This is a genomic window from Paenibacillus sp. VMFN-D1, assembly GCF_003386155.1.
GTDB classification, from domain to species: domain Bacteria; phylum Bacillota; class Bacilli; order Paenibacillales; family Paenibacillaceae; genus Paenibacillus_AQ; species Paenibacillus_AQ favisporus.
Genome location: NZ_QRDU01000001.1, coordinates 1089763 through 1147433, shown reverse-complemented (window position 1 = coordinate 1147433; position 57671 = coordinate 1089763). Strand labels below are relative to the sequence as shown.

At 51.9% G+C, this 57671-nt stretch carries 51 protein-coding genes (2 of these 51 only partly in view); 14 read left to right on the top strand and 37 right to left on the bottom strand.

Features of this window, described 5'->3' with window-relative positions; translation table 11 throughout:
• The 9 genes from C7820_RS05380 to C7820_RS05345 all read right to left on the bottom strand — a co-directional run.
• Positions 1 to 386, bottom strand: the 5' portion of a protein-coding gene (locus C7820_RS05380; RefSeq protein ID WP_116230054.1) for a MarR family winged helix-turn-helix transcriptional regulator. The gene continues 97 nt to the left of window position 1, outside the view; only the first 386 of its 483 coding nucleotides appear in the window; its start codon is at positions 384 to 386; its stop codon lies off the left edge, out of view.
• Between the two features lie 190 nt (positions 387 to 576).
• On the bottom strand, positions 577 to 1059 hold the full coding sequence (locus C7820_RS05375; protein ID WP_116230053.1) for an anthrone oxygenase family protein: 483 nt from the start codon (positions 1057 to 1059) through the stop codon (positions 577 to 579).
• Between the two features lie 48 nt (positions 1060 to 1107).
• Complete coding sequence (locus C7820_RS05370; RefSeq protein ID WP_116230052.1) at positions 1108 to 1926, bottom strand: SDR family oxidoreductase; 819 nt, start codon at positions 1924 to 1926, stop codon at positions 1108 to 1110.
• Between the two features lie 70 nt (positions 1927 to 1996).
• Positions 1997 to 2353, bottom strand: coding sequence for a MarR family winged helix-turn-helix transcriptional regulator (locus C7820_RS05365; protein ID WP_251676515.1), 357 nt, complete (start codon positions 2351 to 2353; stop codon positions 1997 to 1999).
• 255 nt (positions 2354 to 2608) lie between these two features.
• Positions 2609 to 2737, bottom strand: coding sequence for a DUF6254 family protein (locus C7820_RS33650; RefSeq protein ID WP_219845392.1), 129 nt, complete (start codon positions 2735 to 2737; stop codon positions 2609 to 2611).
• Positions 2738 to 2827: 90 nt separating this feature from the next.
• The gene (locus C7820_RS05360; RefSeq protein WP_116230050.1) at positions 2828 to 3220 is read right to left on the bottom strand and encodes an MmcQ/YjbR family DNA-binding protein; all 393 of its coding nucleotides are present in this window, start codon (positions 3218 to 3220) and stop codon (positions 2828 to 2830) included.
• Between the two features lie 61 nt (positions 3221 to 3281).
• On the bottom strand, positions 3282 to 4790 hold the full coding sequence (locus C7820_RS05355) for a serine hydrolase domain-containing protein (RefSeq protein WP_258875123.1): 1509 nt from the start codon (positions 4788 to 4790) through the stop codon (positions 3282 to 3284).
• Positions 4791 to 5113: 323 nt separating this feature from the next.
• A complete protein-coding gene (locus C7820_RS05350) occupies positions 5114 to 5296 on the bottom strand; it encodes a DUF2524 domain-containing protein (RefSeq protein WP_076164415.1) in 183 nt (60 codons plus the stop codon).
• Positions 5297 to 5410: 114 nt separating this feature from the next.
• Complete coding sequence (locus C7820_RS05345) at positions 5411 to 7429, bottom strand: beta-galactosidase (protein ID WP_181908939.1); 2019 nt, start codon at positions 7427 to 7429, stop codon at positions 5411 to 5413.
• Between the two features lie 138 nt (positions 7430 to 7567).
• On the opposite strand from C7820_RS05345, the gene C7820_RS05340 reads away from it, so the two are divergent.
• On the top strand, positions 7568 to 8407 hold the full coding sequence (locus C7820_RS05340; protein ID WP_116230048.1) for a helix-turn-helix transcriptional regulator: 840 nt from the start codon (positions 7568 to 7570) through the stop codon (positions 8405 to 8407).
• A gap of 19 nt (positions 8408 to 8426) precedes the next feature.
• On the opposite strand, the gene C7820_RS05335 is transcribed toward C7820_RS05340, so the two are convergent.
• The 12 genes from C7820_RS05335 to C7820_RS05280 form a co-directional block, all read right to left on the bottom strand.
• The gene (locus C7820_RS05335) at positions 8427 to 9395 is read right to left on the bottom strand and encodes an NAD(P)-dependent alcohol dehydrogenase (RefSeq protein WP_116230047.1); all 969 of its coding nucleotides are present in this window, start codon (positions 9393 to 9395) and stop codon (positions 8427 to 8429) included.
• On the bottom strand, positions 9376 to 10068 hold the full coding sequence (locus tag C7820_RS05330) for a hypothetical protein (RefSeq protein WP_181908938.1): 693 nt from the start codon (positions 10066 to 10068) through the stop codon (positions 9376 to 9378). Before C7820_RS05330 ends, C7820_RS05335 begins: the two co-directional genes overlap by 20 nt.
• Before the next feature lie 65 nt (positions 10069 to 10133).
• The gene (locus C7820_RS05325) at positions 10134 to 10424 is read right to left on the bottom strand and encodes a hypothetical protein (RefSeq protein ID WP_116230046.1); all 291 of its coding nucleotides are present in this window, start codon (positions 10422 to 10424) and stop codon (positions 10134 to 10136) included.
• Between the two features lie 231 nt (positions 10425 to 10655).
• Complete coding sequence (locus tag C7820_RS05320; RefSeq protein WP_116230045.1) at positions 10656 to 13370, bottom strand: winged helix-turn-helix domain-containing protein; 2715 nt, start codon at positions 13368 to 13370, stop codon at positions 10656 to 10658.
• Between the two features lie 311 nt (positions 13371 to 13681).
• Positions 13682 to 14209, bottom strand: coding sequence for a YEATS-associated helix-containing protein (locus C7820_RS05315; RefSeq protein ID WP_116230044.1), 528 nt, complete (start codon positions 14207 to 14209; stop codon positions 13682 to 13684).
• Positions 14210 to 14267: 58 nt separating this feature from the next.
• Positions 14268 to 15713 carry a hypothetical protein gene (locus C7820_RS05310; RefSeq protein ID WP_147306252.1) on the bottom strand — a complete coding sequence of 482 codons (1446 nt, stop codon included), beginning with the start codon at positions 15711 to 15713 and terminating at the stop codon, positions 14268 to 14270.
• A 6-nt stretch (positions 15714 to 15719) separates the two neighbouring features.
• Positions 15720 to 17162: a hypothetical protein gene (locus C7820_RS05305; RefSeq protein ID WP_116230042.1), complete on the bottom strand. Its 1443-nt coding sequence runs from the start codon at positions 17160 to 17162 to the stop codon at positions 15720 to 15722.
• A gap of 217 nt (positions 17163 to 17379) precedes the next feature.
• The gene (locus C7820_RS05300; RefSeq protein WP_116230041.1) at positions 17380 to 18030 is read right to left on the bottom strand and encodes a response regulator transcription factor; all 651 of its coding nucleotides are present in this window, start codon (positions 18028 to 18030) and stop codon (positions 17380 to 17382) included.
• The gene (locus tag C7820_RS05295) at positions 18030 to 21185 is read right to left on the bottom strand and encodes an ATP-binding protein (RefSeq protein ID WP_251676536.1); all 3156 of its coding nucleotides are present in this window, start codon (positions 21183 to 21185) and stop codon (positions 18030 to 18032) included. Before C7820_RS05295 ends, C7820_RS05300 begins: the two co-directional genes overlap by 1 nt.
• On the bottom strand, positions 21182 to 21811 hold the full coding sequence (locus C7820_RS05290) for a C40 family peptidase (protein ID WP_116230040.1): 630 nt from the start codon (positions 21809 to 21811) through the stop codon (positions 21182 to 21184). The genes C7820_RS05295 and C7820_RS05290 overlap by 4 nt, the downstream gene beginning before the upstream one ends.
• Positions 21812 to 21998: 187 nt before the next feature.
• Entirely contained in the window at positions 21999 to 22430 is a 432-nt protein-coding gene (locus tag C7820_RS05285) for an NUDIX domain-containing protein (RefSeq protein ID WP_181908937.1), read from the bottom strand.
• Between the two features lie 101 nt (positions 22431 to 22531).
• Entirely contained in the window at positions 22532 to 23071 is a 540-nt protein-coding gene (locus tag C7820_RS05280) for a sigma-70 family RNA polymerase sigma factor (RefSeq protein ID WP_116230038.1), read from the bottom strand.
• 224 nt (positions 23072 to 23295) lie between these two features.
• Here C7820_RS05280 and C7820_RS05275 point away from each other — a divergent pair, with 224 nt between their 5' ends.
• Positions 23296 to 24171 (top strand): TetR/AcrR family transcriptional regulator, encoded by an 876-nt coding sequence (locus C7820_RS05275; RefSeq protein WP_116230037.1) that lies wholly within the window; start codon positions 23296 to 23298, stop codon positions 24169 to 24171.
• Positions 24172 to 24294: 123 nt separating this feature from the next.
• Positions 24295 to 25320 carry a hypothetical protein gene (locus C7820_RS05270; RefSeq protein ID WP_116230036.1) on the top strand — a complete coding sequence of 342 codons (1026 nt, stop codon included), beginning with the start codon at positions 24295 to 24297 and terminating at the stop codon, positions 25318 to 25320.
• A 103-nt stretch (positions 25321 to 25423) separates the two neighbouring features.
• Here the strand turns inward: C7820_RS05270 and C7820_RS05265 are convergent, their stop codons facing one another.
• From C7820_RS05265 to C7820_RS05255, 3 genes are all read right to left on the bottom strand, one after another.
• Complete coding sequence (locus C7820_RS05265) at positions 25424 to 25966, bottom strand: HXXEE domain-containing protein (protein WP_116230035.1); 543 nt, start codon at positions 25964 to 25966, stop codon at positions 25424 to 25426.
• A gap of 240 nt (positions 25967 to 26206) precedes the next feature.
• Complete coding sequence (locus C7820_RS05260) at positions 26207 to 27601, bottom strand: protoporphyrinogen oxidase (RefSeq protein WP_116230034.1); 1395 nt, start codon at positions 27599 to 27601, stop codon at positions 26207 to 26209.
• Between the two features lie 147 nt (positions 27602 to 27748).
• On the bottom strand, positions 27749 to 28129 hold the full coding sequence (locus tag C7820_RS05255) for a potassium channel family protein (RefSeq protein ID WP_116230033.1): 381 nt from the start codon (positions 28127 to 28129) through the stop codon (positions 27749 to 27751).
• A 233-nt stretch (positions 28130 to 28362) separates the two neighbouring features.
• On the opposite strand from C7820_RS05255, the gene C7820_RS05250 reads away from it, so the two are divergent.
• On the top strand, positions 28363 to 28932 hold the full coding sequence (locus C7820_RS05250) for an LOG family protein (protein ID WP_116230032.1): 570 nt from the start codon (positions 28363 to 28365) through the stop codon (positions 28930 to 28932).
• Positions 28933 to 29026: 94 nt separating this feature from the next.
• On the opposite strand, the gene C7820_RS05245 is transcribed toward C7820_RS05250, so the two are convergent.
• Positions 29027 to 31429 carry a YcdB/YcdC domain-containing protein gene (locus C7820_RS05245; RefSeq protein WP_116230031.1) on the bottom strand — a complete coding sequence of 801 codons (2403 nt, stop codon included), beginning with the start codon at positions 31427 to 31429 and terminating at the stop codon, positions 29027 to 29029.
• A 227-nt stretch (positions 31430 to 31656) separates the two neighbouring features.
• Between C7820_RS05245 and C7820_RS05240 the strand changes: the two genes are divergently transcribed.
• Positions 31657 to 31857 (top strand): hypothetical protein, encoded by a 201-nt coding sequence (locus C7820_RS05240; protein ID WP_116230030.1) that lies wholly within the window; start codon positions 31657 to 31659, stop codon positions 31855 to 31857.
• Positions 31858 to 31890: 33 nt separating this feature from the next.
• Here the strand turns inward: C7820_RS05240 and C7820_RS05235 are convergent, their stop codons facing one another.
• Complete coding sequence (locus tag C7820_RS05235) at positions 31891 to 32655, bottom strand: SDR family oxidoreductase (protein WP_076164369.1); 765 nt, start codon at positions 32653 to 32655, stop codon at positions 31891 to 31893.
• A 145-nt stretch (positions 32656 to 32800) separates the two neighbouring features.
• Here C7820_RS05235 and C7820_RS05230 point away from each other — a divergent pair, with 145 nt between their 5' ends.
• Both C7820_RS05230 and C7820_RS05225 read left to right on the top strand, forming a co-directional pair.
• Positions 32801 to 33349 (top strand): TetR/AcrR family transcriptional regulator, encoded by a 549-nt coding sequence (locus tag C7820_RS05230; protein ID WP_181908936.1) that lies wholly within the window; start codon positions 32801 to 32803, stop codon positions 33347 to 33349.
• A 365-nt stretch (positions 33350 to 33714) separates the two neighbouring features.
• Positions 33715 to 34896 (top strand): MGDG synthase family glycosyltransferase, encoded by a 1182-nt coding sequence (locus tag C7820_RS05225; protein ID WP_116230028.1) that lies wholly within the window; start codon positions 33715 to 33717, stop codon positions 34894 to 34896.
• A 335-nt stretch (positions 34897 to 35231) separates the two neighbouring features.
• Here the strand turns inward: C7820_RS05225 and mnmH are convergent, their stop codons facing one another.
• From mnmH to C7820_RS05200, 5 genes are all read right to left on the bottom strand, one after another.
• Entirely contained in the window at positions 35232 to 36326 is a 1095-nt protein-coding gene (mnmH, locus tag C7820_RS05220; protein WP_116230027.1) for a tRNA 2-selenouridine(34) synthase MnmH, read from the bottom strand.
• 11 nt (positions 36327 to 36337) lie between these two features.
• On the bottom strand, positions 36338 to 37387 hold the full coding sequence (gene selD / locus C7820_RS05215) for a selenide, water dikinase SelD (RefSeq protein WP_397334152.1): 1050 nt from the start codon (positions 37385 to 37387) through the stop codon (positions 36338 to 36340).
• Between the two features lie 224 nt (positions 37388 to 37611).
• Positions 37612 to 38634, bottom strand: coding sequence for a M15 family metallopeptidase (locus C7820_RS05210; RefSeq protein ID WP_116230025.1), 1023 nt, complete (start codon positions 38632 to 38634; stop codon positions 37612 to 37614).
• A 179-nt stretch (positions 38635 to 38813) separates the two neighbouring features.
• Complete coding sequence (locus tag C7820_RS05205) at positions 38814 to 39356, bottom strand: NADPH-dependent FMN reductase (protein WP_089547757.1); 543 nt, start codon at positions 39354 to 39356, stop codon at positions 38814 to 38816.
• Between the two features lie 31 nt (positions 39357 to 39387).
• The gene (locus tag C7820_RS05200; protein ID WP_234489955.1) at positions 39388 to 39753 is read right to left on the bottom strand and encodes a globin domain-containing protein; all 366 of its coding nucleotides are present in this window, start codon (positions 39751 to 39753) and stop codon (positions 39388 to 39390) included.
• Positions 39754 to 40206: 453 nt separating this feature from the next.
• Here C7820_RS05200 and C7820_RS05195 point away from each other — a divergent pair, with 453 nt between their 5' ends.
• From C7820_RS05195 to C7820_RS05175, 5 genes are all read left to right on the top strand, one after another.
• The gene (locus tag C7820_RS05195) at positions 40207 to 41277 is read left to right on the top strand and encodes an Mrp/NBP35 family ATP-binding protein (RefSeq protein ID WP_116230024.1); all 1071 of its coding nucleotides are present in this window, start codon (positions 40207 to 40209) and stop codon (positions 41275 to 41277) included.
• A gap of 22 nt (positions 41278 to 41299) precedes the next feature.
• Complete coding sequence (locus C7820_RS05190; RefSeq protein WP_076171713.1) at positions 41300 to 41539, top strand: ferredoxin family protein; 240 nt, start codon at positions 41300 to 41302, stop codon at positions 41537 to 41539.
• Between the two features lie 116 nt (positions 41540 to 41655).
• Positions 41656 to 42291, top strand: a complete 636-nt coding sequence (locus tag C7820_RS05185) for a helix-turn-helix transcriptional regulator (protein ID WP_105442372.1) — start codon at positions 41656 to 41658, stop codon at positions 42289 to 42291.
• A gap of 613 nt (positions 42292 to 42904) precedes the next feature.
• A complete protein-coding gene (locus C7820_RS05180; RefSeq protein ID WP_258875122.1) occupies positions 42905 to 49216 on the top strand; it encodes a DUF7507 domain-containing protein in 6312 nt (2103 codons plus the stop codon).
• Positions 49213 to 50889 (top strand): COG1361 family protein, encoded by a 1677-nt coding sequence (locus C7820_RS05175; protein WP_116230022.1) that lies wholly within the window; start codon positions 49213 to 49215, stop codon positions 50887 to 50889. The genes C7820_RS05180 and C7820_RS05175 overlap by 4 nt, the downstream gene beginning before the upstream one ends.
• A gap of 97 nt (positions 50890 to 50986) precedes the next feature.
• Here C7820_RS05175 and C7820_RS05170 read toward each other — a convergent pair whose 3' ends face one another.
• The 3 genes from C7820_RS05170 to C7820_RS05160 form a co-directional block, all read right to left on the bottom strand.
• Complete coding sequence (locus tag C7820_RS05170; RefSeq protein ID WP_089547762.1) at positions 50987 to 51859, bottom strand: sugar phosphate isomerase/epimerase family protein; 873 nt, start codon at positions 51857 to 51859, stop codon at positions 50987 to 50989.
• 63 nt (positions 51860 to 51922) lie between these two features.
• Positions 51923 to 52780, bottom strand: coding sequence for a sugar phosphate isomerase/epimerase family protein (locus tag C7820_RS05165; RefSeq protein ID WP_116230021.1), 858 nt, complete (start codon positions 52778 to 52780; stop codon positions 51923 to 51925).
• On the bottom strand, positions 52777 to 53835 hold the full coding sequence (locus C7820_RS05160) for a Gfo/Idh/MocA family protein (RefSeq protein ID WP_116230020.1): 1059 nt from the start codon (positions 53833 to 53835) through the stop codon (positions 52777 to 52779). The genes C7820_RS05165 and C7820_RS05160 overlap by 4 nt, the downstream gene beginning before the upstream one ends.
• Before the next feature lie 232 nt (positions 53836 to 54067).
• Between C7820_RS05160 and C7820_RS05155 the strand changes: the two genes are divergently transcribed.
• Both C7820_RS05155 and C7820_RS05150 read left to right on the top strand, forming a co-directional pair.
• Positions 54068 to 54943 (top strand): AraC family transcriptional regulator, encoded by an 876-nt coding sequence (locus tag C7820_RS05155; protein WP_076171697.1) that lies wholly within the window; start codon positions 54068 to 54070, stop codon positions 54941 to 54943.
• A gap of 230 nt (positions 54944 to 55173) precedes the next feature.
• Positions 55174 to 55494: a DUF4190 domain-containing protein gene (locus tag C7820_RS05150; protein ID WP_076171824.1), complete on the top strand. Its 321-nt coding sequence runs from the start codon at positions 55174 to 55176 to the stop codon at positions 55492 to 55494.
• Positions 55495 to 55631: 137 nt separating this feature from the next.
• Here C7820_RS05150 and C7820_RS05145 read toward each other — a convergent pair whose 3' ends face one another.
• The 3 genes from C7820_RS05145 to deoD all read right to left on the bottom strand — a co-directional run.
• Positions 55632 to 56072, bottom strand: a complete 441-nt coding sequence (locus C7820_RS05145; RefSeq protein ID WP_116230019.1) for a MarR family winged helix-turn-helix transcriptional regulator — start codon at positions 56070 to 56072, stop codon at positions 55632 to 55634.
• A gap of 141 nt (positions 56073 to 56213) precedes the next feature.
• The gene (locus C7820_RS05140) at positions 56214 to 57515 is read right to left on the bottom strand and encodes a pyrimidine-nucleoside phosphorylase (RefSeq protein WP_116230018.1); all 1302 of its coding nucleotides are present in this window, start codon (positions 57513 to 57515) and stop codon (positions 56214 to 56216) included.
• 63 nt (positions 57516 to 57578) lie between these two features.
• A protein-coding gene (deoD, locus tag C7820_RS05135) for a purine-nucleoside phosphorylase (RefSeq protein WP_076171689.1) crosses the window boundary here: on the bottom strand, positions 57579 to 57671 show its 3' end. 615 nt of this gene lie beyond the right edge of the window; 93 of the gene's 708 nt are visible here — the last part of the coding sequence; its start codon lies beyond the right edge, outside the window — the gene reads right to left on this strand; the stop codon is at positions 57579 to 57581.

The window sequence follows — 57671 nt, the reverse complement described above, 5'->3', positions numbered from 1 at the left end:
TCCACCTTACTCCACGCGTCATTCACCCTGCGTTCAATATCACGTCCTGCCTGAGTAAGCGATACGATGGTGACTCTCTTATCTTCCTGGGAGCGGCTGCTTATAACCAGGCCGGCGTCTTCCAAACGACGAACCGATTTAGCGATCGTGGAGTGGTCCAAACGAGTCGACCGGCACAAGCTGTTCTGCGAACGGTGGTCCTGGTGCCACAATTGCATCAGTACGATTTCCTGGCCAGGGTACAAGCCTGCTTCCCGCAGCAGCTGGGCCGCAAGCCCGCGGTGTGAGCGCGCCATGCTGAATATCGAGAAACTTACGGGAAACTCCCTCACCGCGCTGACTTCATCTCCGGGAACTTCAACATGATGCTTGTTATTCTCTTTCATCTAATGATCCTCACTTTCTGTAAGGGCTGTTTTTAATATGTGGTCGTCAACATATTTGGTAACAATGCAACTATAACACACAGATAGGTGGTCGGCAACACTTAATTGTGGCCGGCAACATATTTTTATGAGAAATAGGCAAAAACCACTGATCCAGGACCAGTGGTTATCAGGCATTGACGTAACATGATTACCATTTACGGATAGCGATCATAAAGGAAATCAGCGCAGCGATGGAGGAAATCGTTCTTACATGATTCCAGGGTACCCAGCCGGCAATATACTCGCTCCATACTTGCGCTCCCTCGGCAGCCCCCGGACTTACAGCTGCTAGGGAATTATTAAGCGGAACATTGAAGATGGCCGTAACCAGAAACACTCCGACAAAAATAAACAAGCTGCCAATGATTACATAGACCGCGCTATGGTTGCCCGATTTGAAGAACGAAGCAACGCCCAAAACGACGCTTAGGATGGTGGTCCCCATAAAGACGAGCATAAATAACGATTGCAGAATCGTCGAATTGATCGACTGCATGGCAGATATGCTCTGCTCTGCTGGAAGACGGGAAAGCGACGTCATCACGAATGCCGAAAAGGTGAAAAATACGCCGGCCAGCAATCCGGATCCTAACGAAGACGCAAAGGTCAGATAATATAAAAAATTCACCACGGATATGTCCTCCTACGATTTGATGGACCGCTTTGATGAACTACTGTCTTAACCCCAAGCTCCGTCTGTAGCCGCCTGCCGTGCAAAGTCGAAGAAACCCCTTGGCTTTCTTCCTAGTATTTGCTCCACGCCATTCGCCAGAATCTCGTTTCGGCCATCCAGCACGGTGGAGAACAAATAAGACAGCAGTGTTACATACTCATCAGGTACTTGTTGTTGTGTAAGCATGGATAGGAATTGTTCGGAAGTAAGCTCGACATACCGAATATTCCGCTGACAGGCTTGAGCGATCAAGGACGTAGCTTCCGCAAAAGTAATCGCCTGCGGACCCGTCAATTCATATCGCTGCCCGATATGCCGGTCATCCGTCAAAGCCGAGACGACTGCATCTGCAATATCGTCTGCATCAATGAACGGTTCTCTCACGCTTCCTGCCGGAAGTGCTACCACTCCCGCTTGTACCATGTCATACAGGAAGCTCTCGCTGAAATTCTGGCAAAACCAGCTGCAGCGGAGGATCGTCCAGTCGGCGCCGGAATTCTGCATAGCTAGTTCGCTCCGCTGAGCTTCCTCCTCACCTCGGCCAGATAAAAGAACTAATCGGCGCACGCCGTTTTCTACGGCCAATCTCGCGAACGAACCGATCGCTTGAGCAGCACCCGGAACGGCCAGGTCCGGATAATAGGTAATATACGCTGCCCTTGTCCCTTGCAGTACAGGCTCCCATGTGGACGAATCGCTCCAATCAAAGGGCTGCTCAGCGGAACGTGATCCGGAACGGACCGGTATTCCCTTTTGCAGCAGCTTTTCTGATACCCGACGCCCTGTTTTCCCCGTACTGCCTACGATAAGAACCGGCTGATTCATTCAATCTCCTCCAATATTTTATTTAGTTGCACAAGCAAACGTTGTGCGATTGAAAAACCGAATGTTCATGTCATTCGGCACTTTCCAAGCGGTTGCTTACCTCGTTCAGCTGAAGCGAGAGTTCATCATCCTGGCTGTCTAATATCGTGTTATAACGCTGCCGCAGCTTTTGCCAACATTCGTGGATTTGATTCTCCATCTCTCTTCCCCGGTCTGTAGCGTAAATCAAGGACAGTCTGCCGTCCTGGCGGCTGCTGAGAAGTCCTTTGGCTTGAAGGCTCTCGATGAGCCGCGTAATGGTGGAAGGCTTAAGATGGAGGCTTTGGCCGATTTCTTTCTGGGAAATGCCGTCCTTCTCCAGCACCGTCAGCATCAGAAATGCAGAGGTTGGGTTTAGTCCACTTGGTGCAAATTCATCTTCGGCCATCTTGGTAATAATCCTGCCGAGGCGATTGGCTGTGAAATATAAGCATTCTTTAAAATAAGTGTCCAACATGTCGCTGCCTCGATTCAAAGTTCAAATTAATGTTTGCACAAACAAATATAATACACTTTCTCCAACTTGTAAAGACTGGAAATAAGAAGTGACTTGCACATTTTGAGCAAGGGCACGTTATTGCCTTATTGCCATCGTAGACAAAAAGGAAGACTGCCGGACATCTGCCCGTCAGTCTCCTCTTCCCTACTTCGCAGTATGCTCCTCATCATATTCGCTGGACAATTCCTTCAGCGATTTGATTTTGCCATGGGGATGCTGTTCTTGCTTGCGTGACTTCCAGGCTGCTTCATTTCTTCTTTTCTGGTGAGCCATGACAGATATCCTCCTCTGGAAAAGTGAGTTGTATACCACTTCCTTATGTTGTCATTCCAGGGCCCTGTTCATTCGTGAAAAGAAACAGTCTCAATCCCGGAACAACCCATGACGGCGTTCATGCAGCGCACTACATTGTTTAGCCTTTCTCGATCGGATCTTCGGCTTCGTCAATTCGTAGCTGTGCTTTACCATCTCATGGATATCATCATCCTGGAGGTTCCCATCCAAGATCACCGTATTCCAGTGCTCTTTATTCATGTGATACGCCGGCGTCACTTCCTGGAAAACACTGCGCAAAAAATCGGCCCGGCTCGGTTCGCATTTCAAATTCACGCACAAGTGATCGTTGTGATGGAAAATCAGCGCAAAGCTCTTTTTGTTCCCTTTATGGCGGATTACGGTCCATTCTGCTCCAAACGGATGGTCTTCATAACAGGCCGGGTAGGACAGACAGTATTCAATGATTTCATCGATCGTCATTGGTTTCCCTCACTGCTTGATTATTTTACATTTCGACATGATTACTTATTATAATCCAGCCCTATTGGTTTTTCATATTTTTTGTGAAGAGTAGAAGCAATCCGTAGATAAAATAAAGGATGCACGCCGTGACGACGCTATACAGAAAAACAGGAATAGACGTCGGCGCCCATACCTGAATGAATACCCAAGGTAATCCTCCAAGCAGGATCGTCGGCAGCATGCTTATAAATATTAGAACGGCAGCAACCATACAAATATGGATGAGCAGCAGCAGCTTTCTTTTTCCGGTTAAAGAACCTCTCCTGCGCTGTTTCACGGCTAGCTTTCTGACGATACGGGCTGACAGGGCAATCCATAATATACCGAATAAAATGACGATGATTTCGAGGATACTCACGATGCGATCCAGCAGTTGATAGCTGTCGGTATGATTCACCGCCGGAGACTGCCCTTTCCACAATTCCATCACGCCTTGCCCAATAGCTGTTGTATAGCTCGTGTTCATGTTGGCGAGAATCGCCACACCCAGCTGTTGATCCGGCTGCAAAATAAAATACGACGTAAATGACGGATTCTCACCGGCATGAAAAATAACTTTTTCCTTGCTTTTGCTCATGACAGCCCATCCGTTGGCATAATACGTATTCTGGTCAAAAGGATTTACCGACTTGTCCGGATGGTGCGACTCCTCAATCAGTTTCGGATCGATGACCTGTTCGGGAGCGCTCTTTAGCTGGAGCTTGATCCATTTCGCGATATCATTCGCATTGCTGACGATATAGCCCGCAGGGGTGTTGCCCCGATAAATCGGAGGTGTGAATGGCCTATGATTCATCCATCCGATTTTATAACCGGAAGCCATATGGTCTGGTTGAGTCGACGGTACACCCACGAACGAGCTAGTCATGCCGATTCGATCTAAAATGTGCTGCTTCATGTACTGATCATAAGGCATGTTGGAGACCCCTTCGATAATTAGGCCCAGCACGTCGTAATTGATCGTTGCGTATTCAAAGGAACTTCCCGGCTTTCGGTTCAGCGTCTGGCCCTGCAATGTTTTTACCGTCAGCTCAAGCGCGTTGTCCGCTTTGCTTTCAGGAATCCGAGTGATCGTATTGGAGGCGATGCCGCTGGTATGATGCAGCAGCTCGTTAATCGTTATCTTTTGCGGCTCACCGTGATAGGTCAGCTTTAACCATGGAATGTATTTTTGAACATCATCCGTCCGATGCAGCAGCCCTTGCTTCTCCAGCTGCAAAATCGCTAAACCCGTAAAAGCTTTGGTCGTCGAACCGATTTCAAATAACGTATCGGAAGTTACGGGGGTTTTCGTCTTTACGTTCGCGTATCCAAAGCCTTTTTGATACACCGTCTCCCCTTTCTCGACAATCACCAAAGAGATTCCGGGTATTTTACTGATGCTTTGCTGGTTTTTAACATACTGTTCGATCTTCTGGATCTTATCGTTGGACTCCGCCCACACGATTCCTGGAGCGATACTGCTGATGATCATAACGGCTGCAACTAATAACAAGCCCATTTTGATCCATGATTTCAATGCATTCATTCTTTTTCTCTCCCTAGTTCATTGACATCTGCCTGACTTCATGAGTCGATTGCGATGTACTTATTTTCCTTCCGTCGCACCTCGCTAATGTAAGCTAGATTGAAAGTGATTTGAATAGAGAAAGCCTTACACATGCCTTACACTTTAGTAAGGGAATCATTTCCTCATACGAAAAGATGATCATCCCTAATAGGAACGACCGTCTTTAATCACGGCAATGCCGGACGCCGCAAACGATGTATTTTCCGAACGCTTAATCCATAAAAAAAGCACCCCGTGACTCGGTATAGGTCCATACCGGGTTTAGGGATGCTGCGGCCAAACTAATGATTAATGTCACATTTGTTCATAATAAATGCGATCTGATTCTCGAGGCGGTTAATGTCTTCCTGCGTCTTGGGGTCTTCCTTGCCCATGCCCCGGAGCGAGGCGAGCTCCTGCTTCAGCTGATGCAAATCCTCACCGGCATTGCTGCAGTCATAGTTGCTTTCCAGGTTTTCGAGCATATGCTTTTCCTCCATTTTCTCTTGGATGTACTTCCCTATTATGGGGGATTCACCCGAAATTATTCAGAATGGGGTCAGCAAAGAAATTGGTTATGTTCCTTTACGAACCGCACTCTAGATCCCTTGGTTTAAAAGCACATGCACGGCGTATGGTTCCAGGAGAATGCGGCCTTCAATGGTTTGCTTGCTCAGGGCATCTATATACGTGCCCCCCAGTTCTACATCGACGGATTCGCTGCGGTGATTCAGCAGCATTAAGTAGCTTTTGCCATCCTTTTCTCTTTCTACTGCCTCGACTCCATCATATTTTTGGGGCAAGGATGGAACAGCGCCCTCCCTGTCCAGAACCAGCTTCATCAAGCTCTCCATCGCCCGGTCATCCAGGTCGCATCCGACGTAATAAACCTTCCCTTTACCATAGGTGTGAACAGTAACTGCTGGTGTTCCGCTGTAATAATGACTCTCATAATCCGCCAGGCTCTCGGCCCCATCCAGCTTAAGCACATCGCACCACATGGAAGCGGTGCCGTCCCCGAACTCTCCGCTCACGGATACGGTCCGGCCGAAATTAATCGAGTCATATTCCTCCAGCTCAACGCCTGCCAGTCTCCGGAACAAGCCCGGTAGGGTCAAGGTCGTCATGCGGTTATTCCAGGTACGTGTTCCCGACCGGAACGTGATGAGCAGCGAACCGCCGCCTGCCACATATGCCTCACATTTGTCTGCGATCTCTTCCGTCATCAAATTAAATGCCGGCATCAGAACAAGCTTGTAAGGCGTAAAGTCAGTCTCCACGCTGACCACGTCTACGCCGACATGCTGCCCGGCAACTGCATCGTAGTAGCCTGCCAGCAGAGCTTCATAACTGAAGTTCCGGTTATGAGGCTGAGCGCGGTGGCTCCACGCTTGATCATAGTTTTTAATGAGGGCTACGGTATTGTTGTTGGCGGCCCCTACGAACAGGGGTGACAGTTCTTTGAGTTCATGTCCGATCGCAGTGATCTCCCGGTACCTTCTCCGGCCGACGCCGTCATGATCAAGGATGCCGTGCCAATACTGTTCGATACCGACCGTGCAGGCCCGCCAGCGAAAATAGACCATGGCATCCGCTCCATGCGCGATCGCCTGATAGGTCCATAAACGCAGTTGCCCCGGCTCCGGCGTATCGCCTAACGAGTGCCAGCCGCACGGACCGCTCTGCTGTTCCATCATCCAGTAGTTTTGATTTTTGATGCCGCGCATCAGATCATGGGCCATGGCGACGGTCAGAGGCGAAGATTTGCCCCACATATTATTCGGATAGTTATCCCAAGAGATAAAGTCAAGATCCTTGCCTAAGTCGAAGTAATCGATCTCGCTGAAATGACCCATCAAGTTATGGGTGATCGGCAGGGAGGTGCATGCACGAATCTCTTCAATTTGAAGCCGCTGATAGGCAGCCGTCGAATCGGAATAGAATCGGCGGTAATCGAGCTGCATGCCGGGATTATGGTTATAAGGGGTGGACATCAATCCGCCGGATCCACCCTGGCTGAAGCCGTCGCTTGCAGCATACGTGGGAAGCGTAATTTCTTCCCAGCTGCGGTAAGTATGGCTCCAGAACACGGTTCCCCACTCTTCGTTCAGCTTGTCGACGGTGCCATACTTTTCGCGGAGCCAGATCCGAAAGGCATGCAGATCGCTCTGGCAGTAGCACGGACCGCCGAATTCGTTATCGATCTGCCAAGCAACGATGTGCTCATTGTCTTTGTAATGCTCGGCCATGACCCTGGCAATGCTTGCGGAATACTTCCGATACACCGGATGATTAACGCAATAATGCCTCCGTGTACCAAAGCCTTTGGTTAAGCCGTGGACATCGACGGGGTACATATCCGGATATTTGTCCATCAGCCACTTGGGAGCCGCCGCCGTCGGTGTTCCCAAAATGATCTTGATCCCTTCCTTGGCCAGCACTTCAATGGCATGGTCGAGCCACGCAAAGTCGTACCGTCCTTCCTCCGGCTCCAGCTTGGCCCAGGCGAATTCCGCCAGCCGGACAATGTTGATATTCGCTTCCCGCATCATTCGGGCATCAACGGCCCAACGTTCTTCGGGCCAATGCTCAGGGTAATAATCCACGCCGAAATACATGGGCATATCCTCCAATATGTATCATTATTTTGCTTGATAACATCTTCTTGAATCCATTATATTATTAATCATATGGGGCTTAAATCGTAATATTTTGATAATCACGTATAACAATTATGCTAAAAAGGAAGCTGAGATATGAGAATCAATTACTTCATTCCGAGCCCGCGCTTCACGAACCTCATTTGTTATCCCGAGTCGTTCGGACATTATGCAGATGAGCCATCACACAGTGAAAACCGGACGCACGGACTCTCCACCTATAACTGGCATATCGTACGCGGCGGAAAAGGATACATTCAAGTCGGTGAAACCACACTGGAACTTGGCCAAGGTACCGGCTTTCTATGCGGCCCCGGTGTTCCCCAGCGGTATTATGCCGATCAAGACGAGCCTTGGGATATCCGGTGGGTTCATTTTACGGCTCCTGGGCTTAGTACGTTACTTCAAGGGAGAAGTGAACGGGAGGCATGGGTATTTTCGTGGGAGGGCGCGGACCGGCTTGATCGGCTGTGGTCGGATCTCCTGGCTACCGGTCTTCACCCGCTGCAGGAAGGCGAAGCACGGTTGTCCGCGATGCTGTACGAGATGCTTGCCGAGTTCATCATGTACGTAGATGGTTCGGAAGAACGCCCTCAGCCGGGGATGCGCACCAAGCTGATGGAGACGGCGCAGTGGATTCGCACTCACAGCCATCAGCCCCTTACACTCGAGCAAATGGCGAGCAAGGCAGAGTACAGTCCCTCCCATTTCAGCAGGCAGTTTCACGGTTTGTTCGGCAAAACGCCGATCGAATTTTTGAACGAATGCCGTATTCTTCAATCCAAATCCCTGCTGATTTCAACCGGTTGGACCGTGAAAAAGGTCGCGGAGACGGTCGGCTTTGCCAGCAGTACGTATTTTATTCAGCGATTCCGCAAAAACGAAGGCATGACGCCAGAGCAGTTTCGGGAACTTCGTGGCGTTCACGTCAAGTGATGCGTTATTAACGGGCGTCTCAATCCTCACAGACGGTTAGAACTACGTTGCCTTTCTTGTGGCCTAGCTCAACATAGGCATGCGCCTCTGCGGCTTGCTCCAGCCGGTAACGACGGTCGATGACCGCCCGGAGCTGACCCGCTTCGATCCGTTCCTTCAGAAACGCCAAGTCTTTCGCGTTTTCCTTCATATTTCCGCCAATCACCTTCTTGCTGCTCGTCAAGCTGGCCCACAGCCCGCGAACGATGATCACCGGGTTCACATGATAAGCCCGAAGGTAGACACCGCTTGGTGCCAGAAGCTTGACGCATGCACTAAAGGGGCTTTTTCCCACCGTGTCGAAAATAATATCGTAAGGCGGGCCGTCATTAGGCAGCTGCTGTTTCGTATAATCCACAACCCGATCGGCTCCGATTGACGTCACCAGGTCTGCATTCGAAGCGCTGCATACTCCGGTGACTTCCGCTCCAAAGTGCTTTGCCAGCTGCACGGCATACGTCCCGACGCTGCCTGAAGCACCATATACGAGTACGCGCATGCCGCTTTTTATTTTCCCTGCTCTGAGAAACTGGAGCGCAGTGAGGGCGCCAACCGGAACGGCAGCCGCCTCTTCAAACGTCATATTCGCCGGCTTTAGCGCCACGCTCCCCTCCTCGGGCAGGCATTTGTATTCCGCATATGCACCAAAGCTGTTGCCACAGGCTGCGTAGACGGCATACCCTGGCTTGAAGCGGGTAACGCTGAATCCCGTCGATTCGACCACACCGGCCAATTCAAATCCGAGAACCCGGATGCGCTTCGGTCTCCACAATCCGTTGAACAGTCTTGCCAGAAAAGGGTCCGCCCTGCGTAATCGCCAATCTCCTGCTGCAGCGGTTGTAGCATAGACCTTGATTAATATGTCGCCGGCTTTAGGGGCCGGCTGGGTCACTTCCTTGGGCTGAAGCACATGTGGCGGTCCGTATTGTTCATATACGATGGCTCTCATTTTTTCTCCCCCCGTGTTGTTTTCGGACCTGTCGCTGCGCTGCTTCAAGACTCCGTTCTGACCATACCGCATAGCCCATACCCATGAGAGCGATGCCCATCGGGACCGCCAATACCCGATCGAGCGGGTGTGGAAGCAGTGATGAAGCCAGTGTCGACACAGCAGCGCAAGCCAACAGAACAGCTGTCCAGCGCGGGAGGATCCCGGCGCGGAACGTAGCTATGCCAAGCAGCAGACCGCCGAGCACATACAGCCCACCCCCTACAGGTGCTACTCCGGGCAGGAGCCCAAGGTTGGACACGGCTGATGATCCGGCAAAAATCCCTAAGTACCCCTCCACGAAACCCGGTGCATCCGCAGCGATAACCGGTAAAACAAAAGCTTCTACAAAGGTGAAAGCCGTTGTAGCTGTCCAAAAGAGACCAAACAGGAGAAAACCGGCCAATCCGGTCCACCCGGCTGCATGGACTTGCCTTGTATAAATTCCGGTTATGCCGAGCAGTCCGAGCAGAGACATCGCAAGGGTCATGTAATGGACGATGGCCCAGGCCTTTGTGGTAACGGATGATAGAAGTTCAGGCGGATGAATTGCCTGGATGACGATAAAAAGAATGCCTGCCAAGATGGCGGATAAACCGCTCCAACGAATGACGCGATAAGCTGTTATGTTCATATGGTTTTCTCCTCTTTGTTTTTATTCTTGTCGACGATTAGCAAGTTCTGTTCACTCCGGTATATTTACTGAGAGCCTTCTTGTGTTCTATTAGTCTCTGATGGTGATTCCGGCTGTGGTTCTAGCCGGATGACTGAAATCAGCCGCAGGTTGAGATCGCGGAATCTTCTAAGCAAGCCGTATAAGGCGGGTTGATCGGCCACAGGTCCGGTCAAAATGGAAGTTCCGTCTGGCTCTTGATCGAGACGAAGTCCCTCGAACCCGTCAGCCCACCGGTCGCCGAGATATCCCTGAAACCGAATCTCATACCGTTCAGGCTCATTTGGATTATCTGGTATATCATGTGTTTCGTTCATTCAACCGCCTCCTTTAATTTCCTTTCCATTTCATGTCGTGGTCTGTCTCCTTTCATCGTGCGGCTCCGTTCCTAAATTGAAGATACAGGATCATGTGGTGAGACGGCATCACCAGATGTGGTGATTTTAAATGGTCACCGTACATTCATTCGAAGTAATTGGCATAAAAAAGAGCCCCGATCCTGGGCTTATTCCTTCTTCCAGGTCCGGAGCTATACGGAAATCGCGATGTCACAAGTCATCAAGCTCTTCGGCGCGCCTTACGGCTGCCCGACGGTTGTTCACCTCAAGCTTGTCATAAATGTTTTTGGTATGCGTTCGCAGCGTATTCAGCGAGACATGGAGCTCTCGCGCGATTTCAGGCCCGCTCAAATCGGTTTTGAGCAGACGCAGCACGTCCCGCTCCCGTTCGCTCAGCGGCTCTCCTACTGCCTTTCTCGCAGCCGATCCGCTCCCCTCCTTGCCAAAGGATAGCAGAAGAAGCCGCACATAGTTTGGACAGATCCCTTCATTCCATGCTGCTTCCAGCAAAGCGGCCATCGGCTGGCCCTCGTCTGCAAAAATCCGAACGTACCTTTCCGGCTCTGCCAGTGTCAGGGCACGCTCCAGCGGCGCAAGTGAGGAGGACATGTCACCTTGGCTGTGATGAGCAAGGGCTTGAAGGATCAAAATCTCGATTTGACTCCCCGTCCTTCCGCTGTCTGCCGCTGCTTGGGACAGGCGTTCCAGGAATCCCAACGTTTCCTGAATAGGTACAAGGTTACTTGGATGCCGGTGCAAAAGTACCCGGGCCAGGGTTATGTGCTCAAATTCGCGCAGATAGTGCAGGTCATCCGATGTGGAGAGACCCTGTTCGTGTACCCATTCCGCAACCTCGCTCCATCTATTCAGAGCGAGCCACACGCGTGCTTTCAAGGCCGACACCGGACGCACGTTTGGAAAAAAGTCACCGACATACCGCTGCTCAGCCTCTTGCAGCAGCTCAAGCGCGCCATCCAAGTCTCCTTGCGATTGCCGAATACGCGCCATAGCTAACCGCCAGCGATATGGATATTGGGGCAGTCCCATTTGCTCACCCAACTCCTGGCTTCTGTGCAGATGCTGCATAGCGGCGTCCAAGTCCCCCTGCTCCCGGCTTACCTCGCTCAATCCGACGTACATGTCTGCTGTGCCCCGCATTTCAGGAGTACCCATCTCCGCAGCAAGCAGTAATCCATTCTGAAAGATATCCATGGCCTGGCGAAGCCTTCCCAACGCTATGTTTATATCGGCCAGAGCGATGGAGCCCCCGATCGCGTCCGAGATGTTCCCTGCCCGCCGGACATTCGCCATTCCCTCACTGAACATCCGGTACGCCTCCTGAAGATCACCGCTCGTCCAGGCCGCAAGACCAAGGAGCGCGGCTGCCGCGCCGCGCCGAAGATGATCGTCCGCCGGAACGAGTTCAAGTACTCTCTTCGAATATGTAATGGCGGCGGGTATATCCCCCATGGCCTGGGCATAAGCGGCGCGGTATCCGGCGATGGTGCCCGGAAGGCGGCGAAATTCCTCCTCGTCTACGTAACACATATCGGTTGCTGAAGTTTCCGGCGTCCTATCCAATGAGGAATTCTCCAGCCACCTTTCGGCATCGCGCAGCCTTTCCTCTGCTCCTTCGACCTGGCCGACGGCAAGTAACGCCCATGCATATTCAACGCTGAGAACGGGTCTATGGCGAATGATTTCCCTGGGCAGCGACTGAATCCACTCGAGTACTGCGGACTCCTGCCTGCTCCTGCGCATGGCTGCCCAAGCCTGCTCGATCAGATCCGCCGCTCGCGGGAAGTCTTCGGCGGCCAACGCATGCCCTATTGCTTCGGCGTAGGAGCCGTGCCGTCCGTACCACTCACTCGCACGCCGATGCAGTTCAGGAATGAGGTCAGACCGATCCGTTCTTAAATGTATGGACAGCACTTCTCCAAAGAGATGGTGATAGCGATACCACTGCCGCCTGTCATCCAGGGGCACGATAAAGAAGCTTCCCTGCTCCAGCGATTGAAGCCGAGCTGCCCCTTCGTTCTGGCCGGTAACGGCATCGCACAGCGGGCCATGCAGCCGATCCAGAATCGAGGTCTGAAGCAGGAAATTGCGGACATCGGCCGGCTGACGCTGAAGAACCTCCTCGACCAGATAGTCGACGATGTACCGGTTGTCTCCGGCGAAGGAACGGATAAAAGCGGGAATGTCATTGCGTCCCTGCATCGATAGAGCCGCGAGCTGCAGCCCCGCGATCCAGCCCTCGGTACGATGATCCAGCGCGTCAATATCCTCTGCTGACAGATGCAGCCCCATCACCTGATTGAGGAACTCGGCTGCTTCGCCTGCAGTAAAGCGCAGGTCGGTGTCGCGCAATTCGGTTAAATGGCCGCCGGCGCGAAGCCGGCTGAGGGAAAGCTGCGGATTTTCCCGAGTCGCGATCACAAGGTGCATTTGCGGCGGTAAATGCTCGACCAGGAACGCGATGGTATGATCGATCTGCCTGTCTCCTACAGCATGATAATCGTCCAGCACAAGGACGAATTCAAACGGCATTGATGAAATTTCATTCAACAGCACTGTGAGCATCGATTCGGTTTCCGGTGGCGGTTGGGAGTGGATTGCACGCATTACGCCTTCTCCGAAATGCTGCTCTATTGTCTGCAAAGCAGCGACTAGGAGCGTAAGCAGACGCAGACGATCCTTATCCCTTTCGTCTAAAGACACCCAAGCGACAGGCCGTTCACAACCGGCAGCCCATTCGCTGATCAGTGTCGTCTTGCCAAAACCGGCGGAAGCAGAGATTAAGGTCAGCTTGCGCCCCATCCCCGCCTTCAGCCGCTCCATCAGACGCGGCCTAGAGACGAGCCTCGTTCGTGGCTGCGGGATGTATAGTTTAGTAGATAATACAGGAAGTTCCGGAATATTCATGGATATAATCCCTCGTTAAACCCATTTTTGCTCATATCAATCCGCATCCGAGATAACCCCATTCTATGATTTATATCCATCATGATATCTTTAATCGGATGTTTCCACCACTAAAAGTTAAACGGATAGACGGCTGCCTTTACATCTTCAGTGTATGGTTCTACGACGATAACCGCGGCTTTCTTTCCAGCATTCGTATCACTGCACTATAAAAGAACAAGATTAAAAACCGATTAGAATCCGCTGTGATGCTGACGGCAGACAAAAAAAGAGCGCCGCAGCATGCCAGCACTCTCCCATCACTTAACGCTTTACCCTTGCTTATCATTATTGATATTAATCGTTGAATGTTCATTCAATTTAATGATCCGGGATGAAATGCTGCTTATGATCCGTGCGGAAAACGTACTTGCGATCAGGCACACCCCGATGAATACAAATATTTGCGGTACCTGCGTGCTGATCACATTCTCCAATTGAATGAAATTCAGCAGCAGCGGTACGGAAAAGGAAGCAATATTTCCGCAGAACACCGCGGTGACCAGCAGGTAGAACGACTTGTTGTCCCTAAAGTGCATCCCGGTGTCAGTATCCGTGTTTTTAACCAGCAGGAAGCTGGTTACACCTCCTACGGACCCGCACAGCGTCATGGTCAGAAAATAAATCTCTCCTTCCGACAGCGCCTGAAAAAAGACGAGGCGTGCCAAATACCACAAGATCAGCAGCAATGCCACAAGACAGCCGACCTTAAACGCCGCATCGACATTGATCAGCCATAGCGGCTCCTTCGTTGGCTGGGGAGCAGCCGCCTCTTGGGAAGACGGCTGCTGAACGGCCATAGGGGCTGAATCCAGCATCGGGGATGAAGCTAAGGGAGCATGTATCGGAGTGGATGGATCATCCATTGGGGGTATCCACAATTAAACCAATGATTTTCGGAATTCCGCTCGTATCGCGAACTTCGAAACCGTCCTGGAGCTGGGTCGTCATCGAGCTGTAGTCGGAACCGGAAGCGGACGCCGACTCGAAGTTGAACGGGCCGATGCCAAACGTTGCTTTGGCGGACCATTGGGTTTGCGTCGTTGTGTTGGTCCAGTCTTTGGATGAGAATCTCAAGTAAGGCGCGTATCCTAGGACGACTCCTTTGACAACAACATTCATGAGTCCGGATTCGCCCCAGAGCGGTTTACCTGCAAACACGCTGCCCTGCGGCCAGTCGGTGTAATCCTTATACGTGGACAGCAGTCCTTCGAAGAACCAATCCCCCGGGTTGATATTCACGGTAATCACATCTTGATACGTGATCAGAATATCGTAAGAATAATCCTCTTTAAACTGTGTGGATCCGGAATCATTGGTGCTTCCGCCAAGCCAGAACCAGTCGATGGGGATGCCTACGTTGGCACTGAATTTCCATGAGCTGTCCCTTTCGGTCTGCTGCTGATCATTTAATGCGATTTGTACGTTTGCCTGCTCTGCGAACAGCGGACCTCCGTTCTTCGTAGCGATGCCATTTTGCTTGATAAGCCATTCCCGGACGTCTTTAAGCTCGCTCGTTTTAAACCGGGGAACACTTGCTGTCGTATCGTTCTCCTTGATTGTCATTTGGAACTGAGCCGTTTTTTGCAGCTCATCCGCTGAATGAGGCTCGAAAGGATCGGCGAGTGCGACCGCTTCGGTCGCATCGGCCAGCTCCTGGTAGCCGGGTCCGAACTTTTTCAGCAGCAGGGCGTTCAGCTGTTCCGTCATTCCGCCGAGCAGGGCGCCGTATGTCGTTTGAAGCGACTCCACCTTTGCCTTATAATCTTCGGTTCCCATTTGCTGGGTTCGGAAGTTAGCCCAGGTTGGATCCGGCGGATTGGTAAAATACACGCTGCATGCTTTTCCCGTTGAGTCGAGCTCCGCACAAACTTCGTTCAGCCAGTCCGAATAGATGCCTTGGTTGATTTTGGAAACATCGCTGCTGAGGAGCGCGATTTTTGACCGGAGATCCTCGATTTGCGTGTCCAGCGGATCGCCCGATCCCCCGCCGGAAGACGAGCCGCCGCTTCCCGAATCGCCGCTGCCAGCAGGGACGATATCCCGGACCCATTGCTGGTAAATATCGAACAGCTTATTATTGAATGCGCCGCTCCACGTTAACCCCCAGGAAGGGATCGTATTGCCTACATTATAGGCGTCCGTCAGAGCGACGACTTCAGTCTCGCTGCCCAGATGGGAGTCCACCCGTCCGGCCGCCGCTATGAAATTTTTCGGATCGCTGCCCGGCAGATGCCCGGATATCGCCTGAACGAACAATTGCCAAAAACGTGCCTGGTCCTGCGCCACCGCATTATTGCTCATCACCATTTACGCCTCCCCAAACAGCTCAGCTAAGCCCTCAAATTCGTTTTCCTCATTGCCTTGATAATTATCGTCAACCGGATTTGGATCCTCTTGAACATTTTCCTCGTTTTGATTGATTTCTCCGTTTTCGTTCATGTTTTCAATGCCTTGCTCCATCGCCTGAACATCGCTTGCTGGCGGCAGCTGCTCGTTATTAATGAAGTCGAGTCCCTGCTCATTGTTGAAATTTTCCGGCTGCACATTGTCGATATTGTCCACAAACGAACCGTTTTCCTCGAGCGCTTTCGGATCACTGGATTCCTTGATTTCCTCTTTGGTGCTGTCAAGCTTCTTCTCGACTTCCGGTTTATTCGGTTCGTTCGGCTTTTTGATTTTTTCTACGAATTCCGATATGGCCTTAAACCGCTTAGGCACAGAGGCGATGAAATCCACGACGAACACCGCAGCCATAAAGTAACCGAGGTATTTCATCGCTTTATCAACGACGGACAGCTGTACGGATGGCGGAGTAGGGCACGATTTCCGATTTCCGTCGTGGCTGCCCGAAGAACCTTCCGGCGGCTTGCCGATCCGTCCAAATATGCTTTCCTTCTTTTCGGAGCCGTCGCTGTTGGAATACGTAATCGTACCGAAAAACTCATTGCCGACGTATGCATCTTTATCGTCTTTGGCTGCCCGGGTAACCTGACTGAATGTCAGCTGACCCGAGTGATTCACCGTAAAGTCATCCTTCGTCCAGCTGAGTACGCCGTCCTTGTAAGTGACTTTATTCAAATCTTTATCCAGCATATCGCTGCCAATCGAGATCCCGTCGAGGCTGTCGTAAATAATGACTACGGGTCCCGTATCCGTTTTGCCGTCGGATGTAGTCATCACCGTATTGCCATAAATACCTGTCCAGAACTTCATGTCTACATTCCGCATCGCCTTAAAAGAAGCGTTGACCTGCTTCGCGGTACATGTATAGCCGTGCTGAGCCAGGAATTGATCCGGCGCCGATGTATCGGTATCCGTTGCCTTTTGCATCGCATCCTGCCAGCCGGCCAGAAGCGCGGTCTTCGCCAGGATGTCCTGGACGAAACGGTCGGACTCCGCATTCGGTTCGCTTTCCTTCACATGGTCTTCGTAAAAATCGGTACGGGTTAGCTCAAGCACATACACTGAAGTGGTTTCATACCCTTTTTGCGCCAAAAAGTTGTTGATGATTTTGATCTTTTCCTTATATACGGTCTCTTTGTCGCTGCCGGCCGGGGGATCCGCGTCGATTTTCGATTTGATGTTGGCCAAGAGCGAAGTCCACTGCTGCTTCAGCACCTGGTTGACCTGCAGGTCGGATACGAACAGCATTGCGTCCGCCTGCATTTTCAGCTTATCCGGATCCGTCGTATTTGGATCAAAGATTGAACCAGCGTCCGTTCCGTTTAAATTGGTGTTCACCGTCGTCACTTGTAAATTCCTCCTTCGATTCGGTTATGCTCTCAACGCTTTCATCATAACGGGCATTCCTTGCTGTCGATAAGTGACTGAAGTGTACATTTTGTCATATGACCGGGAGATGACGAAAGTAACTGTTCGGGATTCTGGTTCACCAATATACTTATGGAGATAAAAAACACCGCTTCCTTTGAAAAGGAAACGGTGCTGGTGAGGAGTTCATTTTCATTTAGTTTACAGCCTCCAAGGCATGCTTCAGCAGCAGGATGGCCTTGGTCCGGTCATTCGTCCCGATTTTCTCATAAATCACGCTGATGTAGTTTTTCACCGTCCCTTCGGTGATGTACAGCGTATCGGCAATTTCCCGATTGTTCTTATGTGCCGTAATCAGCTTGGCAATCTCAAGCTCCCTCGGGGTCAGCCCATAATCGATTCCGGGCTGCCTGGGGGCTGCTGCTGTGCGCATACGGGCAGCAAACTTGGCCGCCAGTTTGGAGGGCAGCATCAGCTCGCCCCGAACCGCCTCTTTCAATGAGTGAATCAGTTTGTCGGATGAAAAATCTTTGAGCAGGTAGCCGGACGCTCCGCTGGCAAGACCCTCAATAATATAATCTTCATTGGTAAACGTCGTTAAAATCAGAACAATCGTCTCCGGGCTCGACTCCTTAATCAACCGGGTCGCCGTAATCCCGTTCATCACCGGCATTTCGATGTCCATCAGCACAAGCTGCGGCCTCAAGCTCTTAGTAAGCTCATAGGCGGCTTGGCCGTTGTCGGTTGTCGCTACAACCTCTATATCGGATTCCAGATTAAGGATGGTCTCAAGGCCTTCCCGCACAAGCGTCTGATCTTCTGCGATAAGTATCGTTAGTTTTGACATCATTGATCCTCCCTTCTACTTGGCAGTGTGAGCACCAATAGGCAGCCTGCACCTTCATTCGTGCCGATCCGGAAGGTTCCACCCCTTCGGCGGATCGTTTGCCGCATCATGGTCAGACCGAAACCAAGCCGATCCGATGCAAATGGCAAGCCGTTGTTCTCCAGTGTGAACCGGACCGCGCCGTCCTCTTCCACCAGCTCGAACCGAAAATGCGTACACCGGCCATGCCTGATGCCGTTCGTGATTCCTTCCTGCAGCGCATGGCGGATCAGCTTTTCCGCTTCCGGCTCCAGACGGCCATCCGTGATTTCAATGATGTGCTCCAGTGTCACCTCAGCGTATTTTTCCGAATCTTCTATGATCTGCAGCAGGGAATCCTGGAACGAGGATGCGGCCGCTGCTTCCTCGCCCAGCATATGTACCGATTTCCTCATTTCATGGAGCCCTTTGCGAACCAATTCTGAAGCTAGATTCAGCTTGTCGACCGATTCAGGGGCGCTCATGGATAACATTTTCAGACCGGCTTGAAGCTGAACGATGCTCGCCGTAAGAATATGCCCCACATGATCGTGGATTTCACCGGCAATCCGGTTGCGCTCGGCGAGGACCGAGACTTCGGACATCGCTCTTGCCCGCTCCTCAAGCGAATGCTCCAGCTCAATCGTTCTTGCTTCAACCTCGAGCTCCAGGGTCTGGTTCCAGCGGACCAGCTGCAAATGCAATTCAAGCCTGGCCAACAGCTCCTGTTTGTCGACCGGCTTCACAAGATAATCGTTGCCGCCATGCTCAAAGCCTGCAACGAGGTCGGTCATTTGACTCTTGGCGCTGAGGAAAATCACCGGCAGCTCCCCGGAATTGTAATGCCGGCGTATCTCTTGGCCCACCTGAAGCCCCGACACAAACGGCATCATCACATCCAGCAGAGCGATGTCCGGCTTGTAGCCGTTCCTGATCCATTCCACGGCTTCTTGCCCGCTTCCCGTTGACTTAAGCGCATATTTCCCTCCGAGAAATTGCAGCAGCACCTGGACGTTGATCGGGTCGTCATCGACGATAAGCACGGAAGGCAGATGTGTCTGGGCTTCCGCGGTTTCCGCGGTTGTCCGGATCATGCTCCAATCCGTATGCCGATCCTGCACCACGATGTCCCGTGAAGAGAGCGCCGTCCTCGGCTGTATCCGCGGCGTTTGCGGCATCGCCAGCGGAAGCGTAAAGCTGAACGTTGAGCCCTCGCCCAATTTGGACACCACTTCAATCTCGCCTTCATGCAGTTCAATCAGCTTCTTCGTAATAGACAGCCCGATACCGGTTCCGCCCTGCTGAGGACCGTTCATGGGATGGACCTGCTCAAACGATTCGAAAATGCGGGACAAGTCCGACTCAGCAATGCCGATTCCCGAATCCTTGATCTGAATTTTGGCTTGACCGTGCGACTTGCGTCCCGTGATCGTGACGGTTCCGGATTCCGTATACGCAATGGCATTGCCAATCAAGTTATGCAATATTTGCTGGAGCCTGTTCTCGTCCGCTATTACATACAGATCGTCCGGCAGCTTATTTTCCATATGGAGTCCCTTGTTTACTGCCAGAGGCTTAAGGACTTGAAGGGTCAGGTCGACGGCAAGGCGCAAATCCACCGTCACTTTGTGCAAAGTAATCTCCTGGTGCTTGAGCTTGGAGAAATCCAGGATGTCGTTCACCAGATGGGCCAGCCTTTGCCCGCTGATTTTCATGAGCCGCAGCAGCTCGATCACGGGCAGAGGGAGCTTGCCTGAGCTTCCGTCGATCAGCGAATCCGCCAGTCCGATAATGCCGTGCAGCGGTGTCCGAAGTTCATGGGATGTTTTGGCCAAAAATTCATCTTTCAGCTTATCCAGCGTTAACAAGCGCTCCGATAAGCTCTCGACCTGGGAGAAAGCACGGGAAAACTTTTTGGATATAAGCAGGGATTGCATAAAAACAAAGCTAAGTACGCCAAATTGCAGCAGTGCCGGGGTATCCAGAATGCCTTTCCGGTTCAGCGTATCATTCAGTGCGGTCACGAAGATCAAACTAAACCCGAGGATGAGCAGCAGAGACCCTTCCTGGCGCTGACGGGCGATCCGGTAAGAAGCATAAATGGCGTACAGCACGAGGCCGATCGAATAAATCTCAAAGGGCAGCAGCGAATAATCGTAAATCCGTATATCCGCGGTAAGCACAAGCACAGTCAAGATGAGGGTGAACATTTGGGTAACGCGTCGAACGGAACGCGATAAATATTGAGGAAACAAATAATAAATAAATGAGATCAAGAAAAATTCGCCCACGTAAACCGTTAAATAGGATGCTTTGGCGAACCATTCCCACGAAAAACCGGGAAGGATCTCCAGAATGTATCTCGAACCGACCAGCATCGTTCGAAAGGCGATGCACATGCAGAACAACCCGAAATACAGCGGGGTAACATCTTTTCGCCTGAATCCATACAAGAACAGATGGTAGATTCCCATGACAAGCAGCGCCCCGATGACCAGGCTGTCCTGAACCAGCTCTCCTGACCTCTCTTTCTGAAGCAGCTTGGCATCTCCCAACTCAAGAGAATTGTTGATTCCTCCCTTGGGATAAGTGAAATTGGACACCTGGATCAGCAGTGTCAAGCTCCCTTCCGGACTGGGTTCAACCGGTACGACGATGGAGGCACCATACTTTGGAGATGTGTTATCGGGCGTCGTTCCGGGTTGTCCGGATGAAGCCTCCAGTTCGTCATTCACCCACAAAGCGTAAGAAGAATACATATTCCGCAGTTTAATGGCCACATCGTCCGACGGGTGAAGCCCGCGAATCACCATACGATACGTTGCATAGCCGTCCGGCGGAAGCGGTGATCCGTTCAGCCTGTGATTTGTCCAGTAGCCGGGGACTTCCACATATCCGCTGACCTCCGGTGACGTTGTGCTCTGCAAATCATCCGGCCAGAGGAGCTGCTTCCAGTAAAATTCCCAAGTTCCGCTCAGTTCGATGGATCCGTCGCTTCTAAAGTCCCATCCGGAGAGCTGCATTTCGCCGTTCTTCACAGTCAGCGAAGACGAAGCGGAGATTACCGCCGGATTCCAGACTGCAGTGAAGACCAGCACAGCAAAGACGGCAGCTCTGATGCGGCGACGCCAACTCATGCACGAAACGAAGAGGCGTCCAAGTAAATTTCGTCGCCGAGTCTGGCGTCTCCAAGCAATGACAAACGATGCTTCGATGTGAAATCTCTAGGTTCGTAACTGTTAGGCGCTTTGGTGGAGGACAGCAGATTGAGCCGGATATACGTTTCAGCTAACAATTTGCTGCAAAAAAAGTCGCGGAATGAAGAAGTTATCCCGAACTTTCCCTCTATAATTTCCCAATACATTCTTTTCTTGTCGGGAAAAACTGCACCATGCACTTCTCCAATGAAGCGATCGAGCATAGCCTGCATCTCCGGTGTACGATCAGCTTGAAGCTGACGGATTGCGAAAATCGAGTCATAATGGTTCCCGACGTCCGTAGACAGGCGGTCACGAAGCTTAACGAGCTGGGGACCGGATTTCTTGACATGAAGCCAAGTATCCTCCAGATTATCCAGTGACGTGGATTCCCACAGCAGCGCTTCACCGTCCGGCGCCCGGACCACCATCGCCACGTGCGACCATGGACAATGCTCCAGCTCTTCGATCCGCTGACTGCCTTTGGCGACGCCGTGTGCCAGCAGAATATCCCCCGTTTGCAGCTTAGGTTCAATTTCTTGATAAGTAACCGTTAACAATTTCATCCAGCCCCCCTGCCGGTATATGAAATACCTAATTTTTTCCTTCCATGTTTATAGTAAACCCAGCCTGACAATTGTCAATAACTTGATAGAACCGGGTGTTACCATTACTCCAGAAAGCTTCGCAGAGGACGTGATCACGCAGCAAAAAAGCCGCCTGCTAGAGGTGGCTTCGTTGTCTAGATTAAACTCAGGACATTTCCCGAATACGCTGCTCCGCATCACGGATTACGCGTGCCATATTCGCGGTCATCATGTTATCGGCTTGATCGAAACCGATGTATTCATAACCGTCTACCTCCGGCTTCGCCTGACCGCTGTATCGGTCAATAAACGTAGAGGTACAGGCCATTTCCTCGATCGGGGGGAGAGATTCCGTTTCCCATAAGAAGAGATGAAGGTTTTTGGCTCGGTTATACGGGAACACGCCTAAATCCATGATTTGATCCGGTAGAATGTTGAGTCCGCTTTCTTCCCTGACTTCCCGGCATGCGGTCTGCTCCGGTGTCTCTCCCTCCTCTGGCATACCTTTTGGCAGATCGTAAAACGTATTGCCCGTAGAATGGCAGGCGAGGAATACGGTACGGTTCGTGATGATGACTCCGACAGATGTTGCAGGCATATCGGCATGTTCCTTTCCTGGCATGGATCATTTATTTTATCCATACGATGCTTCTGTATAAATATCTATTCTTACCGTTTCGGAGTGATTATTATCGTTTTTCAAATCCCCGCAAAGTTCATTCTCATTGCGTTCATCCAATCCGCAAGTACGCCCCTTGCCCGATGCAGCCTTGCCCTGACGGCGCCTTCCGAAATTTCTAGAATTTCCGCGATTTGCTTGACCGACAGGTCCTGATAATAAAACAAATGCACAACCAGTCTTAGCGTATCGTTTAACCGGTCAACAGCCTCCTGCAGGTCGCTCGTTTGATGATCAGCGCCATGAGCAGTGAGAGGGTAGTTCGTTTCGGGCAGCTCACCCATCACGATGGTTCGTTTTCGGAGTCGCAGCACTTGATTGCATTCGTTGATCAAAATCCGGATGATCCAAGTATTGAAAAATTCCGGCTTCTTCAACGTATTTAACGACTTATATGCCTTAAGCAGCGTTTCCTGGATGGCATCCGCACAATCCTCGTCACGCTTCACAATAGACTTGGCCAAGCCGTACAGCCGTGATTCCAGTTGGCGTATAAGCTTGACGAAAGTATCGAGATCGCCCTCTTGAGCTTTTTTGACTTCCACTACTATATCCAGCAAGTTGTTTTTCTCTCCTTTTCAAGCACCATCATTAAGATGGACCGGCCGCATAAAGCGTGATTTGGATTTGACACAAATGTTGTAGGCCGATAAGATAATTGTAATGTGACCATCGAGTTTTTACAAGAACCTTATGGTCATTCCCGTAACCGTACATCGCGTTCGAAACGTAATCTGAGCTAGACATGCGCAGTGATTGAGCGCCAATGAAGGAGGCGGCACGAATGAGTGTGCTGAAGGAGAAAATTTTGGAGTCGGCAATCCGGCTTTTTGCGGAAAAAGGTTACCAGGCGACTTCAATACAGGATATCGCCGACGATTGCAGCATCGCCAAAGGCTCGCTTTACAAACATTTCAGTTCGAAAGAGGAACTGTACATCAGCATATTGGAGAAGCGTCAGCAGGACATGATCGATGCAGTTGACCGGATCCGGAAAATGCAGCTGCCGACAAAAGAAACCTACCTGGAGGAGCTTGCCTATCAATTCGATTTTTATGTGGAGCACGGGTACTATATTTCGCGTGACCATAACGAGCTGCCTCCGGTCAATAACGATAAAATCGAACACGTGCTGAACGGAATGAGAAGGAGCATGTTCCTGTACTATCAAGATATTCTGCTCCGCCGGTACGGGCCTGGCATCAAGGAGTGGAAGTGGGATGCCACTGCAATGCTGAGCGGTCTAATTCGAGAGTATACCTTTCACCTGTTGTTCGGTTATTTGCCTATCGACAAAAAAAGATTAGCTGTGTTCATCGCTGAGCGGATGGACGATCTAATGGAGGGGTTGGCAAGACGGCCGGCTCCCTCCCTGCTTACCGACGAGCTCATGGCGGAATATGCCCAAATTGATCTCAAGGGCCTGTTCGCATCCCGCGAAGGGAGAAAAGATGCGCTGATCCAAAAAATAGCGTCGATCATTCCGGATATCGCCGTACCGAACCAGAGAAAGAATGAACTGGCGGAGGTCGCCGCCATGCTTCGGGAAGAATCCGCGAAGGGCCAGCCGAGACGTTTTCTGCAGCTTGCGCTCCTTCGCGATTTAGAATCGGAAAGCGAACTTTCCTTTTATGCGAAGCAGCTTCTCCCCTTGATTTAAGCTATAAATCCAATAAATATTAAATAAAAAAATCCATAACTTGAAACATTTTCATATTTAGCGTCGTCTAGTACATGAATACCCAAACCATTTGGAACCAAGACACAGGAGGGAATACAACAAATGAAAAAATGGAGTTCAATCACCTTATCAGCCGCTGCCCTTTCGCTGCTGCTGTCTGCTGCCCCGATCTATGCGGCACCCCAATCCATGCCTGCTGAAGCGCAAGTCCAAGCATCATCCATAAGCTTGGATCCTGCAGTTGAAGCTCAATTGACAAAAGTTCTGAACAAACTCGCAGGCAGCACCAAAATCGAATTTACGAGCGTGGATAAGGATGCAAACGGCCAGCCCCTGTTTATTTACGGCAAACTCAGCGGTCAAATCGATGCCGAGTTTAACCAGCAGTATAATCCGGCAAAGAAACGGGTGGAATCGACCAGCATCATCTATAAATCTTCGAATACCAATGCGGTTATCGGTGCAGCCCTGGCCAATAAAACAGCTGCCTTCTTGAAAACCTACGACACGGATCACAAGTTCAAAACAGAAGCCATCTGGCGTGTTTATTCCCCTTACCAGGATAATGCTCCCCGAAATTATTGGGTTCTCTGGGGGAACAATCAGAGCCTGTACATCGATCTGGATCAAGGGAATCAAATATCGGCCAGCATGACTTATTCATTAGCCTCCGTCAAAGCACAGCTTGCCAATAAAGCGAATCAGTCCCTGAAGACGCTGGGCATCAGCCTCACCAAACCGTTCGATTATGTGCTGCGCGAAAAAACCGGGGACAAGAAATTTGTCTGGAACTTCCGGGACGATGAGGATAACAATCACGTCGTCATCGGGGCAAAAACCGGTAAGGTCTGGGAGATCCAAAATTTACTCGGCCAGGATTGGACGAACGACCAGGACTTCGCCAAATCCTTTGCCAAGCCCGTTCTCAGCAAAAACCAGGCCCTATCCGCGATCAAGCCCAAAGCCAAAGCTGTTTTCGGGATTCAAATGAAAGGGTACTCGGTGCAGATCAAGAAGAACGAATACATCTTTACAAAGAAAGGCGCAGCCACCATTACCGGAAAGATTAATAAAAAAGGAAAGTTTTATTTCCTCCAGATGACACCGGTGAACGGCATTCGAAACTGATCTCCGGCAGGAGCCTTAGGGCTCCTTTTTTGCTGCCAGAGGACGGATGAGCCAAAACGGAACATGCTCAGGTCAAAATACCCTAACAGAGTCGTCTATCCCCTTACCTGTTCGGCGCAATCCGCCGCGCACACTGATGACCGATCCATACGACAGGCAGCACGGTAACAGCACCAACGGGGATGCTCCAGGCGAGGTCTGAGCCATATACCAAGCCTGCATCCAGCAGGCGGTAAAATAAGTACATTGAATACGGCAGTGTAACCAGCACCGCGGTCACCACGCCAGGCGTATATCTCCGAAGGTATATACTCTGCCCCACATGCGTAAATACATGGATAAGCATAATCGTATTAAACCCTGTAAACAAAAGCATCCAGCGATGCTCGGCGGCTAAATATGTAAAAGGGATAAACAAGATAAACTCGAAAAATACGGGTACGGCAAACTGGGAACCGGTGATATTGGAAAAATCTTTGAGAATCCGCCCCGCTCCCTTAGGGACGATCCGGCTGAGCTGATCATAATTTCGCCTCATCCAGCCTTCCACCGTAATGATTTCTTCAAAATCGTGAATCATAAATGCAGCAAGAAACAACCAAATGAGCGAATGGATACTCACAGCTTCGTCGATAGCTTCTAACATGCAAGCTTCTCCCCCGTTTCTGCCAAAGTCTCGCTAAATATATTATCGGGCCAGGCGGGAAAATGCTCAAGCATCGCATCGTTTTCCAAGCCTCCGATGTGAAGGGCAATGCTAAAGCTGAATTCTATTCACTTTGGCAGGGAAAATGGAATGGGATGCATGTCTGTCGTTAAAACAGCCGCCCTTTCGGGCGGCTGTTTAGCATATTCGCTTGTATTCGCTGTTTGATCGTTTTTAAGCCTACAGTTGTGCAGCGATTTTATATGCCGTTTGCTCGCCGTTAGCGATACAATCCGGAATGCCGACGCCATAATAGGAACATCCGGCCAGATAGATGTTCGGGAACCGCTCGGCCATTTTCTGTTCAAGCTCCTTGACGATGCTGTGGTGCTTGATATGATAATTCGGCATCACGTTATGCCACTTCGTGACCTCGTGGGTGACCGGCTCGCCGGTAATCCCCAGGCTCTTGCGGATATCTTCCAGCGCAACGTTCAGCAGCTCTCTCTCGCTTAACTGAACCAGCTCATCGTAGCGGGGATTGCTGCTTTTGTAAAAGAGTCTGACGAGCAGCTTACGTTCACGGGAGGTATGCTCCCACTTCCGGCTTGTCCATGTGCAGGCATTGCACGTAATGTCGCTGCCTTCGGCAGTAATAAAGCCCGTGCCGTCTGCAGGCAGCTCGGCATCCGGAAGATCGAAACCGACGTAAACGCTGATCATGGAGCTGTTCTTCAGCTGATTGAATTCTTGATCCAATACCGGATCCGCAAGCAGCTGCTGCGCCGCATAGTGCATCGTGCCGAGCACCACATAGTCAGCCTCAATCACGCGGCCGTCTGCCAGCGTCACCGTATAACGGCTTCCATCCTTGGCCACGGATTCGGCCCGTACCCCCTTCACGATCTCCGTTCCGGTCAGCTGCTGCTCTAAGGCATCAATCAACGCGGAAATACCGTTTTGGAAGGACATGAACTTTTTTTGCCCGCCGCTTTGAAATTTTGCGCGATTTTCGGACAGCCCTTTGATCAGGCTTCCGTATTCGTTTTTATAATCGATCAAGTAAGGCAGCGTTGATGCGATCGTCAAATCGCTAAGTTTGCCTGAATAAACGCCTGACAAGACGGGCGCGATCTGCTTCTCCACGAACTCCTTTCCAAGAAAGGCTTCCAGAAACGCACCGACCGAATCATTTTTTGTGAAATGCTCATTGGGGGTATACAGGTCTTTCAGGGCTTCCACCTTGCCCTCCGCGGATACCAGCTCGGTTGTGGCAAGCGATTCGATGCTGGTCGGAATTCCAAAGACGGCATCCTTCGGTATCTGCTTCAGCCTGCCGTCCGTATAGATGTAGGAAATACCCGTCGCATTATAGACGACCTGATCCGCCAGGTTCAGTTCCTGAATCAGCGGAACCACATTCGTTTTCCGGGTCACGATCGAATCGGCGCCGGATTCCATCGTAAAACCGCCGTCGTATACGGTCCGCATTTTTCCGCCCAGCGTCTGTTCCGCTTCAACGAGAATGATGTTCGCCGGCTCCGTCTGCCCGCTGTATTGATTTAAGGTCCGGCGCAAATAATACGCGGCCGACAACCCCGTAATCCCCCCGCCGATAATGACGACTGTTTTCAAGACGCTTCACTCCTGCTTCCAAGATGACTGCATGTTCAACCTTCCCGTAAATTATAACATAGTGCTTCATACCCGGACTTCCTCATTCGTGACGTTAATCGTACAAAAAAACCGCGGGATCCCGCGGAGATTTTCACCTGCTTGATATTATTTATGCTTAGCCTTCTTCTTAAAACGGTCACGTTCCGTATCAATATCGCCGTCCTTTTGATTGCTCTGAACGACCCCGTAAGCGACATAACTGAGCATCCCCATAAAGAGGCCGGTGCCCACAACGATATAAATCATCGTAAAAATTTTGCCGAGTCCCGTCTTGGGCATGAAGTCCGGATGACCCACCGTACTCAGCGTCGTGATACAGAAATACAGCGCGTCTATGACAGCTAAGTTTTCTTCCGTAGTATAAAAAATCGTGCCAGAAACCAGCAGCAGAACAATTAAGACAAAGAAAACCTGGAAATTTTTCAGTTTAAACGCATGAAACAGTCCGGTCAGCAGCCGTTTCAAGGTCAAGACAAAGGATATCATGGTTGTTCCGCCTTGTCATAGATATTGGTAAATGAGTCCGCGTTCGGGTGGTGATTCTCCCTTAATATTCCCCTTTTTCCATCAATAAACCGTGACTTGAGCACGAACTTTGGGGTAGCGTTTTTTACTTTGGCTTAACCTAACGCAGGAGATTTTCACGACCATGGGTCCGGAAAATCATTTATAATGAAAAAGACCTAAAAAGAGAAGGCTCGTAGGAAGGGAGTTATGTTATGAAACATTTAGCTGTGTATTGCGGATCAAGTTACGGTGCGTCGCCGGCGTATCGGGAAGCGGCAGTCGAGCTGGGCAAAGAAATGGTACGCCGCGGGTTAACCCTCGTTTATGGGGGATCCAGCGTAGGGATCATGGGCGTACTGGCCGATACAGTCATTGCTGAAGGCGGGCAGACCATCGGCGTCATTCCACAGGTGCTGGTAGACCGGGAAATTTCGCATCAAGGGTTGACCGAGCTTCACGTGGTCGGCACGATGCATGACCGGAAGTTTAAAATGGCGGAGCTCGCCGACGCATTCCTCGCGCTTCCGGGTGGACCGGGCACGATGGAGGAGTTTTTCGAGGCGTTCACGTGGGCCCAGATCGGCATTCACCGCAAGCCCATTGGCATGCTGAACGTGAATCGTTATTACGATCCGATGATCTCCCTGTTTGAGCATATGGTACGGGAACAGTTCATGCAGCCGCAGTACCAATCTATGGCCATCATTGAGCCAAATGTGTCTGTATTGCTGGACATGATGAGTAAATATGAAGCCCCTGCCGTTAAAAGTTACGTTAAATAAGCCTTAACATACAGACAGCCGCAGTCCGGAGACTGCGGCTGTTGTTCAAGTGGCAGCCCGGGTAATGGACCCCAGGCTCGATCACGTAAAATGACTAGTATCGTCTTTGGTTAAGCGGGGTATCCACTTTGCTTTGGAGATGTGCCAAGCGGACCATAATGGTCGCCGCTTCAGCCTTGGTGACCGGCTTCGCCGGGTCGAATTTGCCCCCCGCGGCGTCCATCAGTCCGAGCTTCAGCATAAGCGCAACAGCGCCTTTGTCCTGGATCGCATTCGCGTCGGAGAGGGACAACGCCTGTGCATCCTGCTGGAAGAACTTGGACAGGCGGTTGTAATGCAGAGCCGTGGTCAGGCTGGTGGCCACCGCTTCACGGGTCAGCTTCTGCTCCGGATGCAGCTCCGAGGATTTCACGTCTTTCAGCCAGCCTTTATCCATGAACAGCTGTACCGCTCCCGCGATCGGACTGTCGGCTGGAACGTCGGTGAAGACTGGTTGATACTGGCCCCCATAATAGCCTTGATCCGGGTAAACCCCTTTTGCCATCATTTGGATCCAGTCCCCCAAAGTCAGCTCCGCATCGGGATGGAGCAAGCCATCTTCACCAGGCGACAACACGCGGTATTCGAGCAGCGTCGCCAAATCCTTGCTTGCCGCGTGGTTTGCCGCATCGCTCGGAAGCGCAGCGCTCTTGTCCTTGTTCGAAACAGGCAGCAGACTTGATGCTTCGGTTTTCCCTGTAACCCCATCGATATATCCTACATTCCGGTCTCCGTTCAGCGTTGGAACATACGCCAATCGAACAGCCGGTTCCACGTACGTGTTATCCACTGTGTAACCGCCGCTGCTGATGTACCGCAGCTCCACGCTGAGATCGTCCAGCAGGCGCTGCTGTGCGTCTTTCGCATCAACTTTTGCTGTCAGGGTATCTAACGTTTTGATATCCTTATCCGACAGGTAGGTATCCGCATTGTAGCTTAGCAGCTTGCCGCTGCCGTCAATGGAGACGCTCACCGTCATTCCGTTAACAGGCAAGTCCTTGTAGAAACGCTGGAACACAAATTGATATACCGTGCCCGATGCCGGATTCAATGTTTTGGCATCTGACAGCTTCAAAACTTCGGCGGCATTCGGATAATGGGCCAGCACCAGCTCAATGGCTTTCGCTTGTGCCTGGGCTTCCGTCACCGACGGAGCGGTAGCTTTGGCCGGTTCGGCATCCGGATACTGGAACTCATGGTAGCTCAGCAGCTGCCCTGTGTCGGCGTCCACGTACGCGTACTTGCTGTCATCGCGGTTTATTCCGGCAGTTCTTTTGCTCCAGTTCAAACTCCAGACTTGCTTACCGGTGCCGCCCCAATAATTGCTGAGATTGGATTGTACCTGGTAATCCGGGCCCGGGGCAATGCCTTGAACCCGCTGCAGCACTTCGTCCGAAGTCAGCTGCCCGCCTTTGTTCGGGGTGAATACTTTACCGGAAGCCTTTAAAGCGGTATAGCTAACCGCTTGGCTTGGGCCTTCCAAATCCTTGCCAAAAATGGTATCGATCCGCTTCCCGGAATTGGCATCCATCGGCTCCAATGTCCGGTCTGGAACATAGCCGATCTTCCATTCCCGATTGGCGGACGTATCGTACAGCGAGGTGGACGGTATGTATGCCAGCGTTACGGACAAGCCCTGCTTAAGTCTCTTCTCCGCATCTTCCTTGCTGATGGTGGCTTTCGCCGCTGGATAATCCTCCTGGTAAGTATTGCGGTTAAAGCGGACGATATTTCCGTTGCCGTCCACGTCCAGGCTCACAGACTCATTGTCGGCAGGAATCCCATTGACGTCAATCGTGTAAGAAAATGAATACTGAACCGGTCCGAACAACGCCTTGTTGGATGAATAGAGGTTCTGGTTTGACGGTTTCATCGTACCTGCTTTAATAGAAGGAGCCGCTTTGGGTATAAACGCCTCGGCGATTTTCTGAGCTTCCTGCTCGGAAACCGCCGGCGGGTAATAGGCTGTGTTGGAATCGTCTAAAGGGTACATATATGGATAACTATAACTGAGAATATCTCCTGTAATCGCATCCACTTCGGTACTGAAGCCCATCGAGTGGTTCCCCTGTTGAATCGTCCAATTCTGCTCCCATACCTTCTTCGTGTTGGATGGGTACACGTTCTGCTCACCATAGGTTACTCCGTTCAGCTTTGCATCCTTCAATTCAGGAAACAAAGACCTAATACGCGATTCCGCTTGGGCTTTCGTAATTTTGGCGTCAGCCGGATTGAGTCCCTTCGAGGCTGTGGAGCCGCTGTCCTGGGACGCTGAAACTACGGAATCCTTCACAACGGAAGTCCCGCTGACTGTGTCTGCTGATGCCAACAAGGGCACCTGCAGCAGACTGAGTCCAAGTGTGCCTGCAAGCACTTTTTTGGCTACAGATGTGTTTCTTAAGCTCCTCTCCTTTGCCTGATTTTTTGGCATGCCCGCGGCATGTTGTTGTTCGTCCATCCTTCTTCCTCCCTGTTATACCAATATAAACCATTTTGATTATAACATGGGACGTTAGAGAATTGGCCTCCAATTTGGATTTTTCAGGAAAATTTTTGTGCCGCAGCATCTTGTGCTAAGCAGAAAGACCGTTTATGCTATAATCAGTTGAACCCCGGAAGCTTTGATTTGCCGTGAAGTTAGACCCGGTTTCCGGGCGAACATGATAACGATGGAGGAATCTACAGATGAAAAGAATGAAGACAATCGATTCCGGGAAGCCGCAAAAGGTTTCCAGCGATCCGGTTCTCGGGGGACGTAAATCCTGGAGCCGCAAACCGATGACACAGGTAGTCAGCAATAAGAAAGCAGAACAGCGCCGATCGTGGTGCCGAAAAGGCACGGACGACGGCGCTTTTTTAATGGGAAATCAGAAAGTATACACTTAGCGGATGGATCGAACCATCCGGGACGAAGCGGGATTAATAAGCCGTCCAGCCGGCGTCCGCTGTAATAACCGTACCGTTTACAAAGCTGGAATCGTCCGAGGCGAGGAACAAAGCGACCTTCGCGATTTCATCCGGCTTGCCGGTTCTTGGATTCACGCCCATGCCGGCCATCGCTTGCTGCACTCCAAGCGCATTCATATCCATACTAGGCGTATCGGACATAATGTTGGTCTCCACTCCGCCCGGGGCGATCGCGTTGCAGCGAATGCCGAGCTTCGCGTACTGGTAGCCGACATTTTTGGTCAAACCAATCACGGCATGCTTGGACGCCGTATAAGCTGCCCCTGCCCGGGAGCCAAACAATCCGCCGACGGATGCCGTATTGACGATAACGCCTTTTCCCTGCTTGACCATAATTGGAAGCGCTTTGCGGATCGCCCGCATCGGGCCTGTCGTATTGACGGCGAAGACACGCTCCCACAGTTCGTCGGTCACTTCGGCCGCTGCCACCATTTTATCCATAATTCCCGCATTGTTGACCAGCACGTCCAGCGATCCGTACTGATTCACTGCGGTATCGATCATGTTCTGCACATCTTCTTCCTTGGCAACATTCGCGATGACCCCAACTGCGGTACCGCCCTGCTGCTGAATTTCCGCAACGACTTGGTCAAGAGAGGCCTGGGAGATATCAGCGAGAACCAGTTTGGCGCCTTCCTTAGCGAATAAAAGAGCCATTTCCTTTCCCATTCCTGATCCGGCACCTGTAATAACCGTTACTTTGTCTTGTAGCTTCATGACCAACCTACCTCCAACCTTTGAATTAGACAACACATTGTCTATAATCATTATAGCCCCCGTCCAATTTGGCGATCAAACGTCAATCTGGCCGAAAATGTCTATTTTACAGCGTTTTCAATATCATCTGGAGGATATTAGACATATGAACAAACGAGTCACCTACACCCAGCACTATCTATCCGAAGCTTTAATCAGCCTTATGGCGGAAAAGGACTATGCTTCGATCACCATCCGCAACATTGTTGAAAAAGCAGGAGTGAACCGTTCGACCTTCTATCTTCATTATTACGACAAGGATGACCTGCTGAACCAAACCGCATCCGGCATTCTTACGGCGCTTCGCAGCGCGATGCGCAATCCTTCCTATACCCATGAGTCGGCCAGGAAGGATTATGAGCAATCCGGTAAACCGATTTCTTCAGCCGTTGCCTTGTTTGAGCATATCCGTCAGCATGCGGCATTCTACACCATCATGATGAATGTCAAGGATTTCCCTGTCCAGCTGGACCAGGTGATCAAGAGCGAACTGCTCGCTTTCACCACAGACGCGCTCCAGGCTTCCTTCTCCTCCGGCGGGATGATGGGGCTCATCTACTATTGGCTGAACCATCAAATGCAAGAGACGGCTGAGGAGATGGCCCTATGGCTTACGCGTGCCGCGCTGTATCCGCTGAATCGGCCGGAGGCGTAACCCGCAGGACCGACCTTTTCCCCTTCTGCATCCTTCTCAATGCATGCTAGCCGAACTTGATCACGAACCTATGAATCCAGTTTCTATAATCCATTTGCAGGGCTGCCGTGACTCTCAAGCGTCTAACGAATATGATGTCACTGGTCAACGGCAGTGAAGTGGATCGTGAGCAGCGCCCCCCGACTTAAGTCCAGTTTGAGACTGGTCCACGGGCCGTTTTGTTTGAACGCATGAAAGCATACACTGTTACTATAGCAGGTTCATTACATAAGCTTACCCACTTATAACATAAGCAAACTTTTTATAGAAACGAGGGCGGCTCTCTAGTGAAGCCCGAAATTAATCTAGGTAGAAGGTGAACAATCGTGCAAAAGAAGCGTGTACTCATATTATCCGAGGGATTCGGCAGCGGTCATACCCAAGCAGGTTATGCGCTGGCTGCTGGCATGAAAGAAATTCAACCCAATGTGCATACCAAAGTGATCGAGCTTGGCTCTTTTCTGAATCCTACCGTAGCTCCATGGATCTTGTCGGCCTACCGTCTCACGGTAAGCACCAATCCGGCCCTTGTCGGCATGCTTTATCGAAAACAGCATGACAAACCGCTGAAGCGTCTGACCGCTTTGGCGCTCCATAAATTGTTCTACAATCATACGGCTGATGTGATCCGTCAGCTGAGACCCGACCTCATCGTCTGCACCCATCCGATCCCCAGCGCAATCATCGGACGGCTGAAGGCTTCCGGACTGGACGTTCCGCTCTGCACAGTCATTACCGATTACGACGCACACGGCTCCTGGATGAACCGTCAGGTGGACCAGTTCCTCGTATCGACGGAATCCGTCCGCCGGATTTTGTTGAAACGCGGGGTTCATCCAAACAGCGTGAACGTAACCGGCATCCCGGTCCATCCGACGTTTTGGACGAAGGAAGATAAAGCGGCGGTAAGGCGGAAGCTGAAGCTGAAAAACATGCCGACGGTCTTCATTATGGGCGGCGGCTGGGGATTGGTCGCAAACAAGGAGCTGTTCTACCAGCTCGCCCAATGGAAGGACCGCGTACAGCTCGTGTTCTGTGTCGGGAATAACCAGAAGCTTCTATCGAAGTTAAAGAGTTCGCCTGCATTCTCTCATCCGAATATCGTTGTGATCGGGCAGACGAAGGAAGTCAGCAAATGGATGGATGCCTCCGACCTGCTCATTACAAAGCCGGGCGGTATGACCTGCACTGAAGCGATGGCCAAAGGGCTGCCCATGCTGTTCTGTGAGTCCATTCCGGGCCAAGAGGAGAAAAACTGCGAATATTTTGTCAGCGGCGGCTATGGTGAAGTCCTGAGCCCGCTTGTCCTGGACCGGTGGCTGCATTCCATCAGCACCGGCGGAACGGCTGCCGCACCTCACGGCTTCCGCATGAGCCCGTACCATTCCGCTCCACGCGAGGTTTACCGGCCGGAACGGTGCGCGGAGGAGCTCGTAGAACTGCTGAACGCACGCACGGCCGGCGCAAGACCGGCGGAGCTGCGGCGCAGTCTCTGGGCCAGCATGTAACGCTGATCCGTGCTTACGATCATAAGAAAAACGTCTATCGACGTACCTTCAAAGATGACAGACCGCGTTTAGATGAAGTTTTTCTTGCGAGATCAGGAAGCAGAAGCTCCGAAACTTATACTTTTCTGATCTCTTAAGAAAAACGTCTATCGACGTACCTTCAAAGAAGACAGACCGCGTTTAGATGAAGTTTTTCTTGCGAGTTCAGGAAGCAGAAGCTCTGAAACTTATACTTTCTGATCTCTTAAACAAAGAAGGAATGCGCTCATCAGCGCATTCCTTCTTTTTGCATGATACGGGTGAACCAGTCCCCCGGCCCTTCCCATTCCTAAATTTTATACGGATTGATGCTTTTTCTCTTGTGCATCTTCCGCCGCTGCCTGGACATGCTCCTGGTCTCTCTGAATCCGTTCCTCGACCAGCTGTACCGCCTGCTCAACCGACCCGATGGCAAGTACCGGTTCCTCATGGAAAGCTTCCCCGTAAGCCTCGGTGGTGTGCGCATATCTCGGATCGTAATAGTATTCCAGCAGCAATCTCACGGCTGCCCCATAATTTCCTTGCTGCATGCTGAATTCGATTTCCTGGGCGATCGGCGTATGAATCCGCGACTTGATCTTGGAGAAAGCAAGCAGGCTTTCCGCAGGATGCTCCCACGGGCGGTAATCGTCCAAAATGTGCTTCACCCGCAGCTCCACCGGAGCTTCGAGCACAATATGCCGCCCCAGCTCTTTCTTCTGGACCAGAAATTCAGGCAGGACCACCTTTCCGATCCGCTTGCTCTCCGCCTCAAGCAGAATGTACGGAGAATCTTGATATCGGATCAGGGACTCCACCAGCAGGGCATCGAAGGTCTTTTGGTTGCTGCTCTTCAGGCCAATCTCGCCGAAAATGGAACCGCGGTGCCCCGCCATCCCTTCAAGATCAACGACCGGGTAGCCCTTCTCCTGCAGTTCCCGGAGAATCAAGGTTTTCCCTGTTCCGGTGTTGCCATGGATCACGTATACGTCCGGAGCAAAGTCCATGCTCTGAAGCGTGTCGACCACCCATTTCCGGTAAGTCCGGTAGCCGCCCTCAAGCCGCTGCACATGAATGCCCATCAGGGACAGAACCGTAGCCGTCGTACGGCTCCGCATGCCACCGCGCCAGCAGAATACCGCCTTATTCCCTTGAATTTCAGCAAATTGCTTTACGAAGGAGGGCAGCTTCGCAGACACAATCTCGAGGCCCCGCTCCTTCGCAGCCTGGGTGCTCACTTGCTTGTACAGCGTGCCGATCTCCGCCCGCTCTTCATCATTGAAGAAAGGGATGTTGATGCTTCCCGGAATCGTTGATTCCGCATACTCGGACGGTGACCGGACATCGATGACGGTGATTTCATTTTTTGCTCTCAGTTCATTAAGCTTCTCGATCTGTATATCTTGAAACATGATACAGCTCCTTACTCAATCACAATTTGCCCGCTATGTTGTGCGGTAACCTCACCTATAAGTTTCGCTTCCACGCCGGCATCCACCAGCTCCTGAAGCAGACGCTCCGCTTCATCCGGCCCTACGGAAATGAGCAAGCCGCCGGAGGTAACCGCGTCGCACAAAATGTACCGGTCCGTCTCGTCCATCTCTTCCGGGAAAATCACATGGTCCTGCACATGCGCATAGTTATTTTTGGATCCGCCTGGAACCAGACCCTGCTCCGCAAGCTCACGAACCCGCGGCAGGACGGGAACATCCTGCTTGCGAATCCGGATTTCCACCCCGCTGCCTTTGGCCATCTCAAGCGAGTGGCCCATTAAGCCAAACCCGGTGACATCGGTGCAGGCATGGACTTCATAGCCGTCCATAATTTCTGCCGCTTTCTTGTTCAGCGTCGACATGACTTCCGTCACCCGTCGGATTTCTTCCGGGGTGAGCTGATCTTTCTTGATCGAAGTCGTCATGATGCCCACGCCGATCGGCTTGGTCAGGATGAGCTTGTCTCCGGGCTGAGCTCCCGCGTTACTTCTTACTTTATCAGGATGCACCAGTCCGGTGACCGATAAACCGAATTTCGGCTCTTTGTCGTCAATCGAATGTCCGCCAACGAGCGTAGCGCCCGCTTCCTTGACTTTATCCCCCGCTCCGCGGAGAATTTCGGTCAGCACGCGTTTATCCAGCGTGGATATCGGGAAGGCGACGATATTGAGCACCGTCAGCGGTTTTCCGCCCATCGCATAAATATCGCTTAACGCATTCGCCGCGGCGATTTGACCAAAAGAATACGGATCGTCCACGATCGGCGTGAAGAAATCAAGCGTCTGTACAAGCGCCAAATCGTCATTCAGCTTGTATACGCCGGCGTCATCGCTCGTATCGAGCCCGACCAGCAGATTCGGATCATGCACTGCCGGCGGCAGGCCACGAAGCACCTGGCTCAGATCGGCGGGGCCGATTTTGCAGCCGCATCCGCCCTTGCTGGAATAAGATGTTAATTTAATATTCAAATCGGAATCCATAATCATGACACAACCCTTCTATATTCATCATTGGCATCGGCCTGATATTTTGTTAAACCCGCAAATTCCATCGTACACATCGCTGAAAAAAAACGCAAATGAGCCTTGCCCTGGTGCGATACAGCTTCCAATTGGACAAACCCAACAAAGAACAGCAGAATGTCATGATCAGAAGCATAAACGGGGCTTCCTTCATAACTTTCTGCTGTTTATTGCAGCCTGCTTTATTTGGATACCGGAACCGCGCTTCCAAAATACTGCTCAAGCGTGATATCCTTCTTCGTCACGTCTTCGGCAATGTCTTTGCCGACATAGCGAATATGCCATGGCTCGTATTTGTAACCGGTAATCGATTCTTTTCCTTCCGGATAACGGATGATAAAGCCATATTCGTAAGCATGATCAGCCAGCCATTTCGCTTCCTTCGTGCCTGCAAAGCAGCTCTCCGCGGCGCATTTGCCGTCGGTTCCCGACACGTCAATGCTCAGACCGGTTTGATGCTCGCTGTGGCCTGGTCGCGCGCTGTAGGTATCGGCTGCTTTGACGCCGTCCCGATCCACATAGTTGTTATATAATGTCGTCTGGCGGGACTCGGAGCGGTATCCCGATACGCCGGCCAAGTAAACGCCGTCCTGCTTGGCCGCGTCAAACAGCTCTTTCAGAGCGTCTGCGGCCACTTTGCGCATTTTACGCTTGTCTATTTTTTCCGAAAACGTGAATGCTACGTCAGGATAGACGAGGTCCGGCGGAACGTAACCTTCCGGCAAACGATACGTTTTATTGACCAGTACCGTATCGCTTGTCGGATTGGATACGACATGCTCAACGTCGTACGTATTGACAAATTCACTGTTGTCCGATGTTCCGCCAGCTGGTTCGTCCGATCCGTTCCCTGCATCCTGGCCTGAATTGCCGCCGGTTGCAGCGGAATCCTTGCCATCATCCGTTTGTCCGGCATTCTGGCCGGTCGTGCCGTCACCGGCGCCTCCTGTGGCATCGCTGCCGGTATCGCTCGTGCCTTCCGTATCCGATGTGCTGCCGTTATCCGATGCAGTATCTCCGTCTCCGCTGGTGCCTTCCGGATCTACTGTACCGCCATTATCGCTTTGGTCTCCGCCGCCCTGGGCGAGAGCCGGAGGATTCTGTACGGTCGCCTCATCCTTGGCCGTTCCTCTGCTGTTCGCAAAATAGATCAGCGCGCCGCCGACAATGATAACCGCGACGATCAATGTTGCCCATTTTCGCATGTGTTCACCTCAAATAATACCGCGTGATTCAAGACCACGGCTTTCTATCAATCTATAAATCTATCATACCCGGATCTATTATACGACATATTGGAGGAAGATACGACAAAAAAAGCCCCGATCTTTTTGATCAGGACTCATTCAACGCTAAAATATGTATGCTCCTTTGGGGACAGAGCTTATTCCGAACCTTTCAGCCGTTTTTGCATAAAGACCAGCTCGTGGGCCAGCCGCTCAATCCGTTCCAACACGTTCGGATCCGTAATCTCTTTATATTCGTTAAAATGATCATCATGCACGTAAACATAACCTGGCGCCACATAAGAACGGAAAAATCCCGCGATTGGCTTCAGCTGGTTCTCAATCACCAGATAATGCTGGTACGTTCCGCCTGTGGCGACGAATCCTACGACCTTTTGCTGCAGCGCCGTGACCGGAATCAGGTCGAACAGGTTTTTCAGCACGCCGGACATCGACGCCTGATAGATCGGTGTGCCAATCAAGCAAAAATCGCTGGAAATGACCGCATCGATCACTTTTTTCGTGTCGCCAGTATATGCCGATGGATCGCGTCCGTCACAGAACTGCACATCGTAATCTTTCATATCGAGCAGCTCCGTCTCCACATCGGGATACTGCTTCTTGACCTCTTCCAGCACTTTGTTCACCACAAGAGCCGTCTTGCTGCCGATGATCGCGCCAGATATTCCAACCAGCTTCATGATGTTAACTCCTTTTCTGTTTGTAGTTTCCTTAATATTCGACTTCGCCTTCATCCGTATTGACGAAAAAGAATGCGGTCATCGCAAGCCGCTCCATCATTTGCTGGCGCAGCATTTCATCCTCAATAACCTCTTCCATGGCCTGCTGCATGCAGCCGATCCAGGCTTCCGCGCGCTTTGGCGTGATGGCAAACGGAAGATGCCTAGCCCGCATGCGGGGATGGCCCATCTGCATCGTGTATAACTGAGGACCTCCGAAATACTGGGTCAAAAACATTTCCTGCTTCTTCATGACAGGCAATATATTCTCCGGAAACAGCGGAGCAAGCAGCGGGTGCTCCACCACTTTGGGATAAAAGGCTTCCACCAGCGCCTTCATCGTGTCTGCGCCGCCCATTTGCTCATAAAAAGACGTCGGGCGAGCTTCCCGATTCCCCTGATCCGCCCGTTGTCCGGGATCCTGATTCATATTCGAGTCCAATGGGGAATTGAACCTCCCTTCACGGGTGTGAGCCCCTAATTAGTAAACATAAACGTATACTAATTATTATAATTGAGCGTTCCCTTTGTCAATACTTGTTCCGTAAATATTCTTTACTTTATATACATATATGTTGACTATATTACCCGTGTGAACTACAATTACTCTGATAATAGTACATACCTGTTCTGTAATGGGGAAACACGACGGGAGCTGATCCATAAAAGGGCTCGAAATCGCCGGTTTTATCAACAGGAGGTCTGTACTGCTGTTTTGAGCCATACTGTAATAGGGATAGAATGGACTGATGAAACGACGTTTCATGCACCAGTTCAATCTATCATAGATAGAGAATGAAGGTGATCAACCATGACCAAAGAAGACCTGGTCGCTGCCCTGACCCATTTGAAAGACCATGAGCATGAGCGCCCCCTTGCTGAGCTCGGCTTGATCCGGGATATTACAATCAATAAGGATCATGCGGCTCTATCGGTGCTTCTGGATCCCGTCCTGTCCGCAAGCAAAGAGAGCATCAGGGAACAGATTGTCAGCGCCTTGAAGGGAATCGGCATCGCGGACGTGCATATCCGGTTTAAAGCCATTTCAAATGAAGAAAAAAATGATATTATAGCAATTAAGCTGAATAAATCGGTACGCCGTGCACCAACGCTGATGAATTCCCCGCTCGTCGCCGCCGATTCTGGCGTGACGTTCATCGCGATCGCCAGCGGCAAAGGCGGTGTCGGCAAATCTACGGTAACCGTCAACCTGGCTACGGCACTGGCCAAGCAGGGTAAACGCGTAGGAATCATCGACGCGGATGTCTATGGTTATAGTATTCCGGAAATGATGGGAATTCATGATCTTCCGAAGAAGCATAATAACCGAATCGTACCGGTAGAACGGCACGGAATCAAGGTTATTTCAACCGGATTTTTCGTACAAGGCAACAAGCCCGTCGTCTGGCGCGGCCCGATGCTGGGCAAGATGCTCAGCACGTTCCTGAATGAAGTGGAATGGGGTCCGCTCGATTTCATCGTGTTGGACCTTCCTCCGGGTACAGGTGATATTGCCTTGGATGTTCACAATAAAATTCCGCAGTGCTCGGAAATTTTGGTGACCACGCCCCACCCTACTGCCAATCATGTTGCTGCCAGGGCCGGTGAGATGGCGATTCAGACCAACCATCCGATCCTCGGGGTCATCGAGAACATGTCTTATTTTACCGACCCCTCCGGTCAGCGGCATGATCTGTTCGGCACAGGCGGCGGAGCTGCTCTCGCGGAGCAGCTCAACACCAAGCTGCTGGCTGAGATCCCGCTTTCTGCGCCCGGCCAGTCGGCGGACCCGGAGAAATCCCCTGCCGTATTTGGGGATGACAGCGAGCAATGGCGTATTTTTATGAATTTGGCTCAGAGAATTATTAACCATGATATTTAATTAATTTGAAAGGGTGAAACAAATGTCTTATGTAATTACTTCGGCCTGCATAGACGAAAAAGCGGCTGATTGCGTGGATGTATGTCCTGTCGATTGTATCGAGGAAGGTCCGGATCAATATTTTATTGACTCGGATATTTGCATCGAATGCGGTGCTTGCGAAGTTGCCTGCCCGGTAGGTGCGGTATACTATGATACCGATCTTCCGGAAGAAGAAAAACATATGATCCAAAAAGCGGAAAACTTCTACAAATCCAAATAATTGACGATTTGCGATTGGTTCAGCCTGTTGATTTCCAAATCGACAGGCTGTTTATACTTTGAATTCATTTTTACAAAGAAATGTATGGCCCGGATCAGTGAATAGGCGGTGTTAACATGAATCAACAGCTGGATATCTCAACCAGGGACAAAATACTGCAGATGCTGAAAACCAAAGGCGAACTCAGTGCAAAGGAAATTACGGAGTTTATTGGTATCACCAGCATGGCGGTCAGACGCCATATCAACACGCTAGAAAAAGAAGGCTTGATCGAATCCAAGACGATTCGGCAGCCGATGGGAAGGCCTTCCGCGATCTATCGTCTGACAGAGCAGGCTGAAGATTTTTTTCCCAACAAGTATCATTCGCTTACGCTGGATCTTCTCGGGGAACTCGAGCAGGATGCAGGGACGGAAATGGTGAACCACCTCTTTGACCGTCGGGGCGAATCGCTGCTGAAAAACCATGCCGGTAAAATGGAAGGCAAGGACTTTGCCGAAAAGGTCGAACAGCTGGCCGAAATTCAAAACGAAAACGGCTATATGGTTGAGCTTCAAAAAAACAATGAAGATGAATATACCTTATTCGAGCATAATTGTCCGATATCGCAAATTGCGAAAAAATACAATCATGCGTGCGCCTGCGAGCTGAAGCTGTTCGAATCGCTGCTTGGGGCCGAGGTATCCCGCGACGAGTGTCTCGCCATGGGCGACCGAAAATGTGTCTATAAAATCCGCAAAGCCCACCGATGATCCGCAAGATCTGCCACAAAGCTCTCATTTGGAATGAGATCGCTGTGTGTGGATAAGCTTGCGGATCTTTTTTGTGCGATCGGAATGATAAGTTTTTTATTTCAGCCCCGCAATTTCACATACCCCCGGTTCATTCTTCATACCTTGAATTGTGCCATTCTGTTATTCAGGTCCTTTCTTTCGTCTCTTCCGGATTTGACACAAAGGGGGTGATCATATTCCTCTAATCGTTAGAGCAACTTTCAATGCTACGGGAGCGGTCACGTTTACCGGGAATACCCTCGGACTCAGCCGATCGGACACGACGGGCGTTCCGGGAACGCTCGACAGTATTGGTGCGTTTGCGACGACCAACACCAGCTCGGTTTTTGGAAGCTATCCGGCAGGAACGACGAACGCTTTTCAGAGCAACAGTTCTTCGGCTGTATTATCCCTTCCCACCGGAAGTACGGTTTTATATGCCGAACTGATCTGGGGCGGATCTTACATTATTTCAGGCAGCGTTAATCTCAGCAGCTCAATTAACAATCCCGTTACGTTTATTACGCCGGCAGGAACGAACAGCGTTACTCCCGATCCGGCAACCGCCAATTCCATAGATTTCGGAAACGGAATGACGGCGTACGTCCGGTCCGCGAATGTTACATCGCTGGTTCAGCAAGGAGGTGCAGGTACTTATACGACCGGCGGCGTTGTGGGAACCATCGTCATTGCTAACGATCCTACAGGAAATCACGCCGGATGGACGCTGGGCGTCATTTACCAGAATCCCTCCCTTCCCTTCCGGAACATGTCGATCCGTGCGGGCGCCGTCCTGGTTCAGGCCAACTCCGACCCGGTTACGACGACCCTGACGGGGTTTGCTACCCCGGTTTCGGGCGCGTTGGGGGGCAGAGCGCTGTTCAGCGCCCAGGAGGGCGATGCCAACCGGACCGGAGATCAGGCGTTGTTCGGCCCGACATCTAACACGGCTTCCGCCTTGTCTGGCCCAAACAACTTTGCCAACAACTTTTTCGCATCCCAGATTAACAACGATGCCGGCCAATTGAATACGACCGGGACGTTCGGGACCCGCAACCAGACCAACGGAGCGCCCGGAAGCAACATCATTGGGGGCCGTCAGGGCTGGGATATCACGAATGTCGACGTCTCCTCCCGGCTTGTCAACAACCAGTCATCAGCGGTACTAATCCTTACAACCTCGGGGGATGCCTATGCGGTAAACGCGAACGCGATTCAAGTGGACATCAATGCGCCGGCCATAGCCGTAGCCAAAAGCTCCAGCACGACGACTGCCGTTGTCGGCGATGTCATCACGTATACGGTGACGGTAAGCAATACAGGTACCGCCAATGCCAACAGCGTTGTCCTTTCGGATACATTGCCGGCGGGACTGAGCTTCGTCAGCGGCAGCGTAACGGTTGGGGGCATACCCCGCCCGACCTACGATATTGTTGCAGGTGCACCGCTAGGGACGTTAAACTTTGGCACTTCCGCAACGGTCACTTATCGGGCTACGGTAACGGCACAGCCATCCTCCAATCAGTTAGTCAACACAGCGAACGCCTCCTTCTCCTTCCAAAGCGTTGCCGGCGGGCCGACGATTACCGGCGTAATCCCATCGAATGCGGTCACTGTTACCGTCGTATCACCGGCCCTTACGCTGACCAAAAGCTCCAACCGGACCAATGCGACGGTAGGCTCCACCGTTACATACACCATTTTGGTGGCCAATTCCGGAAATATCGCCGCAAATGTCACGCTCACCGACAACATCCCGACAGGCAGTTCTTTCGTTACCGGTACGTTCACGGTTAACGGGACCGTCATCGCAGGAGCGAATCCGGCGGCTGGGGTCGCGATCGGCAGTATTGGAGCGGGATCATCTGCGACGGTAACGTTTCGGGTACAGGTGAACTCTCTGCCCTCTCCGCCGCAGTTTGTCGACCAGGCCGTTGCTGCATATACATTCACGCCTTCAGCGGGAAGAACGATATCGGGTTCTGCATCGTCGAACACGCTCACGCTACCGGTAACCCTGCCGAATATTACGGTTACGAAGAGCGCTAATTTCTCGGATATTGCTGTAGGAGAGACGCTGACCTATACGTCTGCAGTAGCCAATAACGGTACAGAAGCCGTGACGAATGCCGTATTCACCGATGCCATCCCTTCCGGTGCCGTCTTCGTACCCGGCAGTGTAACCGTCGGCGGCACAGCGGTGACATCAGCTAATCCCGCCAGCGGTGTATCCCTGGGAACTCTGGCAGCAGGAAGCTCTGTTACGGTAACTTTTCAGATTGCCGTTCAATCCGTCCCCGCATCCGGGGCCTTGTCGAACCAGTCGACCGTAGCGTACAGCTCAGGTGCCTTTCAAGGGACGGCGGTGTCGAACACGATGACGACCCCCGTCTATCAGCCGGTCATCACGATTGCCAAAAGCGCCTCAACCTCAAGCGCCACGGTTGGCGACACGATTACTTACACGCTTTTGGTCCGAAATAGTGGGAACCGGGCAGCCCAGGTTACACTGACCGATAACATTCCTTCAGGAACCAGCTTCGTAGCGAACTCGGTTACGGTTGGAGGAGCAGCAGTGCCAGGGGCCACTCCAACCGGAGGCATAAGCGCAGGGACCGTGGGAGCAGGGGGCTCCGTTACCGTCACTTTCCAGGTCGTGCTGAACTCGCTCCCTTCTCCGCCGTCGCTGGCCAATACGGCAGCAGCCAGTTATAACTACCAGCTGCCAAGCGGGCGCAGCCTGTCGGGATCGGCAACCTCCAACACGCTGACGATTCCGGCTTCTGCGCCAAACGTGACGGTGGTCAAGAGCGCCAACACGTCGGCAGCAACCGTATCGGACGTTATAACCTACACCATTACAGCGACCAATAACGGAATCGGGCCTGTGAGCAATGTCATCGTATCGGACCCGATACCAGAGGGGACATCGTTGATCAGCGGGAGCGTGACGGTAGGCGGAACACCGGTTCCCGGCGGAAATCCCGCGAGCGGCGTGTCCGTCGGATCTTTGGGTGCAGGGGCCTCTGCCGTCGTAACATTCCAAGTCCGCGTCAATTCCCTGACAGGCACAGGGCAGCTGAGTAACCGGGCCAGCGTCGCTTTTACGTCTGGCACCTTTGGCGGTACCTCCCTGTCCAACACGCTGGTTATCCCCGTTTTCTTGGCGGTCATCAACATCGTGAAATCGGCCAGTACGATAAACGCCACGGTCGGAGACACGTTTTCCTACCAGTTTCAAGTAAATAATACCGGCAACACGGCTGCTGCCGTCACGCTGACCGATAACATTCCGCCTGGCTCCGTATTTATTGAAAACAGCGTGCTCATTAACGGCAATCCCGTTCCAGGCGCTAGTCCCGTGACCGGAATTCCTCTGGGTTCTCTCGCGGCAAGCACTGCGGTAACGGTCAGCTTTGTTGTTACGATTACTTCCCTGCCCGCTTCGAGACAGCTTACGGATCAGGCGGCGGCATCCTATACCTATACATTACCGGGCGGCAGGCAAGTTACGGGATCTGCAGCGTCCAATACAGTAACGATTCCTGTAGCGCTTCCGAACGTTAGCGTTGTCAAAACAGCCTCGAGGCCGAATGTTGTCGTTGGGGACGTCCTGACTTTTTCAAGCACGGTCACGAATAACGGAACGTCCAATGTCAACAACGTCAACCTGATCGACAACGTCCCTTCAAACGCTTCGTTTATTCCTCAAAGCGTAATTGTTAACGGTACCTCGCGCCCGTCAGCAGTTCCGTCCGAGGGCATTTCAATCGGTACCCTGACCCCTGGTTCTGCGGCTACCGTAACTTTTGAGGTGAGGATAACCATGCCGATTCCAACGCAAATCAACAACCAGTCAACCGTAAGCTTTACATCTGGCACGTTCTCAGGAACCGCGTCTTCGAACATTACGACGACGCCTGTCATACAACCGCAAATCGCTGTGACCAAAAGTGCCAATACGAACAATGCCACCGTCGGTGATTCCGTTACGTACACGGTAACGGTCAGTAATAGCGGCAATCTCGGAGCAGCCGTTACGCTGACGGATACGATTCCGGCTTCGACTACGTTTACTCCCAACAGCGTCATCGTAAACGGCTTTCCAATACCGGGCGCATCCCCGGCAGCCGGCATTGATCTAGGGACTCTAGCACCCGGAGCAAGCACAGTTGTGACTTTTGTGGTGGTGATCAACTCGCTGCCGAGCCCGCAATTCATCACAAACCAGGCGACGGCCAATTTTACGTATACGCCGCCTGACGGCCGGACGCTGAGTGGCTCCGCATTATCCAATACCGTTACGATTCCCGTATCCGCGCCGAACGTGAGCGTGGTCAAATCGACGGCCACGACTTCGACGACCGTTGGGGATACCATCGTATACTCTGTGGTAATCACCAATCAAGGGATCGAAACGGTCAACAACGTCCAGTTTACCGACAGTATTCCGGCGGGCGCGTCATTTGTGGCCGGCAGCGTAACGATTAACGGCACGCCTGCCCCAACAGCGAATCCATCCGCCGGCATTTCGCTCGGCCCGATAGACTCCGGTGCCACCGTCACGGTAAATTTCAGCGTCTCCGTAAATTCCGTTCCCGTCAGCGGGATCATCAGCAATCAGGCAACTGTAACGTTTACGTCAGGGAGTTTCTCCGGACTTGCCGACTCCAACAGTGTGACCACTCCGGTACTCAACGCCGTGCCAACTGTGGCCAAGACGGCAAGCACCGCAAATGCCACTGTAGGCGATACCATCACGTATACGTTCTCGATCGGAAACACGGGAAATTATCCTGCTCAGATCACGTTAACGGACAACATTCCGTCAGGGACCATTTTCGTCGCAAACAGCGTTCTGGTTAATGGGGCACCGATTCCGGGGGCAAGTCCAAGCACGGGTATACCTGTCGGCGTTGTCAATCCGGGACAGGCGGCGACAGCCGTATTTTCGGTTAATATCACTTCGCTGCCATCCCCGCAGCAGCTTGTAAACCAAGGCGCCGTCTCAGGCACTTTTATTCTTCCGGACGGCCGTTCCTTTACCCGGACAGCCGTATCCAATATACTGACCATCCCGGTATCCGCTCCCAACGTTACGGTCGTCAAAAGCACGCCGTCAACCGCGCTGACGGTCGGCGATACGGCGACTTACACGACGACGATCACGAACAACGGGATTGAGACGGTCAGCAGCGTCCTGTTTACCGACCCGATTCCGCCAGGTGCCGCCTTAGAGCCCGGTTCCGTCACAGTCGACGGTGCACCCCGGCCTGCAGCCAATCCAGCCACAGGCATCATCATCGGCACGATTGCTACAGGAGCCACGGTTACCGTGTCTTTTAACATCACGGTAACCTCGCTGCCAACGCCTGCCCAGCTCGCAAATACGTCTTCGGTCAGCTTTACGTCGGGTACCTTCTCCGGGGTCACCTTCTCCAATACCGTTACTACCCCGGTATTTGAGCCGATCTTCACCGCGCAAAAGACCTCCAGCACGACCAATGCAACCGTCGGCGATACGGTCGTATTTACCGTTAGCATTAACAATGCAGGCAATTTCGGCGCGGCCGTCACCTTAACGGACACACTTCCTGCCGGAACGACTTTTGTGCCAAACAGCGTTATTCTCAACGGACAGCCGGTGCCGGGAGCCGACCCGGCCTCAGGAATCCCCCTCGGGGTTGTCGTGACAGGTGCGGTCGTCACGTTCTCGGCAGTTATTGATGCGGTACCCCCATCCCAGCAGCTGACCAACCAAGCGACCGCAGCCTTTACCTTCACGCTCCCGGACTCCCGGGTCATCAATGGTTCTTTTGCCTCCAATACGCTGTCGATTCCGGTATCTGCGCCAAACGTCACCGTCGTCAAAGCTTCCGGTGCTGCTGAAGCTTCGGTGGGCACGGTGGTTCCTTATACCATCACTGTAACCAACAATGGAATTGAAAATGTCACCAATGCGGTCTTCTCGGATATGATCGCCGCAGGGAGCCAGTTTGTAACGGGCAGCGTAACGGTTAACGGAACTGCCCAACCCTCGGCCAATCCGGCGGCTGGCATCCAGCTGGGTACGATCGCCCCTGGTGCTGTAGTAACCGTGACGTTTAACGTAACCGTCCTGTCCATCCCTGACGACGGCAATCTGACCAACCAATCGTCCGTAACGTTTAACTCTGGCACATTCACCGGCACCGCGTTCTCCAACGTTACGTCCGTCCCTGTCTATCAGGCTATGATCAGTGCCGACAAAACGGCCAATACGACGAACGCCACGGTTGGAGATACGATCGTCTATACGGTAACGCTGACGAATACAGGCAACATTGCGGCGGCAGGAACATTAACCGATCCTGTTCCCAACGGAGCTGTCTTTGTCCCTAACAGTATTCAGGTAAACGGCATGCCGCTCCCAGGTGCGGACCCGTCAACCGGATTCTCCGTCGGTACGATCAATCCTGGCCAGACCGTCCATGTGACCGTTACCATGGAAGTGACGGTGGATACCCTGCCAAACCCGCAGCAGCTCGTGAACCAGGCAACCGTAAACTTCTCCTTTACGCGTCCGGACGGGGTGGTCGTTACCGGAACTTCCCTATCTAACGTGCTGACGATTCCGGTTTCTTCGCCTGACGTTTCCGTCGTCAAAAGCACACCGTCCGTTGACGCCGTCGTCGGAGACATCATTACGTACTCTATTGCCGTCACAAATAACGGAATTGAAGCCGTCAACAACGTTGTGCTTGTTGACCCGGTACCGACAGGTTCAGCGTTTGTACCAGGCAGTGTTACGGTCGCCGGAACGCCTAGACCGACCGCCAATCCGAATACAGGCATCACAGTCGGCATCATCGGGGCTGGAGACACCGTGATCGTGACGTTCCAGGTACAGGTGACGACCCTATGAAGTCCGGGCTGACATCTGATTTTATTTTAAAAAATCAAACCATGGTCCGCTTTAGCGTTGGTGGAGCCGAGTCGGTAGCCTACTCCAATACCGTCGATACGCCATGGATCGGCCCATTGCTGAAGTTCAGCAAGTTTATCCAAAATAGCGTCGTTTCGCTGAACCAAATGGTGACCTACAGCTTTTCAATACGTAATGATGGCAATCGCGAAGCCGGCTTGATATTGTACGATCCGCTGCCAGCCGGTTTGTCGTTTATTCCGAATAGTGTCTTGAAGAACGGCGCCCCCGTCCCGGGGGCTCACCCCGGTTCAGGTATCGATCTCGGCATGTTGGGGCCTGATGCTTCGGTGTATGTTGTGTTTCAGGCGATCGTGGTGGCGATCCCCCCATCGCTGCAAATCACCAATGAAGGACGTGCTGAGTACACGTTCCAATCCCTCGGGGGAAGAACGGTACGCGGCTCCATCGCCTCCAACCCGGTGACGCTGTCCGTGTTACCTTCTTCCGTATCGCTAATCGCCGACGTCAGCACCTACCAAACGTTTATCGGGGACATACTGTTCTACGAACTTCTGGTGACGAATCAAGGGAGTGTACCGCTATCCAAAGCGGTGATCTTTATTACGCTCCCACCGGGATTAACATTTGTACAGGGCAGTGTCGTCATCAATGACGTCCTATACCCGGACGTGCAGCCCGAAAATGGAATTCCGATCGGGACGATCGCTCCCGGCGCTTCCATCCGCATCAGAGTCAGCTTAAGAGTCGGGATGGTGGACACCGATTCCGTGGTCATCCAAAGCTGCATGAAGTATTACATTGACGGGATGGAGTATACGGCGATGGCCAATGAGCTTCAAGTGAACGTGATCGACCCTGAGGTCAGTCTCAGCAAGAAGTCAAACAGAAACCGGGCAACCATCGGCTGTATGATCTGTTACGAATGTACGGTGCAGAATACGAGCAGCCAAGCGGTAGATGCAACGCTGCAGGATGCGTTTCCCCAGGGATTATCCCTCGTTCCGGGAAGCGTACGGCTAAATGGTCAAAACTTGGAAGGGTCACCATTGATGGATGGGCTCTTCCTGGGGACCCTTTCTCCGGGGCAGCAAGTAAGCATCACTTATGAAGCAAGCGTTGACCCGTTTATACCGTCTGCAGCCCCGCTGCGTGTACCAAACGAAGCAACCGTATCTTACGCCTTCCACCTGCCCGACGGCCGGATCGTCCGCCAGCGCACCTCACCCGATACGGCCATAGTTGAGCTGCTGGCCCCCAGCCTGACCGCAACGGCACATGCCGCCCATTACGTACTTGAGCCAGGGGATGAATTGCTGATTACCGTTAAACTGTATAACAATGGAAGCTTAGGAGCGTCCGTGGTTCTCGTCGGCTGGATGCAGGATCCCAATCTTTTGCAGGCAGGCACCGTGATCGTAAACGGCAAAGCGGTTCATCCTCCCCAGGAAGTCCTGCTGGGCTCCGTGGATCCTAGCGGTTCACTGACGTTTAGGTATACAGCCAAGGTTCCCGATTCGGTGGACGGACAGCTTGAGGAAATAAACGGTTATTTTCTGTTCCGGACCCTGGCGGAGGTCGACGGATGCGTCTATGAACGGGAATGGGTATCCGAGACGCTCAGCATTGCCGTCAACACAGAAGATGAATAATAGCAAAAAACAGCGAATGCCGATCCTATCGATCGCATTCGCTGTTTTGTCATTCGTTCATTTTTCGAGGAGTACTTCATACATGCCAAGTGGCTGATTATCCCCGGAACTGCTTCAAAAATTGCACCGCTTTGGAAATGTCCGCCTCCGGATCCTCCCCGACCTCGCGCTCAATGGTCAAGTATCCTTGATAGCCGATATCTTTCAGCGCCTGCAAATAGCTCTGCCAGTTCACGCTGCCTTCGCCAAGCGGCACTTCGCGGAAATACTGCCCTTCCCCGGGAACAAAAGTATTGTTCTCGTTGGCCGGCGGCTCGAAGCCAAGTGTTTCATAGATGTAATAGGCAGGTACTTCTTTCAGACGGATACCGTCTTTGGCGTGGGTATGTACGATGTAATCCTTCAGGTTGTGCACCCCTTCAGCCGGATCGTCGCCGGTAACCATGACCATGTTTGCCGGGTCGAAGTTGACGGATACGCCCTTCGAGCCAAGCCCGTCGAGGAAATCCTTCAGTCGTGCGGAAGGCTCAGGGCCTGTTTCGATCGCAAAGAATGCGTTCATGCTGGTGGCATAAGAAGCCAGTTCCTCGCATGCATCGTGCATCGTTTGGTAGATTTCGCTGTTCTTGTCCTCCGGTACAAGTCCGATATGCGTCGTTACTACGCTGGTTCCGAGTTCTACCGCCAGATCGAGAATCCGCTTGGACTTCTCAATTTTCTCCGCGTTGACCGTCTTATCCTGGAAACCGTATCCGCCGAGGTCGCCCACCAGCGCCGAAATTTCCAGTCCCAGAGACTCGATATAGCTCTTCAGTTCCTTGCGCTGCGCCGCAGACAGGTTAGCCGGGTCCATTTCTCCGCTCACGGCATAGATCTGCACACCGTCCGCTCCTACCTTCTTCGCCTTGGCCAGTCCTTCCCGGACCCCGACCCGGAAGCTGTCGACAATAACGCCGATTTTATTGTTCATTCCAGTCACCTCTCCCTTGTTTATGCTGAATCATTTAAAAGATTGGCTGCTTTGATTCCCGGCCTATACCTCGTTCCAGAAGCGTTTGACGTTCTCCAGGCCGATTTTTGTCCCCTGAAAGCTGTCTTCCATTCCTTCAAACTCGATCGAGAAATACCCGTCAAATCCGGATTCCTTGATGATCCGAATCGATTCGCGCAGGTTGATGTCTCCGTGCCCCGCAATGGCGCCTCTCAGGAAATTCCCGCTGGCCGTGCGGAACCATCCGTCACCCGGATTAAGGGCCGCTGGACGCAGATAAAAGTCCTTGATGTGCACCATCGAAGCATAAGGAATGTTGTTCTTGACGGCGGCCACCGGATCTTCGTCCGCGCACATAAAATTGCCCACGTCCAGCGTCGTCCGGAAGTTCGGCCGGTCCACGGTTTGAACCAGCGTCTGTACCCGGTCGCTTGCCTGGATATAATAGCCGTGGTTCTCCACGCTTGTCGTAATGCCATACTGCGCCGCATAATCGGCGATTTCGCGGCATGCCTCCGCCAGACGTCCAACCTCCTGGTTGAACTGTTTGATGGATGTGTCTTGGCGGCTGGCTACGTCATGGCGCATCAGCTTCACGCCAAGGCGTGCGGCGATGTCCACTTCTCCTTTGACGCGCTCGATTTCCTTACGGTAAGCCTCCTCGGTGTCCACAGCGAAGTTAGCGCCGATCGCATAGTTGGATACGTCGATCCCGACTTCCTTCGCCTTGGCCACGATCTGATCCACCAGCTCCGGATTCCCGGTCAAGGTGTATCCGATCGGAACGATTTCCACGTGTTCTCCGCCCATCTCGGCGATTTTCTCGATCGCGCCCAGAACCGTGATTTCACCCGATTGAATCGGACGGTACAGGCTGTATGTGCTTACTCCGATTTTCATAGCTGAATTTCGACTCCCTTCTCAGAGGATTCGTAAATGCCGTTCAGAATCTTCATCATTTCCACACCATCGTCGACCGTGGCGATCGGCTCCGTGCCGTTTTTAATATTTTCGATGAAATGATTGATTTCGTTCTGGAACGCGGCGGCAAAGTTAAAGCCTTTATGGTCCACCTGCGGCTCGATGTTCAGGATCGTATCGTTTTTCTCCGTGACGATGACCAGAGCCGGATCGATTTCGAAGCCGCCGTTCGTACCAAACAGCTTGATCGCCGCTTCATCCTGCTTCGCATGCAGGGAAAAGCTTACGTCCACGAGCAGCGACGCTCCGTTCTCAAAACGGATCAAGGCGTTCGCCATATCTTCTACGGTGTTTTTGCTGGCGTCATAGTCGGCCGCTTTGTAAAAAGAATAGTTCTTCACATGGCTGCGGTTGCCCAGCTTGTGGTATACGTTGCCGGACACCGATTTCACTTTCGGCTTGCCCATCATATACCAGCACAGGTCGATCGCATGCACGCCGATATCGATCAGCGGTCCGCCGCCGGAGCGCTCCTTGTCGGCGAACCAGCCGCCCGGATTGCCCACACGGCGCAGGAGCGAGGCTTTGGCGTAGTACAGCTCACCGATTTCGCCGCTCTCCATAAAACTCTGCAGTACGGCGACGTTCGGGTCAAAACGGCGTACATAGCCCACTTGGAACACCTTTCCGCCAGCATGCGCGGCTTCCTGAATCTGAAGCGCTTCCTCAACCGTTCTGCACAGCGGCTTTTCCACCAGTACATGCTTGCCCGCTTTGGCGGCCGCAATGCTGATTTCGGCATGCTGGTTGTTCCACGTGCAGATGCTCACGGCATCGATGTCCGGGTCAGCCAGCAGTTCATGATAGTCGGTATATGTTTTCTGAGCTCCGTATTTCTGGGCAGCGGCCTTGGCTCTTTCCCCGTTCAAATCGCAGATCGCGACGATCTCCGCCTCCGGGTTGTTTTGATACGAGTTCAAATGGGATTCCGAAATGGACCCTGCTCCGATTACAGCTACTCTTACTTTATCCATGCGTTTTCAACTCTCCTTTTGGTTCTCGCATTTGGCTTCCAAATGTAGATTGAACCCATGCAGTCCTTCCTGCGCGTGAATGTCACCCATAAAAAGGCAAACACGATCAGGCCATTACGGTGCAAAAAAATTAGTTCAACCTATATAATTGAATTATAATAAGAACAGGCGGAACTGCCATGAAGAGCTATGCTAATAATTTATCTTATTGTGCGATTTTGAGGTGACTTGGATGGATAGACCCCTTGCTCTGCTGGAGCCGATGGATATGCCCGACCGTTTTTTTCCGATGAAGATCCATTATTGTACCGCCAAGGAATACGGGAAAACGCTGTTTACCCACCATTGGCACAATCATATGGAGTTTCTGTATTTTACCAAAGGCTCCGCCCTCATCGAGCTGAACTCGGTTCCTTATGAAGTTCAAGCGGGTGAGATGGTGGTCGTGAACAGCAACGACCTGCATTACGGGGTATGCCTGTCCGATGATTTGGTCTATTATGCGATGATCGTCGATATCAAGCTGCTGCAGAGCCAGACACCGGACGCTGTCGAAACGAAGTTTATTACGCCGATTACGCAGAACCAGATTATGTTCGCAAGCAAAATTTCCGGCGATCCGGAAATTACCGAGTGCGCCACGTCCCTGATCCGGGAAATGGACGAACGGGAACTCGGCTATGAGCTGTCGATCAAATCCTATCTGTACCGTTTGCTCGCCATACTGCTGCGCCGTTACGGCAAAGATACGCTTTCTCCGGAAGAGAGCCTGTACAGGCTGAAAAATTTGGAGCGGTTTACCCCTATTTTTCAATATATTGAGGAGCATTACCAAGAAGAACTGTCCGTCGATCTGCTGGCCGGGCTGGCCGGCCTCAGCCGTTTTCATTTCAGCCGCCTGTTCAAGGAGCTTACGGCGCGGACGGTGACCGAATACGTCAACACGCTTAGGATCAACAAATCCGAATACCTGCTGCGCAACTCCAGAATGAACATTTCGGAGATTGCCCTGTCTTCCGGTTTCAAGGACATCTATTATTTCAGCCGGGCCTTCAAAAAATACAAGCATGTATCCCCCTCGGAGCTGCGGAAGAGCTTCAGCGTATAGAAAGCACTGGTTTCATGATTGCTTCCTGTGTTCGGATAAAACAGGCAAAAGTGCGTCAAATCTGGGAATTTCGTCCGAAAAAATATCGACAAATAGGTCCGGCTAAGTGATAATAGACATGTTAAGCAGAATATATAAACATAAAACGTTCTGCCAAATGCAGGAGGAGGAAATCACAGTTGGATCCACATTCACCAGACCCGTATCAACATTTTCAGCCGCAGCCGCCAATGACGCCGCCTAAGACGAATGGCAAAGCCATTGCCTCAATGGTGCTCGGCATCCTAAGCGTAATGATTTTGTACATAGGATTTATCCTGGGGATTCTGGCGATCATCTTTGCCGCCCTTTCTTTTAAGGAACTCAAACGGGGGTATGAACAAGGAAAAGGCATGGCGATTGCCGGGCTCGTGTGCGGTATTATCGGCGTGCTCCTATGGGGCCTGATTCTGCTCTTCGTCGTGCTCGCGGTCGCGTTCTTCGGATCGGATATCGACTCGTCCACTTTATATGATGTTATGTCTACCGTACCAAGAGTGAAAACGGCATAACTCCCGTCCAAACGGGTACACAAAAAGGAATGAGGCATCCCGTAGCCCATTCCTTTTTCTGTTTTTAAAAATTCAGTACGTTTTCTGCGCAGTTGGGCGTTCCACGGACCGAGCGCTGCGTTGCTCGGCCGGCTGATTTATGTCAATCCCTTCGTCTCCGCGACCGCATTGGCGGACATGATCTTTAATTTGCGGATCATGTCATCGGTCTCCTCGGAGGTCAGGCCGCTCGAAATGATCTCCGTCCACGCCTTCAGCTTCGACCTGATAAACTTCCGCTTCTCCAGCCCCTTCTCGGTCAGGGTCACCAAATACGCCCGGCTGTCCTGAGGGTCCCGCATCCGCTTAACATAACCGAGCGCCTCCAGCCTGCTGATAGCCCGTGCTGTCGCCGCTTTGTTGATAAACAGGTTGGCCGACAGCTTTTCCTGCGATACCCCGTCCTCGATATACAAGTTGACCAGGAAAATGTACTCCGACGAATTAATGTCATGCTCCTTCAATTCCCGGTTCAAATAGACTTGAAACTGGCGGTGCAGCACCGATATCCACCTGGAAACACTGCCTGTCTGCTCCAATACTCTTCACCTCGAAATAATTGTTTACTAATCAACTACATATGCTGAAGTATACCTTGATTTAACGGCTTGGTCAATGAAACCTGAAGCCATATAAAAAGCCTGGAACTTCTGCAAGTTCCAGGCTCCAGCCTGTAGGGCTTATTCTGTGATGATGCCATACACCAGTGTTGGCGCTTCGGCATGATCGGAGATTCGGATATTTTCGTAAATCTTGGCGATGACGTCGTCCACGTTTTCGCGGTTCGCATGGATCGTGACGAGCGACTCACCCTTCTTCACGGAATCCCCGATCTTCTTGTTCAGCATCAGGCCGACGGCCAGATCGATCTCGGATTCCTTGGTCGCGCGGCCGGCTCCCAGCCACATGGCCGCCGTACCGATCTCGTCGGCGACGATTTCGGCGACTACGCCGTCTTCCTTCGCCGGTACTTCGATCTGGTATTTAGCCTGCGGGAGATTCTCCGGATGGTCGACGACATCAGGGTTGCCGCCCTGGTTCTTGATGAACTCCTTGAATTTCTCCAGCGCTTTGCCGTTTTTGATAACTTCCTTCAGCTTCTCTTCGGCTTCTTCCAGGGAACTGGCTTTGTTCGCCAGGAACACCATTTGGCGGCCCAGGGCGAGGCAGAGCTCTTCGAGATCCTTCGGTCCTTTGCCCTGCAGCGTATCAATGGCTTCCTTCACTTCCAGCGCATTGCCGATCGCGAAGCCGAGCGGCTGGCTCATGTCGGAGATCACGGCCATCGTTTTGCGGCCGACGTTGTTGCCGATGCTGACCATGGCGTGAGCCAGTTCCTTGGCATCGTCCACTGTTTTCATGAAAGCGCCGGCGCCCGTCTTAACGTCGAGCACGATGGCATCTGAGCCAGCGGCTATTTTTTTGCTCATGATCGAGGAAGCGATCAGCGGGATCGAGTTGACCGTGCCGGTCACATCGCGCAGAGCGTACAGCTTCTTGTCGGCCGGCGTCAGGTTACCGGTCTGCCCAATAACGGCGATTTTGTCCTGGTTCACCAGACGAACGAATTCTTCGCGGTCAATCTCCACGTGGAAGCCTTCAATCGCCTCCAGCTTGTCGATCGTACCGCCGGTATGGCCCAGACCGCGGCCCGACATTTTGGCCACCGGAATGTCCAGCGCCGCTACGAGCGGTGCCAGCACCAGCGTCGTCGTATCGCCCACACCGCCGGTGGAGTGCTTGTCGACCTTGACGCCTTCGATGGCGGACAGGTCAATCGTGTCGCCGGAATTCACCATAGCCATGGTGAGATCGGCGCGCTCGCGCTGCGTCATGTTCTGGAAAAATACAGCCATGGCCCACGCACTCATTTGGTAATCGGGGATATCCCCTTTGGTATATCCATCAATAATGAAATGAATCTCTTCCGTGGACAGCTCGCCGCCGTCCCGTTTCTTCTCAATCAAGTCAACCATTCTCATCGGATGTCTGCCTCGCTTTCCATGGGATTGTTAGTCTGTGAATGGGATGAAAGAATGCTGCCTTTACAGTCCGATCGCCGTTTCCAGAGCCACTTCCATCATGTCGTTAAACGTAGTTTGGCGCTCCTCGGCACTCGTTTCTTCACCGGTCAGAAG

Excerpts from the sequence above, each read along its gene's own strand:
- C7820_RS05160 (WP_116230020.1), bottom strand. The coding sequence starts at position 53,835 with ATGGATAAAGTAAGAGTAGCTGTAATCGGAGCAGGGTCCATTTCGGAA.
- C7820_RS05175 (WP_116230022.1), top strand. The coding sequence starts at position 49,213 with ATGAAGTCCGGGCTGACATCTGATTTTATTTTAAAAAATCAAACCATG.
- C7820_RS05330 (WP_181908938.1), bottom strand. The coding sequence starts at position 10,068 with ATGAACATAACAGCTTATCGCGTCATTCGTTGGAGCGGTTTATCCGCC.
- C7820_RS05325 (WP_116230046.1), bottom strand. The coding sequence starts at position 10,424 with ATGAACGAAACACATGATATACCAGATAATCCAAATGAGCCTGAACGG.
- C7820_RS05300 (WP_116230041.1), bottom strand. The coding sequence starts at position 18,030 with ATGTCAAAACTAACGATACTTATCGCAGAAGATCAGACGCTTGTGCGG.
- C7820_RS05340 (WP_116230048.1), top strand. The coding sequence starts at position 7,568 with ATGAGAATCAATTACTTCATTCCGAGCCCGCGCTTCACGAACCTCATT.
- C7820_RS05285 (WP_181908937.1), bottom strand. The coding sequence starts at position 22,430 with ATGCCTGCAACATCTGTCGGAGTCATCATCACGAACCGTACCGTATTC.
- C7820_RS05185 (WP_105442372.1), top strand. The coding sequence starts at position 41,656 with ATGAATCAACAGCTGGATATCTCAACCAGGGACAAAATACTGCAGATG.
- C7820_RS05245 (WP_116230031.1), bottom strand. The coding sequence starts at position 31,429 with ATGGACGAACAACAACATGCCGCGGGCATGCCAAAAAATCAGGCAAAG.
- C7820_RS05370 (WP_116230052.1), bottom strand. The coding sequence starts at position 1,926 with ATGAATCAGCCGGTTCTTATCGTAGGCAGTACGGGGAAAACAGGGCGT.
- C7820_RS05250 (WP_116230032.1), top strand. The coding sequence starts at position 28,363 with ATGAAACATTTAGCTGTGTATTGCGGATCAAGTTACGGTGCGTCGCCG.
- C7820_RS05180 (WP_258875122.1), top strand. The coding sequence starts at position 42,905 with ATGACGGCGTACGTCCGGTCCGCGAATGTTACATCGCTGGTTCAGCAA.
- C7820_RS05205 (WP_089547757.1), bottom strand. The coding sequence starts at position 39,356 with ATGAAGCTGGTTGGAATATCTGGCGCGATCATCGGCAGCAAGACGGCT.
- C7820_RS05310 (WP_147306252.1), bottom strand. The coding sequence starts at position 15,713 with ATGAGCAATAATGCGGTGGCGCAGGACCAGGCACGTTTTTGGCAATTG.
- C7820_RS05170 (WP_089547762.1), bottom strand. The coding sequence starts at position 51,859 with ATGAACAATAAAATCGGCGTTATTGTCGACAGCTTCCGGGTCGGGGTC.
- C7820_RS05275 (WP_116230037.1), top strand. The coding sequence starts at position 23,296 with ATGAGTGTGCTGAAGGAGAAAATTTTGGAGTCGGCAATCCGGCTTTTT.
- C7820_RS05360 (WP_116230050.1), bottom strand. The coding sequence starts at position 3,220 with ATGACGATCGATGAAATCATTGAATACTGTCTGTCCTACCCGGCCTGT.
- C7820_RS05270 (WP_116230036.1), top strand. The coding sequence starts at position 24,295 with ATGAAAAAATGGAGTTCAATCACCTTATCAGCCGCTGCCCTTTCGCTG.
- C7820_RS05210 (WP_116230025.1), bottom strand. The coding sequence starts at position 38,634 with ATGCGAAAATGGGCAACATTGATCGTCGCGGTTATCATTGTCGGCGGC.
- C7820_RS05350 (WP_076164415.1), bottom strand. The coding sequence starts at position 5,296 with ATGCTCGAAAACCTGGAAAGCAACTATGACTGCAGCAATGCCGGTGAG.
- C7820_RS05235 (WP_076164369.1), bottom strand. The coding sequence starts at position 32,655 with ATGAAGCTACAAGACAAAGTAACGGTTATTACAGGTGCCGGATCAGGA.
- C7820_RS05195 (WP_116230024.1), top strand. The coding sequence starts at position 40,207 with ATGACCAAAGAAGACCTGGTCGCTGCCCTGACCCATTTGAAAGACCAT.
- C7820_RS05365 (WP_251676515.1), bottom strand. The coding sequence starts at position 2,353 with ATGGCCGAAGATGAATTTGCACCAAGTGGACTAAACCCAACCTCTGCA.
- C7820_RS05155 (WP_076171697.1), top strand. The coding sequence starts at position 54,068 with ATGGATAGACCCCTTGCTCTGCTGGAGCCGATGGATATGCCCGACCGT.
- C7820_RS05140 (WP_116230018.1), bottom strand. The coding sequence starts at position 57,515 with ATGAGAATGGTTGACTTGATTGAGAAGAAACGGGACGGCGGCGAGCTG.
- C7820_RS05315 (WP_116230044.1), bottom strand. The coding sequence starts at position 14,209 with ATGGCCGTTCAGCAGCCGTCTTCCCAAGAGGCGGCTGCTCCCCAGCCA.
- C7820_RS05355 (WP_258875123.1), bottom strand. The coding sequence starts at position 4,790 with ATGAATGCATTGAAATCATGGATCAAAATGGGCTTGTTATTAGTTGCA.
- C7820_RS33650 (WP_219845392.1), bottom strand. The coding sequence starts at position 2,737 with ATGGCTCACCAGAAAAGAAGAAATGAAGCAGCCTGGAAGTCACGCAAG.
- C7820_RS05165 (WP_116230021.1), bottom strand. The coding sequence starts at position 52,780 with ATGAAAATCGGAGTAAGCACATACAGCCTGTACCGTCCGATTCAATCG.
- C7820_RS05240 (WP_116230030.1), top strand. The coding sequence starts at position 31,657 with ATGAAAAGAATGAAGACAATCGATTCCGGGAAGCCGCAAAAGGTTTCC.
- C7820_RS05265 (WP_116230035.1), bottom strand. The coding sequence starts at position 25,966 with ATGTTAGAAGCTATCGACGAAGCTGTGAGTATCCATTCGCTCATTTGG.
- C7820_RS05320 (WP_116230045.1), bottom strand. The coding sequence starts at position 13,370 with ATGAATATTCCGGAACTTCCTGTATTATCTACTAAACTATACATCCCG.
- C7820_RS05190 (WP_076171713.1), top strand. The coding sequence starts at position 41,300 with ATGTCTTATGTAATTACTTCGGCCTGCATAGACGAAAAAGCGGCTGAT.
- C7820_RS05200 (WP_234489955.1), bottom strand. The coding sequence starts at position 39,753 with ATGGGCGGCGCAGACACGATGAAGGCGCTGGTGGAAGCCTTTTATCCC.
- C7820_RS05255 (WP_116230033.1), bottom strand. The coding sequence starts at position 28,129 with ATGATATCCTTTGTCTTGACCTTGAAACGGCTGCTGACCGGACTGTTT.
- C7820_RS05150 (WP_076171824.1), top strand. The coding sequence starts at position 55,174 with ATGACGCCGCCTAAGACGAATGGCAAAGCCATTGCCTCAATGGTGCTC.
- C7820_RS05345 (WP_181908939.1), bottom strand. The coding sequence starts at position 7,429 with ATGTATTTCGGCGTGGATTATTACCCTGAGCATTGGCCCGAAGAACGT.
- C7820_RS05230 (WP_181908936.1), top strand. The coding sequence starts at position 32,801 with ATGAACAAACGAGTCACCTACACCCAGCACTATCTATCCGAAGCTTTA.
- mnmH (WP_116230027.1), bottom strand. The coding sequence starts at position 36,326 with ATGTTTCAAGATATACAGATCGAGAAGCTTAATGAACTGAGAGCAAAA.
- C7820_RS05295 (WP_251676536.1), bottom strand. The coding sequence starts at position 21,185 with ATGAGTTGGCGTCGCCGCATCAGAGCTGCCGTCTTTGCTGTGCTGGTC.
- C7820_RS05290 (WP_116230040.1), bottom strand. The coding sequence starts at position 21,811 with ATGAAATTGTTAACGGTTACTTATCAAGAAATTGAACCTAAGCTGCAA.
- selD (WP_397334152.1), bottom strand. The coding sequence starts at position 37,387 with ATGGATTCCGATTTGAATATTAAATTAACATCTTATTCCAGCAAGGGC.
- C7820_RS05335 (WP_116230047.1), bottom strand. The coding sequence starts at position 9,395 with ATGAGAGCCATCGTATATGAACAATACGGACCGCCACATGTGCTTCAG.